Source organism: Sphingomonas sp. Tas61C01 (assembly GCF_052567495.1).
The window spans coordinates 1,589,511-1,645,859 of record NZ_CP199583.1 but is presented as its reverse complement, the minus strand read 5'-3'; the positions used below and the strand labels follow the sequence as shown (position 1 = coordinate 1,645,859).

The 56,349-nt window shown below is 68.6% G+C and carries 53 protein-coding genes (2 of these 53 running past the window's edge); 27 read left to right on the top strand and 26 right to left on the bottom strand.

The genetic code is table 11. From position 1 onward, the window contains the following. The 6 genes from lepA to queE all read left to right on the top strand — a co-directional run. A protein-coding gene (gene lepA / locus ACT009_RS07790; protein ID WP_445193767.1) for a translation elongation factor 4 crosses the window boundary here: on the top strand, positions 1 to 100 show its 3' end. Its footprint begins 1,709 nt before the window's first position; the window shows 100 of its 1,809 coding nt (coding positions 1,710–1,809); its start codon lies beyond the left edge, outside the window; it ends in the stop codon at positions 98 to 100. 223 nt (positions 101 to 323) lie between these two features. Beyond that, positions 324 to 1,514, top strand: a complete 1,191-nt coding sequence (locus ACT009_RS07785) for an aspartate aminotransferase family protein (protein WP_445193766.1) — start codon at positions 324 to 326, stop codon at positions 1,512 to 1,514. A gap of 173 nt (positions 1,515 to 1,687) precedes the next feature. Continuing rightward, a complete protein-coding gene (gene argF / locus ACT009_RS07780; protein WP_445193765.1) occupies positions 1,688 to 2,605 on the top strand; it encodes an ornithine carbamoyltransferase in 918 nt (305 codons plus the stop codon). A 31-nt stretch (positions 2,606 to 2,636) separates the two neighbouring features. Next, positions 2,637 to 3,557, top strand: a complete 921-nt coding sequence (gene hslO, locus ACT009_RS07775; RefSeq protein WP_445193764.1) for an Hsp33 family molecular chaperone HslO — start codon at positions 2,637 to 2,639, stop codon at positions 3,555 to 3,557. A 159-nt stretch (positions 3,558 to 3,716) separates the two neighbouring features. Beyond that, positions 3,717 to 4,406, top strand: coding sequence for a 7-cyano-7-deazaguanine synthase QueC (queC, locus tag ACT009_RS07770; protein ID WP_445193763.1), 690 nt, complete (start codon positions 3,717 to 3,719; stop codon positions 4,404 to 4,406). 7 nt (positions 4,407 to 4,413) lie between these two features. Continuing rightward, positions 4,414 to 5,046, top strand: coding sequence for a 7-carboxy-7-deazaguanine synthase (gene queE, locus ACT009_RS07765; protein ID WP_445193762.1), 633 nt, complete (start codon positions 4,414 to 4,416; stop codon positions 5,044 to 5,046). Positions 5,047 to 5,323: 277 nt separating this feature from the next. Here the strand turns inward: queE and ACT009_RS07760 are convergent, their stop codons facing one another. The 3 genes from ACT009_RS07760 to lipB all read right to left on the bottom strand — a co-directional run bounded on the left by ACT009_RS07760 (position 5,324) and on the right by lipB (position 7,251). After that, entirely contained in the window at positions 5,324 to 6,013 is a 690-nt protein-coding gene (locus ACT009_RS07760) for a hypothetical protein (protein WP_445193761.1), read from the bottom strand. Between the two features lie 221 nt (positions 6,014 to 6,234). After that, the gene (locus tag ACT009_RS07755; protein WP_445193760.1) at positions 6,235 to 6,483 is read right to left on the bottom strand and encodes a hypothetical protein; all 249 of its coding nucleotides are present in this window, start codon (positions 6,481 to 6,483) and stop codon (positions 6,235 to 6,237) included. An 87-nt stretch (positions 6,484 to 6,570) separates the two neighbouring features. Further along, positions 6,571 to 7,251 (bottom strand): lipoyl(octanoyl) transferase LipB, encoded by a 681-nt coding sequence (gene lipB / locus ACT009_RS07750; protein WP_445193759.1) that lies wholly within the window; start codon positions 7,249 to 7,251, stop codon positions 6,571 to 6,573. Between the two features lie 70 nt (positions 7,252 to 7,321). Between lipB and ACT009_RS07745 the strand changes: the two genes are divergently transcribed. Both ACT009_RS07745 and ACT009_RS07740 read left to right on the top strand, forming a co-directional pair. After that, positions 7,322 to 8,167 carry a hypothetical protein gene (locus ACT009_RS07745; protein WP_445193758.1) on the top strand — a complete coding sequence of 282 codons (846 nt, stop codon included), beginning with the start codon at positions 7,322 to 7,324 and terminating at the stop codon, positions 8,165 to 8,167. Continuing rightward, positions 8,164 to 8,901: a hypothetical protein gene (locus tag ACT009_RS07740; protein WP_445193757.1), complete on the top strand. Its 738-nt coding sequence runs from the start codon at positions 8,164 to 8,166 to the stop codon at positions 8,899 to 8,901. Before ACT009_RS07745 ends, ACT009_RS07740 begins: the two co-directional genes overlap by 4 nt. Here the strand turns inward: ACT009_RS07740 and ACT009_RS07735 are convergent. The 4 genes from ACT009_RS07735 to ACT009_RS07720 all read right to left on the bottom strand — a co-directional run bounded on the left by ACT009_RS07735 (position 8,880) and on the right by ACT009_RS07720 (position 11,553). Beyond that, a complete protein-coding gene (locus ACT009_RS07735; protein WP_445193756.1) occupies positions 8,880 to 9,473 on the bottom strand; it encodes a GNAT family N-acetyltransferase in 594 nt (197 codons plus the stop codon). The genes ACT009_RS07740 and ACT009_RS07735 overlap by 22 nt on opposite strands. Continuing rightward, positions 9,464 to 10,303, bottom strand: coding sequence for an oxygen-dependent coproporphyrinogen oxidase (gene hemF, locus ACT009_RS07730; RefSeq protein WP_445193755.1), 840 nt, complete (start codon positions 10,301 to 10,303; stop codon positions 9,464 to 9,466). Before hemF ends, ACT009_RS07735 begins: the two co-directional genes overlap by 10 nt. A gap of 63 nt (positions 10,304 to 10,366) precedes the next feature. Continuing rightward, the gene (locus ACT009_RS07725) at positions 10,367 to 10,921 is read right to left on the bottom strand and encodes a PEPxxWA-CTERM sorting domain-containing protein (RefSeq protein ID WP_445193754.1); all 555 of its coding nucleotides are present in this window, start codon (positions 10,919 to 10,921) and stop codon (positions 10,367 to 10,369) included. Between the two features lie 173 nt (positions 10,922 to 11,094). After that, positions 11,095 to 11,553, bottom strand: a complete 459-nt coding sequence (locus ACT009_RS07720) for a tRNA (cytidine(34)-2'-O)-methyltransferase (RefSeq protein WP_445193753.1) — start codon at positions 11,551 to 11,553, stop codon at positions 11,095 to 11,097. Between the two features lie 175 nt (positions 11,554 to 11,728). Between ACT009_RS07720 and petA the strand changes: the two genes are divergently transcribed. From petA to ACT009_RS07700, 4 genes are all read left to right on the top strand, one after another. Then, positions 11,729 to 12,310, top strand: a complete 582-nt coding sequence (gene petA, locus ACT009_RS07715) for a ubiquinol-cytochrome c reductase iron-sulfur subunit (RefSeq protein WP_445193752.1) — start codon at positions 11,729 to 11,731, stop codon at positions 12,308 to 12,310. Between the two features lie 11 nt (positions 12,311 to 12,321). After that, positions 12,322 to 13,608, top strand: a complete 1,287-nt coding sequence (locus ACT009_RS07710) for a cytochrome b (protein ID WP_445193751.1) — start codon at positions 12,322 to 12,324, stop codon at positions 13,606 to 13,608. Between the two features lie 24 nt (positions 13,609 to 13,632). Next, positions 13,633 to 14,475, top strand: a complete 843-nt coding sequence (locus ACT009_RS07705; protein ID WP_445193750.1) for a cytochrome c1 — start codon at positions 13,633 to 13,635, stop codon at positions 14,473 to 14,475. A gap of 563 nt (positions 14,476 to 15,038) precedes the next feature. Next, positions 15,039 to 15,644: a hypothetical protein gene (locus ACT009_RS07700; RefSeq protein ID WP_445193749.1), complete on the top strand. Its 606-nt coding sequence runs from the start codon at positions 15,039 to 15,041 to the stop codon at positions 15,642 to 15,644. 280 nt (positions 15,645 to 15,924) lie between these two features. On the opposite strand, the gene ACT009_RS07695 is transcribed toward ACT009_RS07700, so the two are convergent. From ACT009_RS07695 to ychF, 3 genes are all read right to left on the bottom strand, one after another. Continuing rightward, complete coding sequence (locus ACT009_RS07695) at positions 15,925 to 16,374, bottom strand: MaoC family dehydratase (RefSeq protein WP_445193748.1); 450 nt, start codon at positions 16,372 to 16,374, stop codon at positions 15,925 to 15,927. A 10-nt stretch (positions 16,375 to 16,384) separates the two neighbouring features. Then, on the bottom strand, positions 16,385 to 17,665 hold the full coding sequence (locus tag ACT009_RS07690; protein ID WP_445193747.1) for an alkaline phosphatase family protein: 1,281 nt from the start codon (positions 17,663 to 17,665) through the stop codon (positions 16,385 to 16,387). Between the two features lie 307 nt (positions 17,666 to 17,972). After that, positions 17,973 to 19,073, bottom strand: a complete 1,101-nt coding sequence (gene ychF / locus ACT009_RS07685; protein WP_445193746.1) for a redox-regulated ATPase YchF — start codon at positions 19,071 to 19,073, stop codon at positions 17,973 to 17,975. Between the two features lie 141 nt (positions 19,074 to 19,214). On the opposite strand from ychF, the gene ACT009_RS07680 reads away from it, so the two are divergent. Further along, positions 19,215 to 19,844 (top strand): trimeric intracellular cation channel family protein, encoded by a 630-nt coding sequence (locus ACT009_RS07680; protein ID WP_445193745.1) that lies wholly within the window; start codon positions 19,215 to 19,217, stop codon positions 19,842 to 19,844. A 212-nt stretch (positions 19,845 to 20,056) separates the two neighbouring features. Here ACT009_RS07680 and ACT009_RS07675 read toward each other — a convergent pair whose 3' ends face one another. Then, positions 20,057 to 20,638: a GNAT family N-acetyltransferase gene (locus tag ACT009_RS07675; RefSeq protein WP_445193744.1), complete on the bottom strand. Its 582-nt coding sequence runs from the start codon at positions 20,636 to 20,638 to the stop codon at positions 20,057 to 20,059. Continuing rightward, entirely contained in the window at positions 20,638 to 22,512 is a 1,875-nt protein-coding gene (sppA, locus tag ACT009_RS07670) for a signal peptide peptidase SppA (RefSeq protein ID WP_445193743.1), read from the bottom strand. Before sppA ends, ACT009_RS07675 begins: the two co-directional genes overlap by 1 nt. 412 nt (positions 22,513 to 22,924) lie before the next feature. On the opposite strand from sppA, the gene ACT009_RS07665 reads away from it, so the two are divergent. The 4 genes from ACT009_RS07665 to ACT009_RS07650 all read left to right on the top strand — a co-directional run bounded on the left by ACT009_RS07665 (position 22,925) and on the right by ACT009_RS07650 (position 27,319). Then, positions 22,925 to 24,334 carry an MATE family efflux transporter gene (locus ACT009_RS07665; RefSeq protein ID WP_445193742.1) on the top strand — a complete coding sequence of 470 codons (1,410 nt, stop codon included), beginning with the start codon at positions 22,925 to 22,927 and terminating at the stop codon, positions 24,332 to 24,334. A gap of 123 nt (positions 24,335 to 24,457) precedes the next feature. Beyond that, entirely contained in the window at positions 24,458 to 24,745 is a 288-nt protein-coding gene (gene groES, locus ACT009_RS07660) for a co-chaperone GroES (RefSeq protein WP_331043065.1), read from the top strand. A 77-nt stretch (positions 24,746 to 24,822) separates the two neighbouring features. Further along, positions 24,823 to 26,469: a chaperonin GroEL gene (gene groL, locus ACT009_RS07655; RefSeq protein WP_445193741.1), complete on the top strand. Its 1,647-nt coding sequence runs from the start codon at positions 24,823 to 24,825 to the stop codon at positions 26,467 to 26,469. Between the two features lie 268 nt (positions 26,470 to 26,737). Beyond that, positions 26,738 to 27,319: a hypothetical protein gene (locus ACT009_RS07650; RefSeq protein ID WP_445193740.1), complete on the top strand. Its 582-nt coding sequence runs from the start codon at positions 26,738 to 26,740 to the stop codon at positions 27,317 to 27,319. Here the strand turns inward: ACT009_RS07650 and ACT009_RS07645 are convergent. Beyond that, positions 27,288 to 28,337: a mannose-1-phosphate guanylyltransferase/mannose-6-phosphate isomerase gene (locus ACT009_RS07645; protein ID WP_445193739.1), complete on the bottom strand. Its 1,050-nt coding sequence runs from the start codon at positions 28,335 to 28,337 to the stop codon at positions 27,288 to 27,290. The genes ACT009_RS07650 and ACT009_RS07645 overlap by 32 nt on opposite strands. Before the next feature lie 154 nt (positions 28,338 to 28,491). Here ACT009_RS07645 and ACT009_RS07640 point away from each other — a divergent pair, with 154 nt between their 5' ends. From ACT009_RS07640 to ACT009_RS07615, 6 genes are all read left to right on the top strand, one after another. Continuing rightward, positions 28,492 to 29,880 carry a TIGR03013 family XrtA/PEP-CTERM system glycosyltransferase gene (locus ACT009_RS07640; protein ID WP_445194041.1) on the top strand — a complete coding sequence of 463 codons (1,389 nt, stop codon included), beginning with the start codon at positions 28,492 to 28,494 and terminating at the stop codon, positions 29,878 to 29,880. Then, positions 29,859 to 31,925 (top strand): XrtA/PEP-CTERM system histidine kinase PrsK, encoded by a 2,067-nt coding sequence (gene prsK / locus ACT009_RS07635; RefSeq protein ID WP_445193738.1) that lies wholly within the window; start codon positions 29,859 to 29,861, stop codon positions 31,923 to 31,925. Before ACT009_RS07640 ends, prsK begins: the two co-directional genes overlap by 22 nt. Then, positions 31,922 to 33,274, top strand: coding sequence for a PEP-CTERM-box response regulator transcription factor (gene prsR / locus ACT009_RS07630; protein ID WP_445193737.1), 1,353 nt, complete (start codon positions 31,922 to 31,924; stop codon positions 33,272 to 33,274). Before prsK ends, prsR begins: the two co-directional genes overlap by 4 nt. A gap of 34 nt (positions 33,275 to 33,308) precedes the next feature. Continuing rightward, positions 33,309 to 34,115 carry a DUF815 domain-containing protein gene (locus ACT009_RS07625; RefSeq protein ID WP_445193736.1) on the top strand — a complete coding sequence of 269 codons (807 nt, stop codon included), beginning with the start codon at positions 33,309 to 33,311 and terminating at the stop codon, positions 34,113 to 34,115. A gap of 188 nt (positions 34,116 to 34,303) precedes the next feature. Next, positions 34,304 to 35,221, top strand: coding sequence for a 2-dehydro-3-deoxygalactonokinase (locus ACT009_RS07620; protein ID WP_445193735.1), 918 nt, complete (start codon positions 34,304 to 34,306; stop codon positions 35,219 to 35,221). Between the two features lies 1 nt (position 35,222). Next, complete coding sequence (locus ACT009_RS07615; protein WP_445193734.1) at positions 35,223 to 35,846, top strand: 2-dehydro-3-deoxy-6-phosphogalactonate aldolase; 624 nt, start codon at positions 35,223 to 35,225, stop codon at positions 35,844 to 35,846. A 3-nt stretch (positions 35,847 to 35,849) separates the two neighbouring features. Here the strand turns inward: ACT009_RS07615 and ACT009_RS07610 are convergent, their stop codons facing one another. Continuing rightward, the gene (locus tag ACT009_RS07610; protein ID WP_445193733.1) at positions 35,850 to 36,287 is read right to left on the bottom strand and encodes a hypothetical protein; all 438 of its coding nucleotides are present in this window, start codon (positions 36,285 to 36,287) and stop codon (positions 35,850 to 35,852) included. Between the two features lie 127 nt (positions 36,288 to 36,414). Here ACT009_RS07610 and ACT009_RS07605 point away from each other — a divergent pair, with 127 nt between their 5' ends. After that, entirely contained in the window at positions 36,415 to 37,581 is a 1,167-nt protein-coding gene (locus ACT009_RS07605) for an isovaleryl-CoA dehydrogenase (RefSeq protein WP_445193732.1), read from the top strand. Between the two features lie 145 nt (positions 37,582 to 37,726). Next, entirely contained in the window at positions 37,727 to 39,322 is a 1,596-nt protein-coding gene (locus tag ACT009_RS07600) for a carboxyl transferase domain-containing protein (RefSeq protein WP_445193731.1), read from the top strand. Between the two features lie 68 nt (positions 39,323 to 39,390). Here ACT009_RS07600 and ACT009_RS07595 read toward each other — a convergent pair whose 3' ends face one another. From ACT009_RS07595 to ACT009_RS07555, 9 genes are all read right to left on the bottom strand, one after another. Next, positions 39,391 to 40,887 (bottom strand): alginate export family protein, encoded by a 1,497-nt coding sequence (locus ACT009_RS07595; protein ID WP_445193730.1) that lies wholly within the window; start codon positions 40,885 to 40,887, stop codon positions 39,391 to 39,393. 64 nt (positions 40,888 to 40,951) lie between these two features. After that, positions 40,952 to 41,626 carry a flagellar hook assembly protein FlgD gene (locus tag ACT009_RS07590; protein WP_445193729.1) on the bottom strand — a complete coding sequence of 225 codons (675 nt, stop codon included), beginning with the start codon at positions 41,624 to 41,626 and terminating at the stop codon, positions 40,952 to 40,954. A gap of 9 nt (positions 41,627 to 41,635) precedes the next feature. Beyond that, positions 41,636 to 42,151 (bottom strand): flagellar hook-length control protein FliK, encoded by a 516-nt coding sequence (locus ACT009_RS07585; protein ID WP_445193728.1) that lies wholly within the window; start codon positions 42,149 to 42,151, stop codon positions 41,636 to 41,638. A gap of 1,484 nt (positions 42,152 to 43,635) precedes the next feature. After that, a complete protein-coding gene (gene flhA, locus ACT009_RS07580; RefSeq protein ID WP_445193727.1) occupies positions 43,636 to 45,720 on the bottom strand; it encodes a flagellar biosynthesis protein FlhA in 2,085 nt (694 codons plus the stop codon). A gap of 10 nt (positions 45,721 to 45,730) precedes the next feature. Then, positions 45,731 to 46,303 (bottom strand): helix-turn-helix domain-containing protein, encoded by a 573-nt coding sequence (locus ACT009_RS07575; protein ID WP_445193726.1) that lies wholly within the window; start codon positions 46,301 to 46,303, stop codon positions 45,731 to 45,733. Then, entirely contained in the window at positions 46,303 to 46,656 is a 354-nt protein-coding gene (gene fliN, locus ACT009_RS07570) for a flagellar motor switch protein FliN (RefSeq protein ID WP_445193725.1), read from the bottom strand. Before fliN ends, ACT009_RS07575 begins: the two co-directional genes overlap by 1 nt. Before the next feature lie 23 nt (positions 46,657 to 46,679). Further along, positions 46,680 to 48,254, bottom strand: a complete 1,575-nt coding sequence (fliF, locus tag ACT009_RS07565; RefSeq protein WP_445193724.1) for a flagellar basal-body MS-ring/collar protein FliF — start codon at positions 48,252 to 48,254, stop codon at positions 46,680 to 46,682. Positions 48,255 to 48,669: 415 nt separating this feature from the next. Next, positions 48,670 to 49,323, bottom strand: a complete 654-nt coding sequence (locus ACT009_RS07560; protein WP_445193723.1) for a FliH/SctL family protein — start codon at positions 49,321 to 49,323, stop codon at positions 48,670 to 48,672. A gap of 10 nt (positions 49,324 to 49,333) precedes the next feature. Further along, positions 49,334 to 50,368 (bottom strand): flagellar motor switch protein FliG, encoded by a 1,035-nt coding sequence (locus ACT009_RS07555; RefSeq protein ID WP_445193722.1) that lies wholly within the window; start codon positions 50,366 to 50,368, stop codon positions 49,334 to 49,336. A 107-nt stretch (positions 50,369 to 50,475) separates the two neighbouring features. Here ACT009_RS07555 and ACT009_RS07550 point away from each other — a divergent pair, with 107 nt between their 5' ends. Next, entirely contained in the window at positions 50,476 to 53,220 is a 2,745-nt protein-coding gene (locus tag ACT009_RS07550) for a hypothetical protein (RefSeq protein WP_445193721.1), read from the top strand. A gap of 5 nt (positions 53,221 to 53,225) precedes the next feature. After that, complete coding sequence (locus tag ACT009_RS07545) at positions 53,226 to 53,645, top strand: flagellar biosynthesis protein FlgB (RefSeq protein WP_445193720.1); 420 nt, start codon at positions 53,226 to 53,228, stop codon at positions 53,643 to 53,645. Here ACT009_RS07545 and ACT009_RS07540 read toward each other — a convergent pair. The 3 genes from ACT009_RS07540 to ACT009_RS07530 form a co-directional block, all read right to left on the bottom strand. Continuing rightward, positions 53,642 to 54,742 carry a helix-turn-helix domain-containing protein gene (locus ACT009_RS07540; protein ID WP_445193719.1) on the bottom strand — a complete coding sequence of 367 codons (1,101 nt, stop codon included), beginning with the start codon at positions 54,740 to 54,742 and terminating at the stop codon, positions 53,642 to 53,644. The two genes, ACT009_RS07545 and ACT009_RS07540, sit on opposite strands and share 4 nt — an antisense overlap. A 166-nt stretch (positions 54,743 to 54,908) precedes the next feature. Beyond that, positions 54,909 to 55,433 carry a hypothetical protein gene (locus ACT009_RS07535; protein WP_445193718.1) on the bottom strand — a complete coding sequence of 175 codons (525 nt, stop codon included), beginning with the start codon at positions 55,431 to 55,433 and terminating at the stop codon, positions 54,909 to 54,911. Positions 55,434 to 55,547: 114 nt separating this feature from the next. After that, on the bottom strand, positions 55,548 to 56,349 hold the 3' portion of the coding sequence (locus ACT009_RS07530; protein WP_445193717.1) for a sigma-70 family RNA polymerase sigma factor. The gene runs 71 nt beyond the window's last position; the window shows 802 of its 873 coding nt (coding positions 72–873); the start codon falls outside the window, past its right edge — the gene reads right to left on this strand; its stop codon occupies positions 55,548 to 55,550.

Below are 56,349 nucleotides of genomic sequence, written 5' to 3'. Positions count from 1 at the left end.
GAAGCAGAAAGAGGGCAAGAAGCGGATGCGCGAATACGGCAGCGTCAGCATCCCGCAGGAAGCGTTCATCGCGGCGCTACGGATGGGGGATGACGGGTAGCTCCGCCCGCTACCAAACTTGTGCTCCCGCGAAGGCGGGAGCCCAGTACTGGGTCCCCGCCTTCGCGGGGGCACAAGCAGCGGGCGCACTGTCGGTGATGCGCCAGCCCGTATCCACACTCCACCCCAGTCATCACCCTCGGTTGACCCGCTCCCCCCATCGCTCGTATCAGGGGCGCGGGCGGTCGCATCGACCGCCCTTTGTTTTTTGACAGGAGCCGCCCGTGTCGATCACCGCCCTGATGCCCGTCTATCCGCGGTGCGGGGTGCGTCCGGTCCGAGGCGAGGGCTGCTACCTCTATGGCGAGGACGGCACCCAGTATCTCGACATGGCGGCGGGGATAGCGGTGAATGCGATCGGGCACGGTCATCCCAAGCTGGTCGAGGCGATCGCGGCCCAGGCGGCGACGCTGATGCACGTGTCGAACCTGTACGGCAGTCCGCAGGGCGAGAAGTTCGCGCAGCGGCTCATCGATGCGACGTTCGCCGACACCGTGTTCTTCACCAATTCGGGCGCCGAGGCGGTCGAGTGCGCGATCAAGACCGCGCGCCGCTATCACTTCGCCAACGGCAATCCGCAGCGCCAGAACCTGATCACCTTCAGCAACGCCTTCCACGGGCGTACGCTGGGGACGATCTCGGCGACCAACCAGGCGAAGATGCGCGACGGGTTCGAACCGCTGCTGCCGGGATTCGCCTATGCGCCGTTCGACGATCTCGACGCCGCGCTGGCGCTGATCGACGATCATACCGCGGGCTTCCTGGTCGAACCGATCCAGGGCGAGGGCGGGCTGCGCCCCGCCTCGGATGCGTTCCTGAAGGGCTTGCGCGCCGCGTGCGACGAACACGGGTTGTTGCTGGTGCTCGACGAGGTGCAGTGCGGCTACGGCCGGACCGGCAAGTTCTTCGCGCACGAACTCTACGGCATCACGCCGGACATAATGGCGGTGGCGAAGGGGATCGGCGGCGGCTTCCCGCTCGGCGCGTGTCTCGCGACCGAGGAAGCGGCGAAGGGAATGGTCGCCGGGACCCACGGCTCGACCTATGGCGGCAATCCGCTGGCGATGGCCGCGGGCGAGGCGGTGTTCGAGGTAATCCACGAACCCGGCTTCCTCGACAACGTCACGAAGATGGGCGCGCGGCTGCGCCAGTCGCTCGAACAGATGATCCCCAACCACGATCATCTTTTCCAGGAGGTCCGCGGCCACGGGCTGATGCTCGGGTTGAAGCTCAAGAGCGACGCGCGCCGCTTCGTCGGTTTCCTGCGCGACGAGCATCAGTTGCTGACCGTCGCGGCGGGCGACAACGTCATCCGCCTGGTGCCGCCGCTGGTGATCGACGAGACCCACATCGCCGAATGCATCGACAAGCTGAGCGCGGCGGCGCGGGTCTACGTGCCCGAGACCGACGACTGAGGGTAAAATCCTCCCTCGACGCGGAGCGTCGGGGGAGGGGGACCGTTCGCGAAGCGAATGGTGGAGGGGGCGTCGCCGCAAGCGCATTGCTCCTGGCGGGGCCCCCCTCCACCACGCCTTGCAGGCGCGGTCTCCCTCCCTCGCTGCGCGAGGGAGGAATTGGGAGAAGCTACATGCGTCATTTCCTGAACCTGTCCGATGCGGGCGCCGACGGCATCGCCGCGATGCTGGCCGACGCGCTCGATCGCAAGGCGGCGCGCGCGGGGTGGAGCAAGGGCCGCGTCGATGCCGACGCGCCGCTCGCGGGTCATGTCCTGGCGATGGTGTTCGAAAAGAGCTCGACGCGCACCCGGGTCAGCTTCGACATGGCGATCCGGCAACTGGGCGGCAGTGCGATCGTGATGGACGCGGGTAGCATGCAGCTCGGCCGCGGCGAAAGCGTCGCCGACACCGCGCGGGTGCTGTCGGGCTATGTCGACGCGATCATGATCCGTACCGACGATCACGCCAAGGTCGAGGAGATGGCGCATTACGCGGGCGTGCCGGTGATCAACGGCCTGACCGACGCGTCGCACCCCTGCCAGATCATGGCCGATCTGCTGACCATCATCGAACGCGGCAAGTCGCTGCCCGGCTTGAAGGTGGCGTGGCTCGGCGACGGCAACAACGTGCTCGCCTCGATCGTCGAGGCGGCGTCGCTGATGCAGTTCGACGTCGTCGCCGCCTGCCCGCAGGGGTTTCAACCCGAGGAGGAGGCGATCGTCCGCGCCTCGGGCCGGGCGCGGGTCGTCGGCGATCCGCGCGAGGCGGTGGAGGGGGCGGACATCGTCGTCACCGACACCTGGATCTCGATGGGTCAGGCGCATGCCGACACCAAGCTGCGCGCGATGATGCCGTATCAGGTCACGACCGCGCTGATGCAGGCGGCGAAGCCCGACGCGACCTTCCTCCACTGCCTCCCCGCACACCGTGGCGAGGAGGTGGTGACCGAGGTGATCGACGGGCCGCAATCCGCGATCTGGGCGGAAGCCGAGAACCGGCTGCACGCGCAGAAATCGATCCTGCGCTGGTGCTTCGGCCAGATCGGTTGATCTGCCGGGGACAGGCGACCATCTAGGCGCGGTGACCATCTCTCCCCCCGGCTCCCCCATCGACATCGACCGTGCCCTCGGCTTCGCGATCCCCGCTCGCAGCGCACGTGGGCGGATCGTCAGGCTCGGCCCCGCGCTGGCACAGGTACTCGACGCGCACGCCTACCCGCCCGCGATCGAGGCGCTGCTGGCGGAGGCGCTGGTGCTCGCCGCTCTGGTGGGGTCGACGCTGAAGGACAGCGACGGTCAGCTGACGATGCAGACCCGCAGCGAGAGCGGCGTCGTCCAGTTGCTGGTCTGCGACTATCGCGGCGGCGAGCTGCGCGGCTACGTCCAGTACGATGCCGACAAGCTGGCCGAGGCGCCCGAGCAGCCGACGCTGTTCGCGCTGTTCGGCAAGGGCTATCTCGCGATCACCTTCGACCTCGCGACCACCGGCGAGCGTTACCAGGGCATCGTCCCGCTCGACGGCGACACGCTGGCGGCGGCGGCACAGAGCTATTTCGTCCAGTCCGAACAGATCCCCAGCATGGTCCGCGTCGGCATGGCGCGCGGCGCCGACGGCGCGCTGGTCGCCGGCGGGTTGTTCCTGCAGCACCTGCCCGAGGGCGAGGACGGCCGCGAGCGGCTCCACACCCGGCTCGATCACCCCGAATGGGAGCATGTCGCGACGCTCGGCCAGACGATGGGCGCCGACGAACTCGCCGATCCCGCGCTGCCGCTCGAGACGCTGGTCTGGCGGCTGTTCAACGAGGAAGACGATGTTCGCGTCCTCGCTTCCACCCCGCTGGCGCGCGGCTGCCGCTGCACCGCCGCGCACATCGCCTCGGTGCTCGCCAAGTTCCCGGTCGAGGAACGCCGCGAGATGGCCGACGAGAACGGACTGATCCACGTCGATTGCGCGTTCTGTTCGATCAAGTTCCCGGTCGCCGCGGAGGACGTTCCCGTCTGATCTCTTCACGCGATGTTAACCGAAGCCGGCTAGAGCCCTCCTTGTGCTTTTTTGTTTCAGCACGGATTTCTCCCTTGAGAGCCTAGCGCTCCGACTGGGGGCCGCCTCACCCGCGGCCCCTTTCTTTTTGCCCGCCATTCGCCTAGCGCCGCGCGGATCATGACATCCTCACCCCTAGCCGTCGTGCTCGTCTCCGGCGGGCTCGATTCGATGATCTCCGCCGCCCACGCGCGCGAGGCGGGGTATCGCGTGCTCGCGCTCTCGATCGACTATAACCAGCGCCACCGGGTCGAACTCGCCGCCGCGCGCCGGGTCGCCGCCGCGGTCGGTGCGGAGCGTCACATCGTGCTGCCGATGGACCTGTCGGCGTTCGGTGGCTCTGCACTGACCGACGACATCGATGTCCCGAAGACCGGGGTGGGCGAGGGGATCCCCGTCACCTACGTGCCCGCGCGCAACACCATCTTCCTCAGCCTGGCGCTCGGCTGGGCGGAGGCGGCGGGCGCGCGCGACCTGTTCATCGGCGTCAACGCGCTCGATTATTCGGGCTATCCCGATTGCCGGCCCGAATTCATCGCCGCGTTCGAAGGCCTCGCCGAACTCGCGACCAAGGCGGGCGTCGAGGGCGATCCGTTCCGCATCCGCGCGCCGCTGCAGAACATGACCAAGGCCGACATCGTCCGCGAAGGCCAGCGGCTCGGCGTCGACATGGGGATCAGCTGGTCGTGCTACGATCCGGCGCCCGGCGGCGTGCATTGCGGGCAGTGCGACAGCTGCCGCCTGCGCCACAAGGGCTTCGAGGAGGCCGGCGTTCCCGATCCCACCGTCTACGCGACCGACGCGGCCTGACCGCGCGATGACCTATGCGGTGAAGGAGATGTTCCTCACGCTCCAGGGCGAGGGCGTCAACGCCGGCGCTCGGGCGGTGTTCGTCCGCTTCGCCGGGTGCAATCTCTGGTCGGGCCGCGAACAGGATCGCGCCATCGCGGTATGCCGGTTCTGCGACACCGATTTCGTCGGCACCGACGGCGTCGGCGGCGGTAAGTTCGCGGATGCCGACGCGCTGGCCGCGGCGGTCGCGGGCTTCTGGGGCGACGGCCAGGACCACCGCTTCGTCGTGCTGACCGGGGGCGAGCCGATGCTGCAGGTCGACGATGCCCTGGTCGACGCGCTTCACGCGCACGGCTTCCGCATCGCGATCGAGACCAACGGCACCTTGCCAGCGCATCCGCGGATCGACTGGGTCTGCGTCAGCCCGAAGGCGGGCAGCACGGTCGTCCAGCAGCGCGGCGACGAACTGAAGCTGGTCTGGCCGCAGGCCGGCACCGATCTCGACGAGGTCGAGCGCTGGGATTTCGCCAACCGCCTGATCCAGCCGCTCGACGATCCCGCCGCCGCCGCGAACATGCAGGCCGCGATCGACCTGGTGATGGCGCGGCCGTGGTGGCGGCTGTCGCTGCAGACGCACAAATATCTGGGGCTGCGGTAGCGGCGACAGGAGCGCGTCCTACCCGCGTCCCTCCCTGTGCTCCCGCGAAGGCGGGAGCCCAGTACTGGGTCCCCGCCTTCGCGGGGACACACGGGAAACAGAACACGTTCCTGCCCTCATACCCCGGCGAAGGCCGGGGCCCAGGCAGACGGACCCGAGAGGCGAAGACCGAACGCATCCGCTCGACCTTCGCGACTGGGCCCCGGCCTCCGCCGGGGTGGTGTAGCTAAAGGATCAGCCGGTCCGCGGACAACGAGCCGGCAACGATCTCAACCGCTCAGCGCGACGCCAGCCCCGTCCCGGCCGGCGGCCAATCCGGCGCGCCGCACTTCTTGGCGACCCACAGCCCTTTCTTGTCGTAGCATACCGGATCGAGCCGCGGGATCGTCGCGACATCGCGGGTCAGGTAGCGTTGGAACTTCTGCTCGCCGTACGGGATCAGGCTGTTGCGCAGCTCGCGGATACGGCGCATCGCGATCGTGCTGAAGCCGCCGCGGGGCGCGAACACCGCGTCGTGGCCGATGTCCGACGCGGTTTGGCAGAAGCCGTATTGCGCGCCGACGGTCACGAAGTTCGAATAGGTCCGCGTGCCGAACTGGTCGAGCGCGACCTGCCCCGCCTTGGGCGTCTTGTTGACGCGGGCGAAATACTTGCCGAGCGTCGTGAACGCGGCCTTCAGCTCGGCGCTGTGGTCGGTCAAAATCGCGTTGTAGTTGGCGACGCTCAGCAGCGTCGGTTCGAACTGGCATTGCAGCGCCGCGACGTTGAGCGCCGCGCGCATGTTCCACGCCATGGCGGCGCGCAGTTCTACCTCGCTCGCGCCGGGAAGCACCTGGCCCAGTCCGGCTTCGTCGCCCTTCACGCCCTGATCGCTGAAATCGTGCGACCGGAAGAAGAACTGTGCCGATGCCGGCGTCGCCATCGCCAGCCCGGCCGCCGCAACGCCGAGCGCCGTGACGGTACGCATGATGGACATCCCCACTCTCCTGAACAACGCGTCGATCATCTTAGGTTTTGATTCTAGAGCGATTTGCGCCGCGACCCAACGTCTTTTTAACGATGTTCCGCGCCGCCGCGTCGCCGCTGCCGCTCCGGGCGACGGCCCCCTCGTCGGCTCCAAAAGCAAAGGGCCGCCCGGTCTCCCGGACGGCCCTTCAACGAACCCAATCGGAAAACCGACCGCGATGATTACATCGCGTTGGTGGTCGTCGTGGTGTTCGTGGTCATCATGGTGTCGTTCGCCATCATGCCGTCGTTCGACGCGCCGTCAACGGCGGTCATGTTGTCGGTCATGGTGCCCATGTCGTCGGTCGTGTTCATTTCGGTGACCATCGTGTTCTCGGTGGTCGTCTCGGTCTTCGGACCGCAGGCCGAAACGGCGAGAGCAGCGCCGGCGACGAGCGAGCCGGTCAGAATCTTGGAGATGATAGCACGCATTGGAAGCTCCCTAGAAAGAGGATTTGGTCGGCTTGCTGCCCTTAATACCCAAATCACGGTGGACATTAAACGGATTACGCCCGGGCCTCAAGCCTCGTTTTCGGGCTTGATAGAAAGAGTATCCAGAAATGCCTGTGCGGTGAACGCCAGGGCGGCGTCGAAGGTTGCAAGCGTCGCGTCGATGCCCAGCGCAGCCAGGCTGGTGACCGGGAAGTCGGGCAGGCCGCACGGCACGATCCCGCCGAAATGCGCGAGGTCCGGATCGACGTTCACCGCAAAGCCGTGGAGCGTCACCCAGCGCCGCACCCGCACGCCGATCGCGCCGATCTTCGCCTCGCGGCCCTGGTCGAGCGTCCAGATCCCGACCCGCCCGTCGGCGCGGAACGCCGCCACGCCGAGCCGGGCGAGCGCGGCGATCACCCAGCCTTCGAGCGCGTGGACATAGGCGCGGACGTCGCGGCCGCGGCGATCAAGGTTCAACATCATGTAGCCGACCCGCTGGCCCGGACCGTGATAGGTATAGCGCCCGCCACGCCCGGTCGCGATCACCGGGAAGCGCGGGTCGACCAGCTCGGCGGGGTCGGCGCTGGTGCCCGCGGTGTAGACCGGCGGATGCTCGAGCAGCCAGCCGAGCTCGCGTTCGGTCCCCGCCAGCACCGCGGCGGCGCGCGCCTCCATCGCCGCCAGCGTCTCGCCATAGGGGGCGAGCCCCGGCGACACGCGCCATTCGATCTCGGCAGGGAAGGTCACGCCGCCGCCCTGCCGCATCCACGCCCGATTTAGCAAGCGAGTGGAAAAGCGCGAACGCGTCGGCTAGGCGTGCGGCGAGATGGCGGACATGGGGACGGGCACGGTGACGGCGATGGCGAAGGTCAAGATGGGCGATGTCTGGGATCGCACGACCCAGGTGCTCAGCGGGCGTGCCGGCGCGCTGGCGAGCATCGGCGTGGTGACGCTGTTCCTGCCGCTGGTGGCGACGCTGCTGGTCGCGCTGGCGATGCCGCCGGTGGGGCCGTCGACCGCGTTCGTCACCTTGGCGCTGCTGGTGGTCGTCGCGGTGCTCGGCGTGCTCGGCGCGCTGGCGATGCTGGCGCTGGCGAGCGATCCGGCGACCACGCTCGCCGACGCCTGGCGCCGGGCGCGGCAGCGGCTGCTGCCCGCGATCGGGGTGTCGGCGGTGCTGATCCTGATCGCGGTGATCGCGCTGGTGCCGGCGATGGTGGTGGTGTGGCAGGCCAAGATCGACATGGCCGCGCTCGCCGGCACCGGCGCGACCACGATCGCGTCCGGGACCAAGACGTTCCTCGCGATCTACTACATCGCCTATGCCGTCCTGCTGTTCTGGGCGATCGCGCGGCTGGCGCCGCTCAATGCGGTGGTCCTCCACGAACGGCTCGGGCTAGGGGCGATCCGGCGCAGCGTCGCGCTGACCCGTGGCCATACGTGGCGGCTGATCGGCGTGATCCTGCTCTACGCCGTCGTGCTGACGATCGTCCGCCTCGCGGTGCAGAGCGTGATCGGGGTGATCTTCCGCCTCATCCTCGGGCCGCAGCAGATCGGCGCCGCGATGTTCGTCGCGGGGATCGCCGGCGCGGCGGTCACCACCGCCTTCACGGTGCTCGCGGTGACCTTCACCGCCCAGCTCTACGTTGCGCTCGCCGCACGGCAGCCGACCGCGACATGAGGATCAACTTCGCGGGCGTCATCGTCGACGCCTGGGCCCGGTTCCGTCGCGATTCCGATCTGCTGCTCCGTATCGCCGGGGCGTTCATGTTCCTGCCCGCCTTCGCGCTGACCCTGTTCGTGCCGCCGATGCCGATGCCCGACGCGACGATCACCGATCGTCAGGCGCAGGCGCAGCAATGGGCCGACGGGCTGACCGCGTGGATCGGCGATTACGCAATCGGCTTCGGCGCCGCGCATCTGCTGGTCTATTTCGGGATCGCGGTGGTCATGGCGCTGTACCTCGATCCGGCGCGCCCGGATCTGCGCGAGGCGCTGCGCCGGGCACTGTCGATCTATCCGCGCTTCGTGCTGGCGATGATCCTGGTGTCGATCCCGACCGGGCTCGGCATGTGGCTGGTGATCCCCGGGCTCTACATACTCGGCCGGACCATGCTCACCGCGCCGGCGCTGCTCGCGGAGCCGGAGCTCGGCGCGTGGGGCGCGATCCGCCGCTCGCTGTCGCTGACCCGCGGATCGGGGCTGACGCTGATGGGGGTGGCGGCGTTCGTCTATCTGGTCGGGCTGCTCTGCGGGCAACCGTTCATGCTGCTCGACACCTGGATGCGCAGCACCGGCGCGCCCAATCCGGTGGCGGTCGCGGTGGTCGATGCCGCGGCGTCGGCGGTGGCGATGATCACCCAACTCGGCCTCGCGCTGATCGCCATCTCGGCCTATCGCCGGCTGGCGAGATAGGGAATCTGCGGCGCGGCGTCGGCGGGCAGCACCCCCAGCACGCGCGGATCGGTGAAGGTCTCCAGCGTCCGCTTGATCGCGACGAAGCCCTGCGCGCGGTAGAAGCCCAGCGCGCGCGGGTGATCGAGCGTGCAGGTATGCACCCACACCCGTTCGATCCCCTTGCGCCACGCGCGGGTCAGCGCCTCCGCCATCAGCCAGCGGCCATGGCCGCGCCCGGCGAGATCGGGCACCAGCCCGAAATACGCGATCTCGCACGCGCCGGGGGTGCGATAGTCGAGCTCGAGCAGGCCGATCTCGATCCCCTGCGCATCGGTCACGGCATGCACCGCGACGTCGGCATCGTGGATGATCGCGACCAGCGCCGCCTCGTCCATCACCAGCCGCGAATACCACAGCCACGGGGTGCCGATCCGCCCGAACAACATCCGGTAGCGCTGCGGCGAGGGCGCCGGCCACGCCACCAGCCGCAGCGGCGAGGCGGGCAGGGGGCGGAGCGGCGGGCGCCGCGTCATCTCCAGCGTGGTGACGACCGTCGCCACCTCGTCGTCGGCGACCGTGGTCAGTCCCATGTCGCGACCGGCGGCAGGCTCATCAGGATCGCGTCGATGTTGCCGCCGGTCTTCAGCCCGAACAGCGTGCCCCGGTCGTAGACCAGGTTGAACTCCGCATAGCGCCCCCGCCACGCGTGCATCGCCGCGGTGTCGGCGGGGCTGAAGGGCGCATTCGTCCGCCGCCGAACGATCCGCGGATAGACGTCGAGGAACGCCTCGCCGACCGCACGGGTGAACGCGAAGTCGGCGTCGAACCCGTTCTCGAGATGATCGAAGAAGATCCCGCCGACGCCGCGGTGAACCTGGCGGTGCGGGATGTAGAAATATTCGTCGGCCCATTGCTTGAAGCGCGGGTAATAGGATGCGTCGTGCGCGTCGCACGCCGCCTGCAGCGTCGCGTGGAATTCGTCGGTATCCCCGGCGATCGGCAGCGACGGGTTGAGATCCGCCCCGCCGCCGAACCAGCGTTTGGTGGTGACCAGGAAGCGGCAGTTCATGTGCACCGCGGGGACGTGCGGATTGGCCATGTGCGCGACCAGGCTGATCCCGGTTGCGAAGAATTGCGGGTTCTCCGCGGCGCCGTGGATGGTCTTGGCGAAATCGCCTTCGAAGGTGCCGCCGACGGTCGAGACGTTGACCCCGACCTTCTCGAATACCCGCCCCTTCATCACCCCGCGCACGCCGCCACCCCCGGGCAGCCCGGACGGATCGATCCGATCCCAGGGCAGGTAATCGAATGTCGCATCAGACCCCGCCTCGCGCTCGATCGCGACGAATTCGGCGCAGATCCGGTCGCGTAGCGCTTCGAACCAGGCACGGGCGGCGGCTTGTTGATCGTCCAGTTCCATCCCGCCGCCTTTGCCGTGCGGCTGCGCGGGTGTCGAGCCGCGGCTATCCCGTCCGCTCGCCGGTCAGGCGAGCGACGGCGGCGCGTCAGGGGCGCGGCGGCGCAGGTGCAGGCCGATCGCGCCGAAGCCCAGCAGCATCAGCAGCCAGGTGCCGGGTTCGGGCACCGCGCCGATCAACGGCGACAGGGTAACCCGCGCCGATCGCTGGCCGATGTACTCGCCATAGCCGTCGTCGCGGCTCCACGTGATCTCGGTGAACTCGTTGGTGAACACGTCGGAGGGGTAGATCGTCGATTGATAGCCGATCAGATTGTACAGGCGGGTCGTGCCGGCGACCGTGAAGCCCAGGCCCATATTGTCGAACGGCGCGTCCTCGAGAAAGTAGAACTGGTTGGGGTCGAAGAAGTCTCCGGGCGATGCCGGGGCCAGGCCGGTGATCGCCAGCTTGTTGCGCGTGCCGGTGATCCCGGTGATGCGCATCGCCCGCCGCCCGTCGGAGGCAATGAACATCGCGGGATCGACCGTCAGCACCGCATCGACGACGTTGCGCCCGTTCTGCGTCGAATAGGTCAAGTTCATCGTCGCCGCGCTGACAGGGGTGCCCAACAACAGGAGCATGCAGGCCGCTAAGTAACGTAGCATATAATGTCCTTAGTCTATCCGGAAGCGCGTCTTCCATCATCCAAGAACATCGTCCAACTTCCGAGTCAAACCCGTTAACCAAACCGATGTGGCGTGTTGTTCGCTATCGGGATTAGTTCGATAACGAACTGTTCGCAGATCTGTTCAGCTCAGCGATCATCCGCAACGGGCCACCCCCGCTGCCGCATCGCCTCCCCCAGCACGATCGCGCAGGAAATGCCGATGTTGAGCGACCGGAAGCCGGCGCGCATCGGCACCCGAACCCGCAGGTCGGCGCGATCATGGACCGGCGCGGGCACCCCGGCGCCTTCCGATCCGAGCAGCAGGATGTCGTCGTCCCGGAACATGGCTTCGGGCAGCGGCACCGCGCCGCTGGTGGTCAGCAGCACGATCCGGCCGCGGGCCTGCGCCGCGAACGCCGTCCAGTCGACATGGCGGGTCACCTCGACCGCGTCGGCATAGTCCATTCCGGCGCGCGCGAGCTTGCGGTCGTTCCAGGTGAATCCGGTCGGCTCGATCACGTCGACGCCGACGCCCATGCAGGCGGCGAGGCGGAGGATGGCGCCGACATTGCCGGCGATGTCGGGCTGGTAGAGGGCGATGCGCATCGCCCACGCCTAGCCCAACCACCGGGCTTCCCGCAAAATCAGGTTGGCAAAGCGCGCAAGCCCCGTCTATCAGGCCGGCAGCCTGCCGTGGGGACGGACCGGGCTGGTGGGCGCGATTTTCGTCTCCAGACGCGAAACGGCCCGTCCCGATAGAGAAGCTCAAGGGTTCGATTCGATGGCGACTGACAGCATGGTTCCTCCCGGTGAATCGCCGGAGCCGTTCCACGACGAGGCGCACGATCCCCGCCGCCGCGACTTCATCAACATCGCCGCGGTCACCTTCGCGGGCGTCGGCGCGGTCGCGATCGTGCTGCCGCTGGTCAACCAGATGAACCCGTCCGCCGACGTGCTGGCGCAGGCGACCACCGAGGTCGATCTGTCCAAGATCGCCGCGGGCCAGGCGATCAAGACCAGCTTCCGCAAGCAGCCGCTGTTCGTCCGCAATCTGACGCCGGCAGAGATCGCCGCCGCCAACGCGGTCGACATCGCCTCGCTCCGCGATCCGCAGACGCTTGCCGAGCGTACCAAGGCGGGCAAGGAGAATTGGCTGATCACGCTCGGCGTCTGCACCCATCTGGGCTGCGTGCCGCTCGGCGCGGGCGAAGGCGAGAACAAGGGGCCGTTCGGCGGCTATTTCTGCCCGTGCCACGGCTCGGCCTACGACACCGCGGCGCGCATTCGCCAGGGTCCGGCGCCGAAGAACCTCACGGTTCCCGATTACAATTTCAATTCCGACACAGTCGTGACGGTGGGTTGAGGTAGCGACAGATGAGCTTTCCCTGGGCCAAGCATTATGAGCCGAAGCAGCCGCTGATGCGGTGGCTCGACGAGAAGCTGCCGCTGCCGCGTCTCGTCTACAACGCGGTCGGCGCCGGCTATCCGGTGCCGCGCAACCTCAACTATTTCTGGAACTTCGGCGTCCTCGCCGGCGCCGCGCTGGCGATCCAGATCGTCACCGGCATCGTCCTCGCGATGCATTACGCCACCGACGCCAACACCTCGTTCCACTCGGTCGAAAGCATCATGCGCGACGTCAACGCAGGCTGGTTCCTGCGCTATGCGCACGCCAACGGCGCGTCGATGTTCCTGGCCGTGGTCTACATCCATATCGGCCGCGGGCTCTATTACGGGTCGTACAAGGCACCGCGCGAGATGGTGTGGCTGCTCGGCGTCACGATCTTCCTGCTGATGATGGCGACCGCGTTCATGGGCTATGTGCTCCCATGGGGGCAGATGAGCTTCTGGGGCGCGCAGGTCATCACCGGCTTCTTCTCGGCGATCCCGCTGGTCGGCGACACCATCCGCATCTGGCTGCTCGGCGGTTTCGCGCCCGACAACGCGACGCTCAACCGCTTCTTCTCGCTGCATTACCTGCTGCCGTTCGTGATCGCTGGGGTGATCATCCTCCACATCTGGGCACTGCACATCCCGGGGTCGAACAACCCGACCGGCGTCGACGTGAAGGGCGAGCAGGACACCGTTCCGTTCCACCCCTATTACACCGCCAAGGACGGCTTCGGGCTCGGCGTCTTCATGCTGATCTTTGCGGCGCTGATCTTCTTCAGCCCGAACCTGCTCGGCCACCCGGACAATTATATCGAGGCGAACCCGCTCTCGACCCCCGCGCACATCGTGCCCGAATGGTATTTCCTGCCCTTCTACGCGATCCTGAAGAGCTTCACCGCGGACTTCATCCTGCCGGCCAAGCTGTGGGGCGTGCTCGCGATGTTCGGGTCGATCCTGCTGCTGTTCTTCCTGCCGTGGCTCGACACCTCGCCGGTTCGTTCGGCGAACTATCGCCCGAAATACCGCACCTTCCTGATCGTGCTGCTGGTCGACATCCTCGTGCTCGGCTACGTCGGCGGCGCGGAGGCGAATGCGCGCAACGTCATCCTGGGGCAGCTCGCCTCGGCCTATTATTTCGCGCATTTCCTGGTCATCCTGCCCTGGGTCTCGCGGTCCGAAACGCCGCGGGTGCTGCCGAATTCGATTACCGAGGCGGTGCTCGAGAAGCATGCCGGCACCTCGCCCGCGAAGACCGCGCTCGCGCATTGATCCGACTAGGGGACTGACCAACTCATGCTTCGTACCATCGCAACCCTGATCGGCGCGGCGTTCGTCTTCGTCCTCGCCATCGCGCTGTTCGGGACCGCCAAGACCGCGATCACCGATCCGGCGCCGGAGAGTGCGGAGCATGTGTTCCGCCAGCATCCCGAGAATATCGGGCTGGCGTCGAATGGCCTGTTCGGCAAGTTCGACGATCGCCAGGTGCAGCGCGGCTTCCAGGTCTACAAGGAAGTCTGCTCGGCCTGCCATTCGCTGAAGTACGTCCACTTCCGCGACCTGACGCGGATCGGCTACAGCGAGCCCGAGGTGAAGGCGATCGCCAACCAGTGGGTGATCGAACAGCCGAGCGTGAACCCCGACACCGGCGAGGCCGCGACCCGCAAGAACGTCGCGTCCGACGTGTTCCCGTCGCCGTTCGCCAACGAAGTCGCCGCACGCGCCGCCAACAACAACGCGCTGCCGCCCGATCTGTCGCTGATGGCGAAGGCACGCGAGGACGGCACCAACTACATCCACGCGCTGCTGCTCGGCTATGGCGCACAGCCTGCCGCGCTGCTGAAGGAGTTCCCGGGGGCGAAGACCCCGCCGGGGCTGCACTACAACCCGGTCTATGCGAACCTCAACATCGCGATGCCCCCGCCGCTGACCGCGGACGGGCAGGTGACCTACACCGACGGCACCCGCGCGACCAAGGACCAGATGGCCCGCGACGTCGCGGCCTTCCTGACCTGGACGGCCGAACCCAACCTCAACGCCCGCCACGCGGCGGGGCTGGCGGCGATCCTGTTCATCCTGATCTTCTGCTTCCTGACCTGGGGCGCCTATCAGAACGTTTGGCGCGACATAAAGCATTGATGCGGGGGCCGGGGTGCGAGCCCCGGCCCGGCTGTTCGCGAGCGGTTGCGCGAGGGGCGCATCGCGATCGACCGCCATCGCTCTCCGCGTTTCCGATACCGCTGGCGATCGGCAAGTACGCCAGATCCGCTGCTGAATTCCACGATGCGGTTGACGGTGCTTGTGCTCCCGCGAAGGCGAGACCTCTGCGAATGTCGCCGAATTCGCTAGCTCCATTCGTCACCCCGGACTTGTTCCGGGGTCCACCGTCCCGCAAAATCAACGGCTTATGCCCGCGCGGAACAGTGGATCCCGGAACGAGTCCGGGATGACGGAGTGAGTTTCGCAGAGGCCTCGCGAAGGCGGGAGCCCAGTACTGGGTCCTCGCCTTCGCGGGGACACTGAAGCCACGTCGGTAGAGCGGCTCCAAGCGCGCGTTCTGGCCGCCACAGCCTTTACCCGACATCCCATCCCGGCACACCGCGCCACTCAGCCGCCATTCACACGGAACCGCGCACGATCCACCCTCGTTCTACGACGAACGGCGCGTATCCTGCCGTCTCCATGTGTCTGGGAGAGATTCGATGTTCCTCAAGCGTCTCGGCCTGGCCAGCCTCGTCATCGGCCTCGGCATCGGTGCCGCGGGTTGTACCGATGGGTACGGCTATAGCGGCGTCAACGTCGGCTATGCGTCCGGCTACGGGTATGACGACGGTTATTACGGCAATGGCTATGGCAACGGCTATTACGGCGCGGGCTATGGCGGGCTCGGCAGCGGCGCATTCGGCTGGTCCGGCGACTATTATTATCCCGGCGCCGGCATCTACGTCTACGACCGCTATCGCCGTCCCTATCGCTGGAACGACGGGCAGCGTCGCTATTGGGAGGGCCGTCGCGGCAATTATCGCGGCGACCGCAACTGGAACGGCTTCGGCAACGGCGGGAACCGCCCCGATCGCGGCAACTGGACCGACCGGAACCGACACGGCTACCGCGGCGATCGCGGTCAATATTACCGCAACCGCGGCAACCGCGACGGCGCCGCTCCCGGCGGCCGCACCCGCACCTTCACCCCGCAAACCGAAACGCGCGCCTACACCCCCAGAAGCGAGACACGGAGCTATACGCCGCGCACGCCACGCAGCGACGGGCAGGGCCGCGGCTGGCGCGGTCGCAATCCTCAGCAATAAGGTTCGTCGGAGGGGGCTCCTGTACCTTCTGTACCCCGGCGAAGGCCGGGGCCCAGCAGGGGAAGGTGGGTAACGGAGCGCCGTCCGTCACAACTCCTGTTAGCCCACCTGGGCCCCGGCCTCCGCCGGGGTGTAAAGGTAGGTTACGCCTGCCCCACGTGTCCCCGCGAAGGCGGGGACCCAGTACTGGGCTCCCGCCTTCGCGGGAGCACAAGCGACATCGCGCCGACGGCTGCGTCAACACTAGCCCGTTCGCCACTAGCGTGACAATGCGGCGCCATCACCCCACCGGCCGCGTTGCCACCAGCCCGTTCGACACGAACGTCATCACCGCCACGTCGTTCTGGTTGAACACCGTCATCCGGCTCTTGAAGATCCCCATCTCCGGCCGACTGGCCGAGACGCGCTTCTCCAGGATCTCGGTCTGGCAGCGCAGCGTGTCCCCCGGATAGACCGGCTTCAGCCACTTCAGCTCGTCGATCCCCGGCGATCCGAGTCCCGCCTGCCGATTCGCCTTCAGGTTCTCGACCACCATCGACATCGTCATCGCCGCGGTGTGCCAGCCACTGGCGGAAAGCCGCCCGAAATGGGTCTGCGCCGCAGCTCCGTCCGACAAATGGAAGGGTTGCGGATCGAATTTCTCCGCGAACGCGATCACCTCCTCGCGGGTCACCGGGTACGCGCCGAAACCGGCCGTCGCCCCGACCTCGATATCCTCGAAATACTGCATCGCTCGGCTCCTATCGCTTGAGAACGCCCCGGAACGGCGCGTCGTCGCCGTCGAGATCGCGGCCGGGCGGCAGGCCGATCAGGTCGCGCAGCAACGGCGCGATGTCGATGTTGTCGAATGGCGCCAGCCGCCTGCCGCCGGCGAAGGCGGGCCCGTCAGCGATGAACAGCGCCGCCATCGCCGGGTCGGTCGGTTCATAGCCATGCTCGCCCTTCAGATAGGCGCGCCCCGGTTCGCCGACGAAGCGCCAATGCGGTTCCGCCAGGCACAGCCAGTCGGGCATGCGCGGATGGTGGCCGAAGTGCAGCCGCTCGGGCAGCGCGCCGCGTCGCCAGCAGGTCGCGTGCGGCATCGGCTTCGCCATCCACGCCGCGACCGCCGCGGCGCCGCCGGGACCGGGCTTCGCGAAGATCGATAGCTGCGGGCCTTCCGGCAGGATGGTCATGCGCGCATCGGCGGCCTCGGCCTGGACGTCGATGATATCGGTCGGGCGCACCGGCGCCATGCCGTGATCCGACACGACGATGACGTTCGCCGCCTGGCCGAGCGCCGCGAGCGCCGCCAGCAGCCGCGCGATCGCGGCGTCGCTGTCGCGGATCGCCTGTGTCTTTTCGGGCGAATCATACCCTTGCGTGTGCGACGCCTTGTCGACGGTGTCGAAATACAAGGTCAGCAGCCGCGGCCGTTCGGCGGCCGGGCGCCGCAGCCAATCGATCACGAAATCGACCCGGCGGGTCCAGTCCATCTCCGCGGCATAGGGCACCCAGGCGCTCGGCCGCACCCCGCGGATCGCGGCTTCCGATCCCGGCCAGTACATCGTGCCGGTGCGGATCCCGGCGTTCTCGGCGGTCACCCAGATCGGCTCCGCGCCGTTCCACCAGAACGCGTCGCGCACCTGTTTCGGATCCGACGTCTTGAACTGGACTCCCGGACGCGCGGGATCGAGCATGGTGTTGTTGATGACCCCGTGGCGATCGGGGCGCAGGCCGGTGACCATCGTATAATGGTTGGGAAAGGTCATCGTCGGGAAGGACGGCCGCATCGTCGCCGAAACCCCCCGCGCCGCCAGCGCATCGAGGATCGGCGTGTTCCCCTGGCGGAGGTAATCGGGCCGGAAGCCGTCGATCGACACCAGGATCGTGACCGGCATCGCGGCGGTCTGCGGGGCGGCGATCGGCACCGCAGCGGCGACCGGCGGCGGTGCGGTCACCGGCGCCAGCGCGGGCGGCGGATAGCGATACCCGCAACCGGCAAGCGCAAGCAGCGAAACGGCGAGGGTGGTCAGTCTCACGAGATCGTCCCGGACAGCGGCAGGATGTGGTCGCCTTAGGCGGTTAGCCCCCCGATCCACAAGCCGACGACACCATCCCTCTTCTGCTCTGGGAACGGCTCGGCGCCACCGAGCGGCAGGGAGGAGGAATTGGCGAGAGCGACATTCCTCCCCCGCGAGGGGGAGGGGGACCGCTCGGCGCCAGCCGAGGGGTGGAGGGGGAGGTAAGCGGTGTCCTCCGCAACGGAGCTCCGGCCTTACCTCCCCCTCCGTCACCGCTTCGCGGCGCCACCTCCCCCTGGCGGGGGAGGATTGCGGAGAGCCACCTTCAGACGTTGAACCGGAACAGCATCACGTCGCCGTCGTGGACGACATATTCCTTGCCCTCCTGGCGGAGCTTGCCCGCATCCCGCGCGCCGCTTTCGCCGCCGAGCGCGACATAGTCGTCGAACGCGATCGTCTCGGCGCGGATGAAGCCGCGTTCGAAGTCGGTGTGGATCTCGCCTGCCGCCTGCGGGGCGCGGGCGCCGACCTCGACGGTCCAGGCGCGGGCTTCCTTGGGGCCGACCGTGAAGAAGGTCAGCAGGTGGAGCAGCTTGTACCCGGCGCGGATCACGCGCGCGAGCCCGGTCTCCTCGAGCCCCAGCTCGCCCAGGAACTCGCCGCGTTCCTCGGGCGGCATCGTCGCGATCTCCGCCTCGATCGCGGCGGAGACCACCACCGCCTCGGCGCCCTCGGCCGCGGCCTTCGCGAACACCTTGGCGGACAGCGCGTTGCCGTTGGCGGCGTCTGCCTCGTCGACGTTGCAGACGTAGAGCACGGGCTTGGCGGTGAGCAGCTGCGCCTGCGCGAACAGCCGGGCCTCCTCCTCGTCCTTCGGCACCGTCAGCCGCGCCGGCTTGCCCTCGCGCAGCAGCTCGAGCGCCTGGCCGAGCACCGCGGCGCCGACCTTTGCCTCCTTGTCGCCCTGCTGGCCCTTCTTCAGCAGATTGGGTACCCGCTTCTCGAGGCTCTCCAGGTCGGACAGCATCAGCTCGGTCTCCACCGTCTCGGCATCGGCGATCGGATCGACCTTGCCCTCGACATGGGTGACGTCCCCGTCCTCGAAGCAGCGCAGCACGTGGACGATCGCGTCGACCTCGCGGATGTTGCCGAGGAACTGGTTGCCGAGCCCTTCGCCCTTGCTGGCGCCGCGGACCAGCCCGGCGATGTCGACGAACGCCAGCTGGGTTTCGACGATCTTGGCCGATCCCGCGATCGCGGCGAGCTTGTCGAGCCGCGGGTCGGGCACCGCGACATTGCCGACATTGGGCTCGATCGTGCAGAACGGATAATTCGCCGCCTGCGCCGCCGCCGTCTCGGTGAGCGCGTTGAAGAGCGTCGACTTGCCGACATTGGGCAGGCCGACGATGCCGCAGCGGAAACCCATCACACATCCTTCGTTGGTGGTCCCGCGATTTGCCACGCGGGTCGAGCCGGTGCCGATAGAGAAGCGCGCCGACGATTGCCAGCGAGTCCGATACCGCCGGGCGGTAGACGCCGCCGCGGCGGTTGCGCATAGGCGGGCGCGATGCTGCCCCCCATCGCCCTGCTCCCCGCCTTCGCGCCGTGGCTCGACCTGGCCGGGCTCGCGGTGTTCGCGGCGTCGGGCGCGCTCGCGGCGGCCAAGCGCGGGCAGACGCTGGTGACGCTCACCTTCTTCGCGTTGATCACCGGGGTCGGCGGCGGCACGGTGCGCGACCTGCTGATCGACGCGCCGGTGTTCTGGGTGCACGATGCGCGCGCGGCGTCGGTGTGCCTGATCGTCGCGCTGGTGATCTGGATCACGCCCGAACGCTGGTGGCGCGGCGAGGCGCTCGACTGGTTCGATGCGGTCGGGCTCGCCGCGTATGCGGTGTACGGCGCGACCAAGGCGCTCGGCTACGGCATCCCGCCGGTCCCCGCGGCGCTGATGGGGATCGTCACCGCGTGCGTCGGCGGCATCATCCGCGACGTGCTGGCGGGCGAGCCGTCGATCCTGATGCGCCCCGAACTCTATGTCACCGCCGCGGCATTGGCGTCGGCGAGCTTCGTCGCGCTGGTGCTCCTCGGCATGCCGGGGGTCGTGGCCGCGACGATCGCCGCGGTAGCTGGCTTTTCGCTACGGGCTGCGGCCCTGCGCTACCACCTCGCGCTGCCGGCGTATCGCGGCCGGCGCTAGAGTCCGTTTGGAAATGCGCTGAGGGCGCATTTCGGCGGTGCCGGCCAGTATCGGGTGAACGGCGCCCCGCGCCGTTCAGGCAATGCCGGGGGCATGGCCGACCCGATACTCCCCCTCCCGGCCACCCATCAGGATACCGTGTGGGTGGCCGGGAGGGGGAGTGGGCCGGCACCGCCTGAAATTGGCTCTTTCGCCAATTTCCAAACAGCCTCTTAGCCGCGCACCACGCCGACATCGGCGAAGCGCTTCGGCTCCTCGGGCGGGGACGACGGCTCGTTCAGCTCGCATTGCCAGGTGCCGACGTCGATCCAGCGGCCATGCTTGTAGCCGACTTCGCGGTACACGCCCGCGCGCCGGAAGCCGACCTGTTCGTGCAGCGCGATCGAGCCTTCGTTGGGCAGCGCGATGCGGCCGATCGCCTGGGTGAAGCCTTGCGCGCGCAGCGTGTCGATCAGCGCCTCGTAGAGCAGCCGCCCCGCGCCTTGGCGCTGCGCCACGTCGGCGACGTAGATCGTCGCCTCGACGGTCCAGCGATACGCCTCGCGCGCATGGAACCGGGTCGCATAGGCATAGCCGAGCACACCGCCGGTCTCCCCGCCGACGGTCGCGACCAGCCACGGATACAGGCCCTCCGACGCCGCCATCCGCGTCCGCATCTGGCGGGCGTCGGGCGCCTCGGTCTCGAACGACGCGGTCCCCACCAGCACGTGCGGCGCATAGATCGCCGCGATCGCCGCCGCGTCCTCGGGGGTCGCCGCGCGGATCGCGATCCCGCCGCCGCCGGCGATCGCCATCAGAGGCCGACCCGCGCGAGGAACAGGTCGAGCAGGCTCGCATCCGCCGCGCTCGTCTCCACCGGGCCGAGCCCGCCGCACTCCAGGCACCGCGCCTGGATCGATCCGCCGGTCGCCAGCATCCGCACGTCGCCCAGCGCCCGCGCCAGCAACCCGCGCCGCTCGGTCGCGATCCGCGCGAACACGTCGCCACCGGTGGTCTCGTCCTCGTCCCGGTCGGCATAGGCGGCGGCGAGCTGCTCGGCCCAGCCGGGCTTCTTTTCCAGATATTCGCGGTGCACCGATCCGGGGTCGAGCTTCGCGCGCCGCGCCGCCTCCGCGACCGCATCGTCGAGCGTCCCGAACCGGTCGACAAGCCCGATCTGCCGCGCGGTGCCGCCGTCCCACACCCGGCCCTGCGCGATCTCGTCGACCCGCGCCGGGGTCATCCGCCGCGACGCCGCGACCCGTGCGATGAACTGGCGATAGCCGTTCTCGATGCCTGCCTGCAGGATGGTGTCGATCATCGGATCGATCCCGCCGACCACGTCGGGCTGCCCCGACAACGGCGTCGTCTTCACCCCGTCGGTGGTGATGCCGATCTTGGCCAGCGTCTTCTCGAACGACGGCACGATCCCGAAGATGCCGATCGACCCGGTGATCGTCGACGGTTCGGCGAAGATCACGTCGGCCGGCGTCGACACCCAATAGCCGCCCGACGCCGCGAGCCCGCCCATCGACACGACGATCGGCAGCCCCTTGTTCTTCGCCTCCAGGATCGCGATCCGGATCTCCTCGGATGCCAGCACCGATCCGCCCGGCGAATCGACGCGCACGACCAGCGCCTTCAAATTCTTGGTCGCCAACCCGCGCTCGATCGCGTTGGCGATGGTGGTGCCATATGCGGTGCCCGGACCGCCTTCGCCGTCCATGATCGAACCCGCGATCGTGACCACGCCGATCGCGCCGCCCGCGGTCGGCAGCGGATTGGCCTGCACATAGGCGTCGTACTTGATCGCGCTGAACGGATCGGTCGGGCGCGCGGAATTCACCCCGGCGAGCTGCGCGACCCGGCGATCGAACGCGGCACGATCGCCGAGCTTGTCGACCAGCCCGGAGGCGAGGTTCGCCTGCGCGATGCTGCCGTTCTTCGCCAGGATCAGCTTGTCGGGCGCGGCGATGAACTGCGCCACCTGCGCCTTGGGTCGTGCCTTGGCGACCGCTTCCTGCCACTGGCCGAACAGCGCGCCGTTCAGCGCCCGCGACGCACCCGCCGCTTCGGGGCTCTGGTCGGTGCGGGTGAAGGGCTCGACGAACGACTTGAACTTGCCGACGCGATAGACGTGGGTGTTGACGCCGAGCTTGTCGATCAGCCCCTTGTAATAGAGCTGGCTGCCGCCCGGCCCGGTGAACAGCGTGCCGCCGAGCGGGTTCATCCAGATCTCGCTGGCGTTCGCGGCGAGGCGGTAGCCGCCATCGGTGTAGGACGTCGCATAGGCGAGCACCGGCTTGCCGCTCGCGCGGACGTCGCCGATCGCCGCCGCGATCTCGTTGAGGGTCGCCGGATAGGCGCCGCCGAAGCTGTCGAGATCGAGCACCAGCGCCTTCACGCGGGTATCGGTCTTCGCCGCCTGGATCGCCCGCAGCACGTCGCGCGCGCGGAACTCACGTGGGCCCTTGCGCCCCGACAAGGTCGCGAACGCCGCCTGCTCGGCGGGCTGCTCGACGATCGATCCGTCGAGATCGAGCACCAGCGCGCCCGGCACGATCGGCTTCATCCCCGGCCGCGTGTTCAGCGCGACGAACAGCAACCCGAAGAACAAGAGCATCGCGATCAGGACCAGTCCGTCCTTGATCCCGACCAGGAGCTTCCATGCACCCCGTACCAGCTTCACGCGCAGCTCCTCGTTGGTTGACCCCGAAGCGGTAGCTTAAGCGCCGGGGCGCGTAAATGCTCTGTATTGGCGGGTTAATACGGTGGCGTATCAGGGTGGGGCGGATGGTTGGAGGAGTGGTAGGTCCACCCCCGTCCATTGTGCTCCCGCGAAGGCGGGAGCCCAGTACTGGATCCCCGCCTTCGCGGGGACACAAGTGGGTGTGCACGACCTGCGATCACCGAAGCGCCCCACTTTGTACCCCGGCGAAGGCCGGGGCCCAGGTGGGAAACGGCAGTGGGTGAGCATTTCCTCCAGTTACCTCGACCTCCGCGACTGGGCCCCGGCCTCCGCCGGGGTGGGAAGAAGGACGGGCACTCGATCACCCCCCAACACCCTTCACCTTCCACCCTCAACCCCCTAACAGCGCCCGATGGTAGCCTCCGCCACCAGCCAGCCGCTCGGCGGCACCGCACCCGCGACCGCGGGCGAGGAGATGCGCGCGCTCGTCGCGCTGGCGACGCCGCTGGTGGTGGCGAACCTGCTGCACATGGCGATCTACGCGACCGACGTGATCTTCGTCGCGCGGCTCGGCACCACCGAGCTCGCCGCGGCGACGCTCGGCGTCTATCTCTATTCGGTGATCATGTGGGCGCTGATCGGGCTGACCGGCGCCTGCGCGCCGGTGATCGCGGCCGAGCTCGGGCGGCGGCGACATGCGGTGCGGCAGGTGCGGCGTTCGTTTCGGATGGCGATGTGGCTGTCGGTGGTCGCCAGCCTACCCTTCATCGTCCTCCTGCTGAACGGCGAGCGGCTGATGCTGCTGGCGGATCAGGACCCGGTGGTCGCCGCGCGGGCAGGGGCGTTCCTCGATATCCTGGTGCTCGCGATGATCCCCGCCACCGCCTCCGGCGTAATGCGGGTCACCGCCTCCGCGCTCGGCCGGCCGGGCTGGGCGACCGCGATCACCGCGGTGGCGCTCGGCATCAACCTGCTCGGCAACTGGCTGCTGGTGTTCGGGCATGCGGGCTTTCCCGCGCTCGGGCTCGAAGGCTCGGCGATCGCCAACGTCGTCACCAATCTCGCGATGCTCGCCGCCTATGCCGCGGTGCTGATGCTCGACCGGCGGATGCGCCGCTACCGGCTGTTCGGCAAATGGTGGCGGACCGAATGGTCGCGGATGCGCGAGATCGCGCGGCTCGGCATTCCGATCGCGCTGACCATGACGTTCGAAGGCGCGCTGTTCAGCAGCGCCGGCTTCCTGATGGGGCTGATCGGCGTGACCGAGGTCGGCGCCCACGCGATCGCGCTGCAGATCGCGGCGATCGCGTTCCAGGTGCCGTTCGGGGTCGCGCAGGCGGCGACGATCCGGGTCGGCATGGCATACGGCGCGCGCGATCGCGTCTGGATCGCGCGCGCCGGCTGGGTCGCGCTGGCGGGCGGGGTCGGCTTCATGGCGGTGACCGCGTCGCTGCTCGTGCTGTTCCCGCGCGCGTTCATCTCGATCTATGTCGATCCCGATGCACCGGAAAATGCTCGGCTGGTCGTGCTGGCGCTGCAATATCTGGTGATCGCCGCGTTCTTCCAGCTGTTCGACGGCGCGCAGGCGGTCGCGGCGGGGGTATTGCGCGGGTTGCAGGACACGCGCATGCCGATGATCATCGCCGCGTTCGGCTATTGGGTGATCGGGTTCGGCATCGCGATCCTGCTGGGCTTTGGGCTGCATTGGCAGGGGTTGGGGATCTGGATCGGCCTCGCCGCCGGGCTGGCCGCGGTATCGGTGCTGCTGTTGTGGCGCTGGACCCGCCGCGACTCGCTCGGTCTCATCCCCGCGCTCGGCTGACCGTCAAAATCGACGCCAGGCCATTGACGCTGCCCTCGGCGCTGCACATATGCGCCGTGTTGGCACTCGACTCGTTCGAGTGCCAGAAATCTGTCACAAACACAGTAAAGGGACATGGCAACCATGAACTTTCGTCCGTTGCACGACCGCGTCCTCGTCCGCCGCGTAGAGGCTGAAGAGAAGACCGCCGGCGGAATCATCATCCCCGACACCGCCAAGGAAAAGCCGCAGGAAGGCGAAGTCGTCGCCGCCGGCACCGGCGCGCGTTCGGAAAGCGGCGAGGTCCACCCGCTCGAGGTGAAGGCCGGCGACAAGATCCTGTTCGGCAAATGGTCGGGCACCGAGGTGAAGGTCGACGGCGAAGAGCTGTTGATCATGAAGGAATCCGACATCCTCGGGATCGTCGGCTGATTTCGGAGGAGGCAGCCCGGTTGGGCTGACCCACCTTCAACTTATTCAACATTCGCAAATGTGAAAGGGTAGCCACCATGGCAGCCAAAGACGTGAAGTTCAGCCGCGACGCCCGTGAGCGCATCCTGCGCGGCGTCGACATCCTTGCCGACGCGGTGAAGGTGACCCTGGGGCCGAAGGGCCGCAATGTCGTCATCGACAAGAGCTTCGGCGCACCGCGCATCACCAAGGACGGCGTCACCGTCGCCAAGGAGATCGAGCTGAAGGACAAGTTCGAGAACATGGGCGCGCAGATGCTGCGCGAAGTGGCCTCGAAGACCAACGACATCGCCGGCGACGGCACCACCACCGCGACCGTGCTGGCCCAGGCCATCGTCCGCGAGGGGATGAAGTCGGTCGCAGCGGGCATGAACCCGATGGACCTGAAGCGCGGCATCGATCTCGCCGTGATCAAGGTGGTCGAGGACATCAAGTCGCGCTCGCGTCCGGTATCGGGCACCCGTGAAGTCGCCCAGGTCGGCATCATCTCGGCCAATGGCGACACCGTCGTCGGCGAGAAGATCGCCGAGGCGATGGAGAAGGTCGGCAAGGAAGGCGTGATCACCGTCGAGGAAGCGAAGGGTCTCGAATTCGAGCTCGACGTCGTCGAGGGCATGCAGTTCGACCGCGGCTATCTGTCGCCCTACTTCATCACCAACCCGGAGAAGATGACGGTCGAACTGAACGATCCGTACATCCTGATCCACGAGAAGAAGCTGAGCAACCTGCAGGCGATGCTCCCGATTCTGGAAGCGGTCGTCCAGTCGGGTCGTCCGCTGCTGATCATCGCCGAGGACATCGAGGGTGAGGCCCTGGCCACGCTCGTCGTCAACAAGCTGCGCGGCGGCCTGAAGGTCGCAGCGGTCAAGGCACCGGGCTTCGGCGATCGTCGCAAGGCGATGCTCGAGGACATCGCGATCCTGACCAAGGGCGAGATGATCTCGGAAGATCTCGGCATCAAGCTGGAGACCGTCACGCTCGGCATGCTCGGCACCGCCAAGCGCGTCCAGATCGACAAGGACAACACCACCATCGTCGATGGTGCTGGCGACCATGACGCGATCAAGGGCCGGACCGAGGCGATCCGTCAGCAGATCGAGAATACGTCGAGCGACTACGATCGCGAGAAGCTCCAGGAGCGCCTCGCCAAGCTCGCCGGCGGCGTCGCCGTGATCAAGGTCGGTGGATCGACCGAGGTCGAGGTGAAGGAGCGCAAGGACCGCGTCGACGACGCGCTGCACGCGACCCGCGCAGCCGTCGAAGAGGGCATCGTCCCCGGTGGCGGCACCGCGTTGCTCTACGCGACCAAGTGCCTCGAGGGCCTGAAGGGCGCGAACGACGATCAGACCCGCGGCATCGATATCATCCGCAAGGCGCTCTATGCGCCGGTCCGCCAGATCGCGCAGAACGCCGGTCATGACGGTGCGGTGATTTCGGGCAAGCTGCTCGAGAGCAACGATCCCGACGTCGGCTTCAACGCGCAGACCGACGTGTACGAGAACCTCGTCACCGCCGGTGTGATCGACCCGACCAAGGTCGTCCGCACCGCGCTCCAGGACGCGGCCTCGGTCGCCGGCCTGCTCATCACGACCGAAGCGGCCGTGAGCGAGATGCCGGAAGACAAGCCCGCGATGCCGATGGGCGGCGGCGGCGGCATGGGCGGCATGGGCGGCATGGACTTCTGATCCAGCCGACCTGACGTCACTGCCGAACAGCGGGCCGGGAGAGCGATCTCCCGGCCCGTTTTCGTCGCTCGCGATTGCTCTCGCCCACTTCCGTTCGTCCCCACCCGCCCCGTTCGTCCTGAGTAGGAATCGAGTAGCCCGCAGGGCGTACCGAGAGCCCGTATCGAAGGATGAGTTGGCGCACCGAACCGTGGCCGCGATCCGCTTGATGTAAGATCGCGGTGTTCTAAGCTACGCGGCAACAGCCATTCACGATCCAGGAGCGTCCATGTCCCTTGCCCGCCACACCCTCGCGTTGACGACCTTGGCCCTGCTCGCGGCGTGCGATCGGACTCCGACCGACAACACCGCCGAGCCTGCCAACAGCTCCGCGACCATCGTCCGCGCGCTGCCGGCCTTCGCGGTCGACAGCAAGACTGCGCTGGCGCAGATCGCGACCTACGGCCCGCCCTGGTCCGCCGCCACGCCCGGCGAGCCGATGGAGGATCCCGCCACCGGCGGCCGCGCTACCGTGATGACCGGCCCGGACGGCAGCGCACAGGTGTTCAGCCGCGTCGAGGGCACCGTCTGGCAGGTCCGGCTCGTCACCGGCACGCCCGGCAGCTGCGGCTCCTCCGCCCCGCTGATCGCGGCCTTTCCCAAGGTCGTCGAGATGCTCGCGCCCGGCACCGTGATCACGCCGGCGATGAAGCTGGAGATCGGCAACGGCATGACCGATCTGAAGCCGACCATCCGCGAATTGCCCGGCATGCGCATCACCGTCGTCGGTGGCTGCAGCCACTGGCTGACCGTCGCAGTGCCGGAGAAGGCAGGAGCCGCTAGCCCTTCATCGCCGAAATCAGCTTCTTGATGTCCTGGCTGCGGCCCCGCGGCATGATCAGCACGTCGTTGCCGCTGGCGACGACGATCAGGTCGGACACCCCGACCAGCGAGATCTTGATGCCGTCGGTCCGCACCAGGCAGTCGCTGGTGTCGATCGCCAGCACTTCGCCGCGGTGCGCGTTGCCGTCGCCGTCGAGGTCGCTGATCGAATGCAGCGCGTCCCAGCTGCCGACGTCGTTCCACCCCATCGATACCGGCGCGACCGCGACCCGGTCGGCCTTTTCCATCACCGCATAGTCGATCGAATCGTCGGGGGAGGCGGCGAAGGCCTGGGCGTCCGGATAGACCCGGTGGCCCTCGTGCCGCGCCTTCGCCATCGCCGCCTCGGTCGCCGCGACGATGCCGGGAGCGAACCGCGTCAGTGCGGCGAGGTACGCGTCGGCCCGGAACAGGAAGATGCCGCCGTTCCAGGCATGATCGCCCGACGCCAGCATCGCCTGCGCCTTGTCGAGCGGCGGCTTCTCCACGAAGCGCTCCACCCGGTTCACGCCATTGCCGATCGCCTCGCCGATCTTGATCCAGCCATAGCCGATCTCGGGGGCATCGGGGCTGATTCCGAAGGTGACCAGCCAGCCGTCGTCCACGAACGGCAACGCCGCGGCGATCGTTGCATGGAACGCATCGACGTCGCCGATCACATGGTCCGACGGCATCACCAGCAGCGCATCCTCGCCGCCGCCGGCCGCGATCGCCGCCAGCGCGATCGCCGGCGCGGTGTTCCGCCCTGCGGGCTCGAGGATCAGCGCCTGCGGCTCGGCACCCACCGCGCCGAGCTGTTCGTCGACCATGTCGGCGTGCCGCGCATTGGCGACCACGATCGGCGCCGCATAGCTTTCGCCCACCGCCCGGCGTGCGGTCAGCTGCAGCATCGTCTGGTCCGCGGTCAGCGACAGCATCTGCTTGGGCCGTTCGGGCCGCGACATCGGCCATAGCCGGGTCCCCGATCCGCCAGAAAGGATGACCGGGACGATCTTGGTATTGCGCATGCTGCCTCCGCTTGGAGACCGCCCTAGCCGACCAGCCGGCCCGGCGAAACGGACGAATTTGAGTGGCATGCGCACGTTCAGCGTTTCTTCGGCATTTCCTGCGAAATGCTCCGTCGGGTTCCTTTACAACCCGTTGATGGAGCGCACCCACGGCATGATCCGGCTGTTCAAGCATTACGTACCGCACGCGGTGTTGCTGCTGGGTCTGGTCGACGGCGTGCTGTTGATGGCCGCGGCGGAGATCGGCTGGGTGTTCCGCGCCGGCCAGATCGGCATGGTGGTCGAGCCGATCTACACCCGCATTCCGCAGCTGCTGTCGTTCGCGGCATCGTTGCAGATCGCGCTGGTCGCGGTCGGCGCCTACGGCGTCGGATCGTTCCTGTCGCTGCGCTTCGCCGCGGCGCGACTGGTGGTGGCGATCTCGCTCGGCGTGATCCTGCTGTCGCTGATCTTCTTTTTCGTGCCGTCGCTGACCTTCTGGCGATCGAACCTGTTCTATTCGATGCTGATCGCGACGGTGTTCCTCGTGGTGATCCGCGCTCTGCTCGGCCGGGTGCTCGGCGGGGAGACGTTCAAGCGGCGGGTGCTCGTCCTCGGTGCCGGATCGAGGGCGGAGCGGATCCGCGAGCTGTCGCAGCAGCCCGGCATCAATTTCGTCGCCGCCGGCTTCGTCGCGATGTCGGACGGGGCTCCGGTCGTCGCCGGCGCGATCCGGCGCGACGCCATCCCCAACCTCGCCGCGCACATCGTCGACATCGGCGCGACCGAAGTCGTGCTGGCGCTGGAGGAACGTCGCAACGCGCTGCCGCTCGCCGATCTGCTGCGGGTGAAGACCACCGGGGTCACGGTCAGCGAGATCTCCACCTTCCTCGAACGCCAGACCGGCCGCATCGATCTCAACAGCGTCAATCCGTCCTGGCTGATCTTCTCCGACGGTTTCTCGTCGGGAATGATGCTGTCGACGATCTTCAAGCGCGCGTTCGACATCGTCGCCAGCCTGTCGCTACTGGTACTGACGCTGCCGCTGATCGTCGCCACCGCGATCGCGATCAGACTCGAGTCGAAAGGCCCTGCCTTCTACCGGCAGCGTCGCGTCGGGCTCTATAATGAGAGCTTCGACATTCTGAAGCTCCGGTCGATGCGGCAGGATGCGGAGGTCGCGGGCAAGGCGGTCTGGGCGGAGCGCGACGATCCGCGGATCACGCGGATCGGGCGGTTCATCAGAAAGGTGCGGATCGATGAATTGCCGCAGACCTGGACGGTGCTGAAGGGCCAGATGAGCTTCGTCGGCCCGCGTCCCGAACGGCCGCAGTTCGTCGACGAGCTCGAACAGCATCTGCCCTATTATGCCGAACGCCACATGGTGAAGCCCGGCATCACCGGCTGGGCGCAAATCAATTATCCTTATGGCGCGTCGATCGACGATGCGCGCAACAAGCTCGAATACGACCTTTATTACGCCAAGAACTATTCGCCGTTCCTCGACCTGCTGATCCTGTTGCAGACGCTCAGGGTCGTGTTGTGGCCGGCCGGCGCGCGGTGATCGCGCCGCTGACCGTCTGGGGCCATGCGCTCGCCGCGCTGCTGTTCGGGCTGCTCGCGCTCGGCCAGTGGCGCAATCCCGATCGGGGCTGGCCGCAGAAGACTTTCGTGCTCGCGCTCACCGCCTCGGCGCTGTGGGCGCTGGCGGTCGCGGGGATCGATCCGCACGACGTCGCCGCGCGGGTCGCCGCCAGCATCCGCAACATCGCCTGGCTGGCGTTCATGCTCGCGCTGGTGCGCCGGGCCGATCAACCGGCGCGGGTCGGCGAGGCGTCGGTGCTCGCGGTCTATGCCATGGCGATCCTGCTCGCGGTCGGGGCCGCGGGAATCGCGGTGGTGGAGACCCGCCCGTTCGACGCCAAGACGCTGGCGGCGTTGACCGAGACGCGGCTGGGCCTGCGGATGATGGGCGCGGTCGCCGCGCTGCTGCTCGTCCGTCACCTTCACGGCATCGCCGGCCCGGCCGCGCGGGGCTGGATCCGCCCGACCGTCGCGGCGCTTGCGACGATGTGGACCCTCGACGCCGCGGTGTTCGCCGCGGGCTATGCGAGCGGCGTCTGGCTGGCGCCGCTGATCGTGATGCGCGGGTTCGGCATGGCGGGTGCCGCCTTGGTGTTCGCGCTGGCGGCGCATCGTGGCGGCGACTGGTCGCTCAGCATGTCGCGCACCGTCGCGATGCGATCGCTGTCGGTCATCGGGCTGGCGCTCTACGCGGTATTGACCCTGCTGCTGATCGGTCTCGCCGATCGGCTCGGCGGGCCCAATGGCCGCATCCTCCAGGCTGCCGCGGTGTTCGGCACCACCGCCGCGCTGCTGACGCTGGTCTCGACGCCCTGGCTGCGCGCCTGGACCAAGGTGAAGGTCGCCAAGCATTTCTTCCGGCATCGCTACGACTATCGCGCCGAGTGGCAGCGTTTCACCGAGACGCTGGGCACGCCGGGGGAGGGCGCCGCGCCGCTGGCGGAGCGGATCGTTAAGGCGGTCGCGGACCTGACCGACTCACCATCGGGACTGCTCCTCGTGGCGGCCGGCGGTACGCTGGAGGCGGGCGCCGCATGGAAGTGGAACGATCGTCCGCCCGCCGACAGCGACGACCGCTTGGCGCGGCACCTGGCGGTCACCGCACGGATCGTCGAGCTCGATGCGGTGCGTGCCGCGCCCGACGGCGAGGAGGCCGCGATCGTGCCCGGCTGGATCCGCGAGCGCCGCGACGCCTGGGCGATTGTGCCGCTGCTGCACGGCACCAGCCTGGTCGGCGCGATCCTGCTTGCGCGGCCGCCGGTCGACCGCGCGCTGGATTGGGAGGACCTGGACCTGCTGCGCGTTGCCGGGCGGCAGGCGGCGAGCTACCTCGCCGAGGATCGTGCCCACGCCAAGCTTGCCGACGCGGCGCGGTTCGACGAATTCAATCGCCGCTTCGCCTTCATCCTCCACGACATCAAGAACCTTGTCAGCGGCCTGACGTTGGTCGCACGCAACGCGGAAAAGCATGCCGACAACCCGGCATTCCGTACCGACATGGTCGCCACCTTGCAGGACTCGGCGACCCGGATGAACGCGCTCCTCGCGCGGCTGTCGCAGCATCACCAGCCGCTGGCCGAAGCGGCCCAGCCGGTAGACGTCGCCGCGCTGGCGTTGCGCGTCGCGGTCGCGCGGCAGGCGCAGCAGGCGGTCGAGGTGCGCGGGTCGGGGGTTGCGTGCGCGCAGCCGGGACGGCTCGAACAGGTGCTCGGCCACCTTATCCAGAATGCGGTGGAGGCAAGCGCGAGCGACGCGATCGTGAGCGTCGAGATCGTGCAGACCCCAAGCAGCGTCGCGGTCGAGATCGTCGATCGCGGCTGCGGGATGAGCCCGGCCTTCGTCCGCGACCAGCTGTTCCGCCCCTTCGCCTCGTCGAAGCCGGGCGGCTTCGGCATCGGCGCCTACGAGGCGCGCCAACTGATCGAGGCGATGGGCGCATCGATCGCGGTCGACAGCCGCGAAGGCGAGGGCACCCGTTTCCGCCTGCTGCTGCCCGCCGCCCCGGCCCTGGAGAGTGCCGCATGACCGTCAAACCCGTCCTGCTGATCGTCGAGGACGACACCGCGCTGCAACGCCAGCTGCGCTGGGCCTATGAAGGCTATGAGATCGTCACCGCCGCGACCCGGATCGAGGCGATCGAGGCGATCCGCGCGCACGAACCCGCGGTGGTGACGCTCGATCTCGGCCTGCCGCCCGATCCCGACGGCGTCACCGAAGGTTTCGCGACGCTTGCCGAGATCCTCAGCCTCAAGCCCGACACCAAGGTGATCGTCGCATCGGGGCACGGCGCGCGCGAGTCGGCATTGAAGGCGATCGCGGACGGCGCGTGGGACTTCTACGCCAAGCCGATCGACATCGATGCGCTCGGGCTGATCGTGGCGCGCGCCTTCCACGTCCATGCGCTGGAGGCCGAGAACCGCCGCTTGGCCGCCCGCGCGAGCGAGCACGGCCTCACCGGGCTGATTTCCGGCTCCGCCGAGATGGCGAAGGTGGTGCGGACGATCGAACGCGTCGCGCCCGCCGACGTGTCGGTGATGCTGCTCGGCGCGAGCGGCACCGGCAAGGAAATCCTGGCGCGTGGTCTCCACGATCTGTCGCGGCGGTCGCGCGGCGCGTTCGTCGCGATCAACTGCGCCGCGATCCCCGACACGCTGCTCGAAAGCGAGCTGTTCGGGCACGAGAAAGGCGCCTTCACCGGTGCGGTCAAGACGACGCCGGGCAAGATCGAACAGGCGCAGGGCGGCACGCTGTTCCTCGACGAGATCGGCGACGTGCCGCTGCCGCTCCAGGTCAAGCTGCTACGTTTCCTGCAGGAACGCGTGATCGAGCGGATCGGCGGGCGTGCCGCGATCCCCGTCGACACGCGGATCGTCTGCGCGACGCATCAGGATATCGACGCGATGGTCGCCGAAGGGCGATTCCGCGAGGATCTCTACTACCGGCTGGCGGAGATCGTCGTGCCGATCCCCTCGCTGGCCGAACGCCCCGGCGACGCCGGGCTGCTCGCCCGGCATTTCGTCACCCGATATGCCAAGGCGATGAATGTCGCGGTGACCGGTCTCGCGCCCGATGCCCGCGCGGCGATCGACGCCTGGGCATGGCCGGGCAACGTCCGCGAGCTGGAGAACCGGATCAAGCGCGCGGTGATCATGGCCGACGGCAAGCTGATCTGCGCCGCCGATCTCGATCTGGAGGGCAAGGCCACCGAGCCGGTGCCGCTCAACCTGCGCCACGTTCGCGAACTTGCCGACCGCCGCGCGATCCGCCAGGCGCTGTCGCGCGCCGACGGCAACATCTCGAGCGCGTCGCGATTGCTCGGGATCAGCCGGCCGACGCTGTACGACCTGCTGAAAAGCTACGATCTCCATGCCTAATGACGGGCCCGCCCGCGCTCGCTAGGGCGGCGCAATGGATCCTCTGGAGCGTATCGCCGCCGCCCTTGAGCGGCTGTCGCCGCCACGCCCGGCACCGCCGGCGCTGGATGCGCATCCGGCCTATGTCTGGCGCGACGACGCGCTGCGCGTCGCCGACCGGTTCGCACCGCTGCCGCTCGATCTGCTGATCGGGGTCGACCGGCAGAAGGCGGTGTTGGTCGAGAACCTCGCGCGGCTGGCACGCGGCGCGGCGGCGCAGGACGTGCTGCTGTGGGGCGCACGCGGCACCGGCAAGTCGGCGCTGGTCAAGAGCGCGGTCGCCGCGGTGCAGGCCGACAGCGACGCACTCGCGCTGATCGAGGTCGCGACGATCGACAGCCTGCCGCGGCTGTTCGCGATGCTGGAGCCGATACGGCGATCCTTTGCGCTGTTCATCGACGATCTGGGCTTCGACATGCCCGCCGATGCCCGCACGCTCCGTTCGCTGCTGGAAGGCGGGGCGGAGGCACGGCCGAGCAATGCGCGGCTGCTGGTGACCGCTAACCGCCGTCACCTCGTGCCGCGCGACATCGCCGAGCAGCAAAGCGCGATCAATCCGCGCGATGCGGTCGACGATCACCTCGCGCTCGCCGACCGCTTCGGGATCAGCCTCGGCTTCCATGCACTCGACCAGGATGGGTATCTGGCGATCGTCGCAGCGTATGCGCAGCGGCATGGCTTGAGCTTCGAGCCGGCGGCAGCGACCGAATGGGCGACGAGGCGGGGGAGCCGGTCTGGGCGGATTGCGTGGCAATTCGTCGTCGATCTGGCCGGACGCGCCGGGCGGTCGTTGGACGGGTAGGGGACGGTGCCGACCGATCTCCACGTGCTCTCGCGAACGCAGGAGGGCCACCAGAGCCATCACCCGGTCACTCTGGGTCTGGGTTCGCAGGAACACGACTGGTTCGAGCGTTGCTGCCGGCAGCGTTGTAGACCGAGTTACGCTGAGCCGTTTATGAGCCACCCACCTATCCCGAGGACCATCCGCCAATGACCGGAACCTTCATCGCGGGCGATTGGGGCACCACCCGGCTCCGGCTCGCGCTTTGCCGGAACGGCGAGGTAATCGCGCGTTCGGAGGGGCCGGGCGTCGCGCAAACGTCGGATCCCGCGAGTGCCTTCGCGACCGCCATCGCCGAATGGACCCACCATCGAACCACGCCCGCCGTGCTGTGCGGCATGGTCGGCTCGACGCTCGGGTGGGTGGAGACGCCCTATCTCGATTGTCCGGTGGACGTCGATCGGCTCGCGGCTGGGCTGGTGCGGTTCGATCATGACGGGCGATCGGTCGCGATCGCGCCGGGGCTAGCTTGTGAGAATATGCTCGGCGCGCCCGACGTGATGCGGGGCGAGGAGACCCAGATCCTCGGCGCGGTCGCGCTGTCGCGCGATCGCGACGTCGGGCGGCATCTGTTTTGCCTGCCCGGCACGCACAACAAATGGGCGCTGGTCGAGGACGGACGGGTCGTCCGCTTCCACACCACGGTAACGGGCGAGCTGTTCGCGACCCTGCGCGACCACAGCGTGCTCGGCCGCGACACCGCAGGGCTGACACCCGCCGTCGACGACGCGTTCGCGCTGGGCGTCGACCGCGCGTTCGATCCGCGGCGCCCGGCGCTCGGGCATCTGCTGTTCGAGGCACGCAGCCGGCGGCTTCGCGAGCGGATGACCGCGGGCGACGCGCTGTCGTTCCTGTCGGGCGTGACGATCGGCGCGGACGTCGCTGGGATGCTCGATCTGTTGCCCGCGCCGGGGCCGGTGATCGTTGTTGGTGCGCCCGCGCTCGGCAAGGGCTATGCGGCGGCGTTGGCGCACGCGGGGGTCGATGCGGTATCGGTCGACGGCGACGCCGCGGCGCTCGCTGGGCTCGGAGCGCTCGTCGCAGCCGCCGGCTTGTTGGGAGAATGACGTGATCGATCTCGAAACCCTGCTTGCCGATCTGCCGCTGGTCGCGATCCTGCGCGGGGTGACGCCAGACGAGGTGGTTGCGATCGCGGAGGCGTTGATCGATGCCGGGATCCGGCTGATCGAGGTGCCGCTCAATTCCCCAGACCCATTCGACAGCATCGCACGGCTGGCGAAGGCCTGCGCAAGTCGGGCGCTGGTCGGCGCGGGCACGGTGCTGTCGCCCGCGGCGGTCGACCAGGTCGCGGCGGCGGGTGGCACGCTGATCGTGACCCCAAACACCGATCCCGCGGTGATCGCGCATGCGGTCGGGCGCGGGATGGTGGTGCTGCCCGGCTTCGCGACCGCGACCGAGGCGTTCCAGGCGGTCGCCGCGGGCGCGCGCCATCTGAAGCTGTTCCCTGCCGCCACCTACGGACCCGATCACATCAAGGCATTGTCCGCAGTCCTGCCTGCGGGGACCAAGCTGCTCGCGGTCGGCGGGGTCGGCGCACCGGATCTGGCGCGCTGGCGGGCGGCGGGCGCGGCGGGCTTCGGGATCGGCGGCGAGCTGTACAAGCCAGGCTTCACCGCGGAGGAAGTCGGCCGGCGCGCGCGCGAGATCGTCGCCGCCTACCGCGCAGGCTGATCGTTACCGCGGCGTCGGCGGGTACATCGTCGCGAGATCGTCCAGCGCAGCACGTTCGGTGTCGATATGATCGCGCAGCCGCTTGATCAGGTTGAGCGTCGACAGCCTATATTCTGGCCAGCGATCATGCCCCGACACCCGAGTCCAGTGATCGACGAATTGCCGATATTCCTCGCCGGCGGCGATGCACGCCACCTTCATCATCCGGGCACGATCCGCGCGCGCGGCATCGCCGCTGACGATCGCGGGGTCGAAGATGCCTTCGTGCTTCAGCTGCTGATACGACGCCAGCGCCTCGCCCAGTTCCCCCCGTGCAGTCGCCATCGCGGCCTCGTCATACCCGTCGAACGACGTTTCGATCAGCGACTTGGTGAGGCTGATGCCCGCCAGCGCGTGCGCCTGATGATCGTGACAGCGGGCGAAAAGGTCGGTGGTGGACATTCCTCAGGGTTATTAGATTTGGATTAAGTACCCGATAACGCGTCCCGACATTCCCTTTCCACCGCGTCGCGGGTAACGCGGGCGTACACCGGCGCCAGACGTCGGACAGAGTGTTTTGGAGAACAGGATGTCGCCCGACTTCGATTTCGCGCTCGGCGAGACCGCCGATATGATCCGCGAGACGACGCACCGCTACTCCCGCGAGCGTATCGCGCCGCTTGCCGCCCGGATCGACGCCGACGACTGGTTTCCGCGCGAGCTGTGGCCGGAGATGGGCGCGCTCGGGCTGCACGGGATCACGGTGCCGGAGGAGTATGGTGGGCTCGGGCTCGGCTATCTCGACCATGTCGTCGCGATCGAGGAGGTCAGCCGCGCGTCCGCCTCGATCGGGCTGAGCTACGGCGCGCATTCCAACCTGTGCGTCAACCAGATCGCGCGCTGGGCAAGCGCGGAGCAGAAGGCCAAATACCTGCCCAAGCTGGTGTCGGGCGAGCATGTCGGCAGCCTCGCGATGTCAGAGGCGGGCGCGGGCTCCGACGTGGTATCGATGAAGCTGCGCGCCGATCGGTCGGGCGACGGCTATGTGCTCAACGGCACCAAGTTCTGGATCACCAACGCCGCCTATGCCGACACGCTGGTGGTCTATGCCAAGACCGGCGAGGGCAGCCGCGGCATCACCGCCTTCCTGATCGAAAAGGACATGCCCGGCTTCTCGATCGGGCAGAAGATCGACAAGATGGGCATGCGCGGCAGCCCCACCGCGGAGCTGGTGTTCGACGACTGCCACGTGTCGGAAGCCCAGGTGATGGGGCCGCTGAACGGCGGGGTCGGGGTGCTGATGAGCGGGCTCGATTACGAGCGCGCGGTGCTCGCGGGCATCCAGCTCGGGATCATGCAGGCGTGCCTCGACGTGGTGCTGCCCTACATCCGCGAACGCAACCAGTTCGGGCAGCCGATCGGCGGCTTCCAGCTGATGCAGGCCAAGGTCGCCGACATGTACGTCGCGCTGAATTCGGCGCGCGCCTATGTCTATGCGGTGGCGCGTAGCTGCGACGCGGGGAAGACCACGCGATTCGACGCGGCAGGCGCGATCCTGCTGGCCAGCGAGAGCGCGGTGAAGGTGTCGCTGGAGGCGATCCAGGCGCTTGGCGGCGCTGGCTATACCAAGGACTGGCCGGTCGAACGCTTCATGCGCGACGCCAAGCTGCTCGATATCGGCGCTGGCACCAACGAGATCCGGCGAATGCTGATCGGGCGCGAGCTGATCGGCGCGGCGCCCAAGGTGGCGCAATGAGCGGCGGTCTGATCCTCCCCGGCACGGGGAGGGGGACCGTTCGGGCAGCGAATGGTGGAGGGGGCTCAACGCGAGCGCTGCGTCCGCGGATAACCCCCTCCGGCACGGCTTCGCCGCGCCACCTCCCCGTGCCGGGGAGGAGTTGGTGACCCGTCTGACCACTGCGCTCGCCATCGACGGCGACGCCTTCCGCGCTAACGCGGCACATAACCGTGCTCTGGCCGAGCGGCTTCGCAGCGACGTCGCCCGCGCGGCGCTGGGCGGCAACGAGAAGTCGCGCGCGCGGCACACCGACCGCGGCAAGCTGCTGCCCCGCGACCGCGTCGAGCGGCTGCTCGATCCGGGCAGTTCGTTCCTCGAGATCGGGCAGCTCGCCGCGAACGGGCTTTACGACGACGAGGTGCCGGGCGCCGGAATGATCGCCGGTATCGGCCGGGTCGTCGGCCGCCAGGTCATGATCGTCTGCAACGACGCGACGGTGAAGGGCGGCACCTACTACCCGCTGACCGTCAAGAAGCACCTGCGCGCGCAGGAGATCGCGATGGAGAACCGCCTCCCGTGCATCTACCTGGTCGACAGCGGCGGCGCCAACCTGCCGCACCAGGCGGAGGTGTTTCCCGACCGTGACCATTTCGGGCGGATCTTCTTCAACCAGGCGCAGATGAGCAGCCTCGGCATCCCGCAGATCGCGTGCGTGATGGGCAGCTGCACCGCCGGCGGCGCCTATGTGCCCGCGATGTCGGACGAGACGATCATCGTTCGCGGTCAGGGCACGATCTTCCTGGCCGGCCCGCCACTGGTGAAGGCGGCGACCGGCGAGGTGATCTCGGCGGAGGAACTGGGCGGCGCCGATACCCATGGCCGCCGGTCGGGCGTGGTCGATCACGTCGCCGAGAATGACGATCATGCGCTGACGATCGTGCGCGACATCGTCGCGACCCTGCAGCCGCAGCCGATGCCCGACGTCAACGCCCTGCCGGTCCGCGCGCCGATGTTCGCCGCGGAGGAGCTCTACGGGATCGTCCCCGACGATGTCCGCGCGCCGTACGACGTGCATGAGGTGATCGCGCGGATCGTCGACGGATCCGACCTGCACGAATTCAAGGCGCTGTACGGCACCTCGCTGGTCTGCGGCTTCGCGCACATCCACGGAATGCCGGTAGCGATCCTCGCCAATAACGGCGTGTTGTTCAGCGAAAGCGCGCAAAAGGGCGCCCATTTCATCGAGCTCGCCTGCCAGCGACGTATCCCGCTGCTGTTCCTCCAGAACATCTCCGGCTTCATGGTCGGTGGCCGCTACGAGGCGGAGGGGATCGCCAAACACGGCGCCAAGCTCGTCACCGCGGTCGCCACTGCCAGCGTGCCGAAGCTGACGGTGCTGATCGGCGGCAGCTTCGGCGCCGGCAACTACGGGATGTGCGGCCGCGCCTATTCGCCACGCTTCCTGTTCAGCTGGCCGAACAGCCGGATCAGCGTGATGGGCGGCGAGCAGGCCGCCAGCGTCCTCGCTACCGTGCACCGCGATGCGGACAAGTGGAGCGCGGAGGAAGCCGAGGCGTTCAAGGCGCCGATCCGCGCGAAATACGAGGACGAGGGCAACCCCTGGCACGCAACCGCGCGGCTGTGGGACGACGGCATCATCGACCCGGCGCAGACCCGTGACGTGCTGGGCTTGGCGCTGGCCGCGGCGTTGAACGCACCGGTGCCGGAGCGGGCGAATTTCGGGGTTTTCAGGATGTAGGGAACTGGGAGGCTGCGGTTCGGCCTTGCGACCCTCCGCAAGGCTCAACGCCAAGTCGGCGTAGCCCCTCAGAACCGGAACGCCGTCTCCACCCCGACATAGTTCGTATCGTTGAACCCGGCCCGTGTCAGGACCGATCCCGCGCGCAGGTGCTCCGCCCAGATCGCGCCGGTCAGATGCTTGCCGATCTCCCATTTCAGGTCGACGCGCAGCAATTCGCCGATGTCCTTGCCGCGGACCCGCTGGGTGCCGGCATAGGGGTTGCCCTGGTTGTTGTAGACCGCATCGAATTCGTTGCTGCGGCGGAGCCATTCGATTTCGGTGGTGAGGGTCAGTCCCTTGGCGGGCGTGATCCGGAAATTGGGTCCGACCGTCTTGAGGTTGGTCGGGCCGAAGAACACCCCCCAGCTGAAATAGGGTGCGGGCGCATAGAAATAGTTGAAGTTGCGCAGCGGCCCGGTGCCGTAGGCGCCCCCGCCGGAGGTGACGTCGACGTGCAGCCCGACGCGTGGATGCAGCGCGCCCTTGTCGAGCAGGTAGCCGAGATTGGTGAACACCGCCTGCGCGTCGATGTCGCGCCCTGCGAAGCTGCCGCCCTGGCCCAGCGCGGTGATGTCGATCGTCCCGTCGCCGATCGTGCCCCACAGCCGCGCGCCGTAGAAGCTGCGGTGTTCGCGGCCGACCGTCGTGCCCCAGCGCTGCGCCGCCTTGTGATACCGGAAGACGAACGGGTCGAAGAACAGCTTCGCCCCCGCGAACGCCGGGACGACGAAGCTGGTGGTGGCGCCGTCGATGCCCTCGTCGGGATTGGTCGGGTCGTCGAACGCATGGCGGCCGAGCCTGACGGTGTTGAAGCTGAACAGCGTCGCGCGCGCCTTGGTGCCGTTGATCGACAGGCGGACGCCGTCGAGCACGCTGTAGATATCCGGCGCTGGTCGAATGTTGATCAGGATCGGCGGTCCATCCATGAACTCCTGCCGCCCCACGCGCGCACCGAGCAGCGTCCCGCCAATCGTCCCGCTCGCCTCGGCGAACAATTGCTGCACGAACAGCGCGTTGCGCTGGTTGGGCGTGATCGCGAGCGGGTTGGCGCCGAACACCTGCGCACTGTTCAGCTCGCCATAGACCCGCAGGTTACGGCCGAGATGGACGTCGGCGCCGATCACGGTGCGGACCAGGAACTGATCCTGATCGCGACCGCGGCGAAGCCCGGGATCGGTGACGTAGTTCAGCCGCACGCGGTTTTCCCCGCTGAGCGTCGCATAGACCGCGCCGTCGCCTGCGATCGGGATGAACTTCAGCGGGTCGAACAACTCGCGCGGCGCATCCGCGGGGCGGTTGCGCAGCCGCGACCAATCCTCCGCCCACCGCGACTGGAAATAGCGCCCGACCCGCGGGCCGAGCCCGGCCGCAGGCGTCGGGTAGACGGTCGCGATCGCGGGCACCGGCTGGGTCGCGGTCGGCGGCGCCGATACCGCGGCGGTGGGCCCGGTCTGGGCGTGAGCCGCCTGGCCGAAGAAGATCGTGGCGGAGGCAAGCACTGCCGCGGCGAAGTGAATCTGCATGGATGCGTTCCGTAATCGAGACCTCGCCGATCGACCAGACGGGGCGACCGGCCGGAGGTGGCGTTCAGCCTGACGGGGTGGTCAGCTTAACGAGGCTGGCGATCGACATCTGGACGCCGTTGACGCCCAGCGTCACGCCATTAGCGGTGCTGACCACTTCCGACACCACACCGCTCGACGTGATCGTCACCGGCACGTCGCTGCCACCGAAGTCGGTCGCTGCGATCGCGAGCTTGTAGGCACCCGCGGGGGCCTGCTCCCCGGAGGCGAGCTTGCCGTTCCACGTGACCGTGCCGGTGCGGTCGAGCTTGTCGATCGGCAGCGTCGCGACGATCTTGCCCTTGTCGTCGGTGACGGTGCCCTTCAGCGAGGCCACTGTGCGCTCGACGGTGTAGCCCCAGCTCGGCGGCGTCTTGTCGGACAGCCCGGCGACGTCGCTCGCGAACTGCGCGGTGTTGCCGATCAGGCCGGTCGCCTGCGACAGGCTCTGGGTCGACAGCTGGGCGAGGATGTTGTTGAGCGTCGTGGTCTGCTGGATCGTCTGTTCGACCTGCGAGAACTGCGCCAGCTGCGACGCATACTCGGTCGATTCGATCGGCTTCAACGGATCCTGGTTCTGCATCTGCGTCGTCAGCAGTTTCAGGAACATGTTATAGTCCTGGCTGCTTTTCGCCATCGCGGTGCTGCTCGCGGTGGGGGTGGGCGTCGGCGTGGATACGGTGTTGGTGGTGGCGTCCATGGGAACTCCTCAAGCCATCATGTCGATGCGGCCGCTGGCGGCGCGGGGGCGGTGATCGGGATCGTCCTGCGTATCGGTCGGCCCGGCGTCGCCGAAATGGACCCGCGCCGGATCGCGGCGCTGCCCGGATTGGCCCGACGACGCCTGCTCGCCGCCGCCCGACCGCGTGTCGAACCGCAGGCTCTGCGGATCGGAACGGACGCCCGCGTCGGTCAGCGCGCGGTTCAGATCTGCACTGTCGCGGCGCAGCAGATCGAGCGCCGCGGGATTGTCCGCCGCCACCACCGCGCGGAGCCGCCCGTCGTCGTCGAACGACAGCGTCACGTCGATGCGCCCCATGTCCTTGGGGTCGAGGCGGACGGTGATCGTCTCGCCCCCGCCGGTCGCGGCATGACGCGCGATGATCACGCCCATCTCGTGGCCGATCTTGCCGGGCTGTGCGGCGACGGTGCCGGCCTCGCGGGGAGCGGGCGGGGTAGGCGTGGCCGGCGGTGAGGCGGGCGCGAGCGCGGCCTGGGTGGGCATCGGGGCGGTCGGCGCGAGGTCTTGCACGGCGGCAGGTGCCGCAGCGCGCGGCTCGGCAGGTGCCGCCACGTGTGAGGCGAAGTCGGCCGGTGCCGGCTTGGCGGCGACCGGGACGGGCCCGGCCGGATCGGGAGCCGCGGCGAGCGATGGGCCGGCAGCGGCAGCGACGGCTTGAACGGGTGCTCTCGGCGGCGCTTCCGCCTCCGCGACTGGGGCAGCCGGCGCGTGCAAGACGGGGTCTGGCGCCGAGGGTATCGGCTGGGCAGTCGTCATGGCGATCGGCAGGTCCATCACCGTCGCTAGCTCGATCGCCGGAGCCACAAGCTCGTCGGTTTTCCGATCACGGGCAGGTGCGCCATCGCGCCTTTCCACTGGAGCTGCGACCGGGGGGGAGTTGGCGATTTCGGTCAAGCCGATGCCGTGCTCCTGCGGACGCAGGAGCCCAGGGCCAGCAACGTCCGCGCCCGCTAACCTGGGTTCCTGCGTTCGCAGGAACACAGGGCGATGGGGAGCCGAGGACTCCTGCTTCGACGGTGCTTCCGCCTCCGCCGTCACCGGCTCTGCGGCCACTGAGGAGGCTTCGGTCGCCGGGAGCTTGGCGGGCGCCGCCCCGGCCACGACGATCGAGGCAGGTGGTGACGGCGACAAGAGTAGCGTGGCGGTATCCGGGACGGGAGCGTCCTTCTCGGAAGCTTCGGCGGCGCCGGCTCGACGCGGTGTTTCCCCGGTGTCCGTGACCCGCACCGGTGCAGTCGCGGCGGAAAGCGATGGCGCCTGTACGGCTACAGTCGCGGCAACCGCCGCCGTTTGAGAAGGGCCGGGCGCCACGATTTGAGACGCAGGCACCCGCACCGGCACGGCAGCCGCAGGTTGAAGCGAGATCGTTACGTCCCATCCGGGATTTGTCGCGGGAGCGGGCTCTAGTTTCGGCCTTGCCGGTCGAGCCTCGGCCCCCGGCACGCCATCGTCCGCCGGAATGTTACCGTCGCCCACCACCAGGATCGCTGGCGGTGCTTTCGCCCCGACCGGGCGGGCGGTAGGTACGGGAGCGGGCGGCACGACGTCGGGCACCGGCGCCTTGCCCTGCGGTTCGCTGACCACGAGGATCGCGGGTGGCGTATCGCGGAGCGACTTGGGTCCGATCGTCGGCGCCGGCATCGGCGTCATGATTGGTTGCGCAGCGGCTGCCGTCGCCGGTGGTGATGCGATGTCATTCAGCACGCTAAGCGTCGCCGGAGTAGCCAGACCGGGCAGCGCCACCGTTGCTATCGGCGGTGTCGGGCTGCCCGGGATCACGGGCACCGCGTTCGCCAATGCCAGCCCGAAGTCACCCGCCGTTGCGGGCGTAGCGGCGGGAACACCCGCGCCGGGGGCCGGGGGTAGGAAGAAGCTGGTCGCAACCGACGGCATCGATGTCCTTTCCGGCCGCAGGCGACCAATGCTGCATTATAGGACGATTGCGCATCGACCGGGTCGTTCCCCGGTCAGGCGTGGCCGATCGTCCCCAGCGAGCGGATCCGGGCGCGGGCGTGGACCTCGTTCTGCGACAGCACCACGGTGGCGGGGCGGACGCGCTCGATGATCGATCGCACGAACGGGCGGATCGCGGGGTTGGTCAGCAGGCACGGGATCTCGCCCTCGCCCGCCAGCCGATCGAGCGTCTCGCGCACCGCCGCCAGGAACGCGTGGAGCCGCGACGGCGCCATCGCCAGCTGGCGGTCGTCGCCGTGCCCGACGATGCTCTCCGCGAACGCCTCGTCCCATTCGGGCGACAGCGTGACGATCGGGATCGCCCCGTCGCGCGATTGCTGTGCCGAGATCTGCCGCGCCAGCCGGCCGCGGACATGTTCGGTCATCTGGCTGAGGTTCGACGTGATCGGCGCCGCCTCGGCGATGCCCTCCAGGATCGTCGGCACGTCGCGGATCGAGATCCCCTCGGCGAGCAGGTTCTGGAGGATTCGCTGCACCCCCGAGATCGATATCTTGGCGGGGACGATGTCCGCGACCAGCTTGTCGGATTCCTTGTGGACCTCGTTCAGCAGCTTCTGGGTCTCGGTGTAGCTCAGCAGGTCGGCGATATTGTCCTTCACCAGCTCGGTCAGGTGGGTGGTGATGATCGTGCCGCAATCGACCACGGTCAGCCCGCGCAGGCCGGCCTCGTCGCGCAGCTCGCGGTCGATCCACACCGCCGGCAGGTCGAACACCGGCTCGCGGGTCGGCTCGCCCGGCAGCGACAGCGGGCCACCGCCGGGGTTGATCACCAGCAGCCGATCGAGCCGGATCTCGCCGCGCGCCGCCTCGGTTTCCTTGATGTGGACGACATATTCGTTGGGCTTCAGCGCCATGTTGTCGATGATCCGCACCGCGGGCAGCACGAAGCCGTATTCGACCGCCATCTGCCGCCGGAGCGCGCGGACCTGATCGTCGAGCCGCGGCTCGCGCTGCGCTTCGTTGATGATCGGCAGCAGCGCATAGCCGATCTCGATCCGCACCGCGTCGATCGCCAGCGTGCGCGAGATCGGTTCCTCGGACGCGGTGGCGGCGGTCGCCGCATTGGCCTGGTCGATCCGGGCCTGCACGTCGCGCCGGTCGGCGGTGCGGCCCAGGTGCCAGGCCGCCCAGCCGCTCAGCCCCGAGAAGATCGCGAAGGGCAGGAACGGCAGGCCCGGCAGGATCGCAAGCAGCCCCATCATCACCGCGACCATCCCGAACGCCTTCGGAAAGCGGCCGAGCTGGTCGCCGAGCGCCGCGCCGGTCTTGCCGACGACGCCACCCTTCGACACCAGCAGCCCCGCCGCGATCGACACGATCAGCGCGGGGATCTGGCTGACCAGCCCGTCGCCGACGGTCAGCAGCGTATAGGTGTGGAACGCCTCGGCGAACGGCACGCCGTGTACCGCGACGCCCATGATCAGCCCGACGACGACGTTGATCGCGGTGATCAGCAGCGCGGCGACCGCGTCACCTTTCACGAATTTCGACGCACCGTCCATCGAACCGTAGAAACCGCTCTCCGCCTCGACCTCGGCACGACGATCGCGGGCCTGCGCCTCGTCGATCGTGCCGGCGTTCAGGTCGGCGTCGATCGCCATCTGCTTGCCGGGCATCGAATCGAGGCTGAACCGCGCCGCGACTTCGGCGATGCGGCCCGCGCCCTTGGTGATGACGACGAAGTTGATCACCACCAGGATCATGAAGATCGTCAGCCCGATCACGGTCTGGCCGCCGATCAGGAACTCGCCGAACGCCGCGATCACGCCGCCCGCGGCGTGCGCGCCCTCGTGCCCGTGGGCCAGGATCAGCCGGGTCGAGGCGAGGTTGAGCCCGAGCCGCAGCATCGTCGAGATCAGCAGGATCGTCGGAAACGCCGACAGCTGGAGCGGCTTGTCGATGAACAGCGCGGTCATCAGGATCATCACCGACAGCGTGATCGACAGCGCCAGGCCGAGATCGAGCATCCAGCCGGGCAGCGGCAGGATCAGCATGCCGATGATCGCGATCACGCCGACCGCGAGCGCCATGTCGCGATTGGCGCCGATCCGCTGGAGGAAGGTCGCGGCGGGAGTCATCGCGTTGGCGTCAAAGCGCCGGGGCGACGGGGATGCCCGCCTCGACGAAGGTCTTCAGCTTGTTGCGCATCGTCCGTACCGAAATGCCGAGGATCCCCGATGCCGAGGTGCGGTTGCCGTGGCAGCGCTCCAGCGTGCGCAGGATCAGCGCGCGTTCGACGTCGTCGACGGTGCGCCCGACCAGCGCGGCGATCTGGCCGTCGGCATCGACCGGCATCGCCGCGGTGGTGGCGAGCGCCGCCGCGATCAGCTCGCGATCGGGCGGCAGCGGCAGATAGTCGCGCGCCCCCGCCCGGATCGCGGCGACCGCGCGTTCGGCGGGCGCGTCGATCCCGCACGCCAGCACCGGGGTGGCGATTCGTTCCTGGTGCAGATGGCGCATGAAGCTCGCGACGTCGGCCAGGACGTCGATCATGATCACCCCCGCGACGGTGGTGCGGAGACGGTCGATCGCGTCCTCGGGGGTGTCGACCACCTCCACCTCGGCGCCGGCGTCGCGCGCCATCTCCGCCGCCCGCGCCAGCTGGGTCGCGGGCGCGCCGATCAGCAACAGTCGCACCGTTATCCTCTCCATCAAGCTCATCAGCGTTCCGACTGCACGATCTCGGTAAGGGTGATGCCGAGCGCATCGTCGATCAGCACGACTTCGCCGCGCGCGATCAGCCGGTCGTTGACGAAGATGTCGACGGGTTCGCCGACCCGCCGGTCGAGCTCGATCACCATTCCCGCGCTCAGCCGCAGCAGCTCGCCGATCGGCATCCGCGCGCGGCCGAGGACCGCCCGCACCCTTACCGGCACGTCGAGCACCGCGTGGAGATCGACCAGGTCGCTGACCGGCTTGGCCGAGGTGGGCGGGGCGGCGGCGTCTTCGGCGAACTCTTCGAAAAAGGCGACCGACTCCTGCTCGGCGATCGCGAAGGGGTCCGGGTCCGTCATTGGTTCCATCATGTCGGTTTCCATCATGCGTTCATCCACTGGCGGATCACGGAGGCGGCTTCGGGCGGGGACGCGACGATCGCGTCGCCGACCCGCTGGATCGCGCTGAGCTTGACGTTGCCGTCGACCTGCGCGAGCGCGATCTCGTCGTCGAGTTCGGTGCCCGACCGGCCGGGCAGCATCGGTGCGGCGGGCGCTGCGCTGGGCGCGGCGGGGCCGGACAGCGCGCCCGGCGCCTCGCGATGCGCCTTCAACAGCGCGGCGGGGCCTGGCTCGTCGTGGTCGCCCGGCCGCGATTTCAGCATCCTGAGCGCGACCAGTCCGACCGCCGCGATCAGCAGCAGCTTGGCGAAATCGACGATGCGGTCGAGCGGCAGCCGCGACATCAGGCCGGGCTTGTCGTCGTCCAGCGACGGATCCGCGGCGAAGCGCATGCTTTCGATCACGACGCTGTCGCCGCGCGCGGTGTCGATGCCGACCGCGTTCTCGACCAGCCGTTGCAGCCGCTGGATCTGCGCGCCGGGCAGCCCCTTGGCGCCGCCGTCGATCATCACCGCGACGGTCAGCCGCTTGATCTTGCCGGGCGCGCGCAGGACGACGCTGTGAGTTTTGCTGTTGTCGTAGGTGGTATCCTCCGACGTCTCGTCATGCGTCTCGTTGCGCGCCGCGCCCGGCGTGGCCGGCACCGCCTGCGCCTCGGGCAGCTGCTGCCCGACGCTGGCGGCCTGCGCACCCGGCTGGGTATCGGTGTTGAGATCCTTGGTGCCGACCGTCACCTGATGCGCGATGACCTGCTTGTCGGGATCGAACATGTCCGACTCCTCGCGGGTCTGGTCGCGGTCGATATCCGCGGAGACTTCGGCGCGGACCTTGCCCTCGCCGACGATCGGCTGGACGAGCGCCTCGATCTCTTCGCGCATTTTCGCCTCGACCGCGGCTTGCCGCTCGTCGGCGGCGCCGGAGCCGGCGGTCCCGGCCTCGCCGGCCCGGGCGAGCAGCGCGCCGGTCTGGTCGACCACCGAGACCGATTCGGGGGCGAGTTCGGGCACCGAGGAGGACACGAGGTAGCGGACCGACTGTACCGCCTCGGCGGACAGGCGACCCTTGGTCTTCACCGTCACCGCCGCGCTCGCCTTGGCGGTGTCGGTCGCGAACATCGCGCGTTCGGGCATGACGATGTGGACGCGGGCGCGGGTGACGCTCTGCAGCGTCTCGATCGATCGGGCGAGTTCGCCCTCGATCGCGCGGGTCTCGTTCATCTTGGCGCGGGTAGCGCTGACCCCGAACGGCTCCTCCTGGTCGAGCACCTCATACCCGATCTTGCCGCCGAGCTTCTCGCCCGCCATCGTCATCCGCAGCTCGGCGAGCTTCGCCTCGGGCGCCATGATCGCAGTGCCGTCCGCGGACAGCTGGAAGGGGATGTTCTGCGCCTTCAGCTTGTCCGACATCACCTCGGCGGCGGCAGGATCGAGATCGGTGTAGAGGAACCCCAGCTTACCGTCGTCGCCGCGCAGCGCGACCATCGCCAGCACCGCGAGCAACGCCGCCGCCACACCGCCCATCAGGATCAACCGCTGGCGACCGATCTGCGCCACCATTGTTCTCACCTGATCCAAGCGACACCCCGTCAGAAACGTTCTTCGTCGGAGTTGTTATAGGCGGGCGGCGAGGCGGCAGGTTCTGCCGGGCGGTAAATCTTGCCGGGGGGTGGGGGAGTGGCAGCACGCGGATTAAGATCCTCCCCTGCAAGGGGAGGTGGCTGGCGTCAGCCAGACGGAGGGGTGACCCGCTGTCCGGATAGGCCATCACCCCTCCGTCAGTCCTGCGGACTGCCACCTCCCCTTGCAGGGGAGGACGATCGCATAGGGAAAATGGCTGTCCAGTCGGGCAGCATTTTGCGGTCGCAAAGCGAAATCTTCGTCACCCCGGAACAAGTTCGGGGTCACGGGAGCGGTGTAACAAGGCCGCAATTCACAGGCGATAGCCCTCTCCTAAAGAGGAGGGGTTAGACGATCACAACGCCGCGAACACCGGGGCCAGCGCCGCCTCCACCGCGGCGGTACGCTCGGCGGCATCGAGGATCATGCCACCCTGATCCCAATGGATGTGTGCGTCGGCGAACGCGCAGGCGGGGTCCCCGCGGACGGTGATGCCCAGCCGCCGGCGATCGCCCGACTGGCGCACCGCGACCAGCCGTTCGAGCTCGCCCGCCAGCGACGGGTGGACCACCACCTGGATCTCCTGCCCGCGCGCGACTTGGCGGAGGACGCGGCCGATCGCCTCGTCGATCGCGGTCGCAGGGGCCTGGTCGATCATCCGCGCGGCGATCATCCCCGCGGCGAGCCGCGCGACTTCCGCGGCGCTCACCGCGGTCTCGTCGGCGATCCGGTCGAGCTGCGTATAGACCTCCTCGACCGCGGCGTGCAGTGCGTCGGTGGCGGCCAGCAAGGCAGCTTGGCGTTCGGCATTCGCCTGCGCCAGCCCCGCCTCGAACCCCGCGGTGCGCGCGGCATCGATCGCCGCGTCGCGGTCGCCGCTCGCCAGATCGGCCTCGAGTTCGGACACGCGCCGGCGCAGCGTCGCCATGTCGGCATCGCCGAGCGGCATGCTGCCGGCGTCGAATACCTGATCGAAATCGAACCGGCGGATGCGGAAGGGTGCGTTCATCGTCTGGTCCTCACACGATCATCGTATCGTCGCTCTTGGGATCGACGAGCAGGATCTCGCCATTGTCGGCGAGCGTCTTGGCGAGGCGGACCAGCGCGTTCTGGGCTTCCTCGCAATCGCGTGCGCGGACCGGGCCCATCGCCGCCATGTCCTCGCGCATCAGCTTGGCCGAGCGTTCGGTCATCGTGCTCATGAACAGCTGCCGCATCGATCCCGGCGCGCCCTTCAGCGCCAGCGCCATCTGCCGCTTGTCGGCCTGCCGGACGATGGTCGATACCGCGCTCGGCACCAGGCTGCCGAGATCCTCGAAGGTGAACATCAGCGCGCGGATGCGTTCGGCGGATTCGGGGATGCTCTCGTCCAGCGCGCCGAGCATCGCCTCCTCGGTCTGGCGGTCCATGGCATTGAACACCTCGGCCATCGCCTCGTGCGGATCGCGGCGCTGGGACCGCGAAAGGTTGCTCATGAATTCGCTGCGCAGCGTCTGCTCGACCTGGGTGAGCACTTCCTTCTGCACCGTCTCCATCCGCAGCATCCGCTGGACGACGTCGACCGAAACCTCTTTCGGCAGCTGGCCGAGCACGCGCGCGGCATGATCCGGCTTCAGCTTCGACAGCACCACCGCGACGGTCTGCGGATATTCGTTCTTCAGGTAACCGGCGAGCAGCGCCTCGTTGACGTTGGACAGCTTGTCCCACATCGTCCGGCCCGCCGGGCCGCGGATATCCTCCATGATCTCGCGGACCCGGTCGCCCGGCAGGATGCCGTCGAGCAGGCGTTCGGTCGATTCGAACGAGCCGTGCAGCGCGTTCATACTCGCCATTTCGCCCGAAAAGCTCACCAGCAGATGTTCCGCGACGCTGGCGGGCACGCGGCCGAGGTGCGACATCGCGGAGGACAGGTCCTTCACCTCCTCGGTGGAGAGATGCTCCCACACCGAGGCGCCGTGTTCGCGACCGAGCACCAGCATCAGCGCCGCGGCGCGTTGGGCGCCCGAATATCGCTTCAGCTCGGGCGGCTCGCCCATCGCGGTCACCATGTTCATCGAATCCGTCGCTCCCCGGGGCTTCGGAAGGGGGCCGCGCCCGATCCGACCGTCTCGATGCTATTATAGGAGTGAAGACGGCATGCGGGCGTGCCGAGGAGCAACGAGTGGTCAATCTTTCCAGCGCATCGATCGGGCTCAGCCTGCTGAGCCGGAACAACGTCCTCGGGCAGCTGTCCGGCAGCGCGGTGAGCGTCGAATCGCAGGCGGTCCGCAAGGCGCGTGCGGCGTTCAAGACCGATCCGGTGACGCCGCCCTGGCGCGCCAAGCCAAGCACAGCGCCCGCCTCGACCGCAGTGGCATCGGTGAAGGCGATGCGCACCGTCATCGACCGCGCGGCCGGCGGGATCGATCCCGATATCCAGACCAGCTTCACCACCTACAAGGCGCTCGATCGGCTGCGGGTGCTGGCGGAGGCCGCGGCGAAGCCGACCACCGGCAGCGCCGAACGCGCGTCGCTGCAAAAGGCGTTCGGCAAGGGCACGACCGACCTCGAAGCGTTCCTGGCCAAGGCGCCGTCTTCGCTGATCGACCTGTCGTTCGTGCGATCGGCGAACCGGGCGCAGACCGTCGCGGTCGCGTCCCCGTCGACCCTGAGCCGTACCACGATCGCGGGCGAGGGCATTCTCGCCACCCGGTTCGCGGCGCTGCCCGGCGTCACCGGCACCGAACGCTTCCGGATCGATCTGGCCGATGGCCCGACCCGCGACAGCGTGGTCGTCGATCTCGCCGCCGGCGCGCAGCCGCCGACGCTCGACAGCCTGTCGACCCAGATCAACGATGCGATCCGCGCGATCCCGCGGCTCGATGCCAACGGGGCGCCGGTGGTGGATGCGGCGGGCCAGCCGGTGCCGCGCTATGCGGTCACCGCCGTGCCCGCCAAGACCGGGGACAAATGGGGCTTCACGATCGAGCGCGGCGGTTTCGAGACGATCGCGATCGATCAGATCGGCGCGGGCGATGCGATCATGATCGCGAACGGCACCACCGCCAGCGGCCCGACCGGGACTCGCCTGCCGACCACCGCGCTGGTGTCGCGCATCGACGATCCCGCGGGGGAGATGACGCGGCGGACGCTGTCGACCTTCGCCGCGACCGACGAGGGCGCGACCGAGCGGCTGAAGATGATCGCCGACGCCGATCCCACCAAGAAGATCAAGGCGGTCGATGTGGGTGCCGCTACCTCGGTCGGCGCGGTTGCGACCGATGCGCTGGGGTTCAGCTATGTGGTCGGCACGACGTCGGGCGATTTCGGCGGCAACCTGTCCGACGGCGGCGACGACCTCTACCTCACCAAGCTCGACAGCGAGGGGCAGACGGTGTGGCGCCGCACGCTGGGCGCCGGCGGAATCGCGACCGGCGCCGCGGTGACGATCGCGCCCGATGGCGGCATCGTCGTCGCGGGCAGCGTCACCGGCGGCTTCGGGGCCAACGTCGCCGATGGCGACATGCTGGTCGCACGCTACGACAGCTTCGGCGAGGAGCGCTTCTCGACGCTGGTCCGCGCAGCCGGCGTCGATACCGCGAGCGCGGTCACGGTCGGCGCGAACGGCACCATCTATGTCGGCGGCCGAACCGACACCAATGGCGGCGATGCGGTGCTCAGCCGCTTCGGCGCCGACGGCAAGCTGGCCGAGCGTCGGGTGCTGGTCGGCGCCGGCAATGGCGGAGTGAGGGCGCTGGCGGTCGCGGGCGACGGCGCGCTGCTCGCGGTCACCGGCGATGCGGGGCGGGCGACGCTGCGCAGGATCGACGGCGACGATCTCACCGCCGATCTGGCGACGCTCGACCTCGGCGTCGCCGACGCACGCGCGATCGCGGTCGCCGCCGACGGCGGCATCGTCGTCGCGGGCGCCACCGACGGGCAGCTCCAGGGCGCGCAGGTGAACACCCGCAGCGGCAACCGAGACGCCTTCGTCGCGCGGGTCGACGCCGCGCTGGCGGGGGCCGAGGTCACCTATGTCGGCTCCGGCGCCGACGACCAGGCCGACAGCGTCTCGATCCTCGGCGACGACATCTATATCGGCGGGCGCACCGCGGGGGCATTTGCGGGCACGCGGAACGGCACCGTCGATGCGTTCGTCGCGCGGATCGACGCCGCCACCGGCGCGATCGGGCGCGTCAGCCAGTTCGGCACAAGCGACGCGACTGCCGAACCGGTGCAGGTGGTCGGCGTGCAGGGCGGCAACAGCGTGCTCGGCGCGCTCGGGCTGCACCGCGGCACGCTGACCCCGACCGACGCGGTGACGCTGCCCGCGCAGACCAGCCTGCGCGCGGGTGACGAATTCGCGATACGCATCAACAACGGCGCGGCCCGCAAGATTACGATCGCGGCGGGCGAGACGCTGACCACCCTCGCCAACCGGATCCGGACCCTGATCGGCACCCGCGCCGCGACGGTCACGACTCCGGCGAGCGGCCCCGGCCGCGCGCTCCGGATCGACCTGAAGCCGGGGCAGGAGATCGAACTGATCGCCGGCGGCACCGGCAAGGACGCGCTGCCCAAGCTCGGGCTCGATGCGCGGCGCTTCGCCGGGCTGCCGGTGGTCGACGAGAACGCGCCCAAGGTGCGGCCGGGAGGCAATTTCGGGCTCGATCTCAGCGCCGCGATGCAGATCGGCACCAAGGCCGATGCCGCCGCCTCGCTCGGGCGGATCACCCAGGCGATCTCGACCAGTCAGTCGGCCTATCGCTCGCTGTACTGGGACGACGTGAAGGCGCTGCTGGTCGACACCCCCGTGGGATCGAAGCGCAAGGGCGGATCGACCGCGATCGAATCCGCGCAGCTCGCCAATTATCAATCGGCGCTGGCCCGGCTGACCGGTGGCACCGGCAGCTCCTACGGGTTCTGAGCGCGATGCCGACGATCATCACCGCGATCGCCCGCGAGATGAAGCACCTCGCCGAACGCCAGCGCGTCGTCGCGCAGAACATCGCCAACAGCGAAACGCCGCGCTTCAAGGCGTGCGAGGTCGCTGCGCCCGATTTCTCGGCGTTGCTTGCGGGGCAGGGCTCGGGCGGCGGCCAGACTGTGGTGGTCCGCCCGCACGTAGAGATCACGGGTGGCATGGCCGCGCTCGGCGCCCGCCGGCCGCGCGGGGCGGGGACGATCCTCGATCACGATGTCACCGAAACCAAACCCGACGGCAACAACGTGACGCTCGAGGATCAGCTGCTCAAGATGGGCCAGATCCAGGCCGATTTCGCCGCGATGACCAACCTCTACCGCAAGCAACAGGCGCTGCTGAAGACCGCGATCGGGCGGGGCGGCGGCTAAACCATTTGCGCGGCGACGATCGCGGCGACGTCGGCGGTCTCCAGCGTGTCCAGCGCCAGTTCGTGTTCGGGGGCGGTGGAGTAGCCGAGCATGCGGCCGTCGCGGCCGACCGCGACCGCGAGGATCCGGTAAGCGTCGCCTTCGCGGACCAGCACGAGGCCGCCTGCCTGTGGGAAGCGATCGGGATCGACGATCACCGTCGCCTGGCCGGGCAGGCCGCCGCCGAGCGTCGGCCGGCCGACCCGCATGCCGAACGCGCGGGCCCCGGCAATCGCGGGGGCATCGATGCGCAGGCCGGTCGGGGTCATCGCGATCAGCCCGTCGGTCAGCGGCGCGCCGAACACCGGCACGGTGCGCCTGGCACCGTGGCGCGAGGGTTCGACCTCCGGATGGGTCTGGCGATCGTCTCCCGCCTGGCGCAGCTCGATCGCGAGCGCCGCAACCCGCTGGCGGGTGCGCGCACGGCGCTGCTCGGCGCCGGTGATCGAGGCGAGGAAGCGATTGAGCCCGCCGTCGCGGTAGAAACCCAGGATATGCTCGCGCAACGCCGCCTCGTCGGCGACGTCGAACAGGCGGCAGAGATTGCCGACGGTCTGGTCGTTCCAGCGCGACAGGCCCTTTTGCGCATTCTCCACCCGCGACAGGATCACCGGTGGGATGCCGAAATCGCGGTCCATCGTTGCCGCGGTCAGCCGGCTGTCGGCATCGCGACGCGCGCGCACCGCCGCGGCGAGCAGCATCGCGAACTCGGCTTCTTCCAGGCTGTCCGATGCGGTGCCGTCGGCGAAGGGGATGAACCAGGTGGCGATGTCGAACGACGGCGAGTCGACGTCGAGCAACAGCTCGGTCGGCGCGATCTCCAGCGCGCGAGCGATACGGAGCAGCTCGTCGGCGCGGGCGAAGACCTCGCCGCGCTCGATCTTCGACAGCCGGATATAGGGAATCTGCGGGATCGTCGCGGCGAAGGCGAACAGCCGCGGATGACCGCGCCTGATCCGCTGTTCGCGGACGCGGTTCGGGAACACCACCGACCGATAGGGGTCGACGACGATACCGTCGTCAGCCGAGCCTTCGGTCTGGGCAGCGCCGAGGGTCATGCCGCGGCGCCCGCGATGGCGACGGCGGGGTGGAATATCGGTCGGGTCGGATGAAATTGGCTGCACGGTCCTGTCCTGACGACGCGTCGATCACGTGTAAATACCTAGTGGACCGATACCGGATATTGCGTGAAAGGAAAGAGCCAGACGATATGCATTCTTACTATTAGTGGATCGAAGCCCCTTCCGCTTCGCAGCGCAGCAGCGCCCAGATGCCGTCATCGGCCATGGGAAGCACGGTGGTAGCGCGACCATGCTGCCCCGCCAGCGCCAGCAGCCAACCCGCATCGGCGGTGCCGGCGGCGGGCAGATCCGCGGTCAGCGCGACCCCGGTGCCATCGGTGACGATGCTGACCCCGGCGGTGTTCGCCGGGCAGATCTGCGCCGCCTGCAACATCAGGAAAAGCTCGTCGGCGGCGACACATAGCGCGTCGAGCGCAGGACCGGCGGGGGCCGAGGCGCAGAGCTCCCGGCTACCCTGTTCGTGCGGGGCGAGGCGTTGATCCCATAGCAGGATCGGCAGGTTCAGCGGCCAGCCGTCGCTCGGCACCGCCAGCGCCAGCATGGGGGAGTCGCTGACCGCGAGCAGACCCCAGGAAAGGGTAGCGATATCCTGTACCACGCGTCGGAAGCGTGGGTCGAGTCGCGTCCCGCGCCCGAAGGATCGCTCGCCGATATGTTGCGGTGCCACGCCGATACCTTTCCAGATCCTTACCCTCATCATAGGACGGTATAGGGGCCGGCGGTGGCGGTGCCTCCATTCTTGCTCAATTAAGTGGCGGGAGGGACGCTCCCGCCATCACGATCAGGCCGAGACGGTGCGGCTCTCGGCAGCGGCAGGAGCGGCGACCGGGCGCTGCCAGCGCGGCGTTGCCAGGTGCGGCGTGCGCTGGGCGATCTCGGCGATCGCACCCGCCGCCCGCTTGGCGATCTGGCGCGACCGCTCGCGCACCGCATCGTCGGCGGACGCCGCGGGAGTTTCGACATCGTCCGACAGGCGCCGCTCGATCGCCTCGCGGTGGAGCGCGATCTTCTCCTCCAGCGCGGCGAGCTCGGTCGGATCGATCGGGTACATCGTCGCACGCAGCCGCGGCTGGGAGAGATCGGCGGGGCGATCCGCCTTGTCGCGGGCGCGACGCTTGAGCTGATCCATGCCGACCGCGCGGAGATGGTCGACATACTGATCAATCAGCATCGTCCGGGTGCGCCCCGCCAGATAGGCGGCGGCGCCGGCTTCGGTCCGCTCCAGCGCGTCGGCATCGACGATCATCGATTCCAGCGAGTCGTCCTCGCCGACGCCGGCGCTCAGCGACACGGTGGTCGCGGCGACCTTCTTTGCGGACGGGCGCTGATCGGTCATCAGGCGGAAGCGCAGGCCCTGCAGCTCGCCGCGCAGTTGCCAGTTCACGAAGGTCGTGAACTGCGCCTTGGAGGGGTCATAGGCTTGGATCGCGCGGTGAACGCCGATTGCGCAGCACTGCTCGGCGTCGTCCCAGTGCGCGACCAGACCATACTGGCGGATGAAGTGGCGGATGCGCGGCGCGATCAGCTTGAGGATCGCGGCGAAGGCGCGATCGCCCTCGACACGCTGACGATTGGTCTGGCGA

Excerpts from the sequence above, each read along its gene's own strand:
- ACT009_RS07665 (WP_445193742.1), top strand. The coding sequence starts at position 22,925 with ATGGTAGCCTCCGCCACCAGCCAGCCGCTCGGCGGCACCGCACCCGCG.
- ACT009_RS07705 (WP_445193750.1), top strand. The coding sequence starts at position 13,633 with ATGCTTCGTACCATCGCAACCCTGATCGGCGCGGCGTTCGTCTTCGTC.
- ACT009_RS07545 (WP_445193720.1), top strand. The coding sequence starts at position 53,226 with ATGCCGACGATCATCACCGCGATCGCCCGCGAGATGAAGCACCTCGCC.
- ACT009_RS07695 (WP_445193748.1), bottom strand. The coding sequence starts at position 16,374 with ATGCAGTATTTCGAGGATATCGAGGTCGGGGCGACGGCCGGTTTCGGC.
- groES (WP_331043065.1), top strand. The coding sequence starts at position 24,458 with ATGAACTTTCGTCCGTTGCACGACCGCGTCCTCGTCCGCCGCGTAGAG.
- flhA (WP_445193727.1), bottom strand. The coding sequence starts at position 45,720 with ATGACTCCCGCCGCGACCTTCCTCCAGCGGATCGGCGCCAATCGCGAC.
- ACT009_RS07760 (WP_445193761.1), bottom strand. The coding sequence starts at position 6,013 with ATGCGTACCGTCACGGCGCTCGGCGTTGCGGCGGCCGGGCTGGCGATG.
- ACT009_RS07645 (WP_445193739.1), bottom strand. The coding sequence starts at position 28,337 with ATGCGCAATACCAAGATCGTCCCGGTCATCCTTTCTGGCGGATCGGGG.
- ACT009_RS07640 (WP_445194041.1), top strand. The coding sequence starts at position 28,492 with ATGATCCGGCTGTTCAAGCATTACGTACCGCACGCGGTGTTGCTGCTG.
- ACT009_RS07605 (WP_445193732.1), top strand. The coding sequence starts at position 36,415 with ATGTCGCCCGACTTCGATTTCGCGCTCGGCGAGACCGCCGATATGATC.
- ACT009_RS07585 (WP_445193728.1), bottom strand. The coding sequence starts at position 42,151 with ATGCCCACCCAGGCCGCGCTCGCGCCCGCCTCACCGCCGGCCACGCCT.
- ACT009_RS07710 (WP_445193751.1), top strand. The coding sequence starts at position 12,322 with ATGAGCTTTCCCTGGGCCAAGCATTATGAGCCGAAGCAGCCGCTGATG.
- ychF (WP_445193746.1), bottom strand. The coding sequence starts at position 19,073 with ATGGGTTTCCGCTGCGGCATCGTCGGCCTGCCCAATGTCGGCAAGTCG.
- prsR (WP_445193737.1), top strand. The coding sequence starts at position 31,922 with ATGACCGTCAAACCCGTCCTGCTGATCGTCGAGGACGACACCGCGCTG.
- ACT009_RS07735 (WP_445193756.1), bottom strand. The coding sequence starts at position 9,473 with ATGGGACTGACCACGGTCGCCGACGACGAGGTGGCGACGGTCGTCACC.
- ACT009_RS07610 (WP_445193733.1), bottom strand. The coding sequence starts at position 36,287 with ATGTCCACCACCGACCTTTTCGCCCGCTGTCACGATCATCAGGCGCAC.
- ACT009_RS07680 (WP_445193745.1), top strand. The coding sequence starts at position 19,215 with ATGCTGCCCCCCATCGCCCTGCTCCCCGCCTTCGCGCCGTGGCTCGAC.
- ACT009_RS07625 (WP_445193736.1), top strand. The coding sequence starts at position 33,309 with ATGGATCCTCTGGAGCGTATCGCCGCCGCCCTTGAGCGGCTGTCGCCG.
- lipB (WP_445193759.1), bottom strand. The coding sequence starts at position 7,251 with ATGCGGCAGGGCGGCGGCGTGACCTTCCCTGCCGAGATCGAATGGCGC.
- queC (WP_445193763.1), top strand. The coding sequence starts at position 3,717 with ATGACATCCTCACCCCTAGCCGTCGTGCTCGTCTCCGGCGGGCTCGAT.
- hemF (WP_445193755.1), bottom strand. The coding sequence starts at position 10,303 with ATGGAACTGGACGATCAACAAGCCGCCGCCCGTGCCTGGTTCGAAGCG.
- ACT009_RS07560 (WP_445193723.1), bottom strand. The coding sequence starts at position 49,323 with ATGAACGCACCCTTCCGCATCCGCCGGTTCGATTTCGATCAGGTATTC.
- ACT009_RS07555 (WP_445193722.1), bottom strand. The coding sequence starts at position 50,368 with ATGAACATGGTGACCGCGATGGGCGAGCCGCCCGAGCTGAAGCGATAT.
- groL (WP_445193741.1), top strand. The coding sequence starts at position 24,823 with ATGGCAGCCAAAGACGTGAAGTTCAGCCGCGACGCCCGTGAGCGCATC.
- argF (WP_445193765.1), top strand. The coding sequence starts at position 1,688 with ATGCGTCATTTCCTGAACCTGTCCGATGCGGGCGCCGACGGCATCGCC.
- ACT009_RS07720 (WP_445193753.1), bottom strand. The coding sequence starts at position 11,553 with ATGCGCATCGCCCTCTACCAGCCCGACATCGCCGGCAATGTCGGCGCC.
- ACT009_RS07725 (WP_445193754.1), bottom strand. The coding sequence starts at position 10,921 with ATGCTCCTGTTGTTGGGCACCCCTGTCAGCGCGGCGACGATGAACTTG.
- ACT009_RS07650 (WP_445193740.1), top strand. The coding sequence starts at position 26,738 with ATGTCCCTTGCCCGCCACACCCTCGCGTTGACGACCTTGGCCCTGCTC.
- ACT009_RS07700 (WP_445193749.1), top strand. The coding sequence starts at position 15,039 with ATGTTCCTCAAGCGTCTCGGCCTGGCCAGCCTCGTCATCGGCCTCGGC.
- ACT009_RS07745 (WP_445193758.1), top strand. The coding sequence starts at position 7,322 with ATGGGGACGGGCACGGTGACGGCGATGGCGAAGGTCAAGATGGGCGAT.
- ACT009_RS07675 (WP_445193744.1), bottom strand. The coding sequence starts at position 20,638 with ATGGCGATCGCCGGCGGCGGCGGGATCGCGATCCGCGCGGCGACCCCC.
- ACT009_RS07740 (WP_445193757.1), top strand. The coding sequence starts at position 8,164 with ATGAGGATCAACTTCGCGGGCGTCATCGTCGACGCCTGGGCCCGGTTC.
- queE (WP_445193762.1), top strand. The coding sequence starts at position 4,414 with ATGACCTATGCGGTGAAGGAGATGTTCCTCACGCTCCAGGGCGAGGGC.
- petA (WP_445193752.1), top strand. The coding sequence starts at position 11,729 with ATGGCGACTGACAGCATGGTTCCTCCCGGTGAATCGCCGGAGCCGTTC.
- ACT009_RS07620 (WP_445193735.1), top strand. The coding sequence starts at position 34,304 with ATGACCGGAACCTTCATCGCGGGCGATTGGGGCACCACCCGGCTCCGG.
- ACT009_RS07575 (WP_445193726.1), bottom strand. The coding sequence starts at position 46,303 with ATGAGCTTGATGGAGAGGATAACGGTGCGACTGTTGCTGATCGGCGCG.
- fliF (WP_445193724.1), bottom strand. The coding sequence starts at position 48,254 with ATGGTGGCGCAGATCGGTCGCCAGCGGTTGATCCTGATGGGCGGTGTG.
- ACT009_RS07590 (WP_445193729.1), bottom strand. The coding sequence starts at position 41,626 with ATGGACGCCACCACCAACACCGTATCCACGCCGACGCCCACCCCCACC.
- ACT009_RS07595 (WP_445193730.1), bottom strand. The coding sequence starts at position 40,887 with ATGCAGATTCACTTCGCCGCGGCAGTGCTTGCCTCCGCCACGATCTTC.
- ACT009_RS07540 (WP_445193719.1), bottom strand. The coding sequence starts at position 54,742 with ATGACCCTCGGCGCTGCCCAGACCGAAGGCTCGGCTGACGACGGTATC.
- ACT009_RS07755 (WP_445193760.1), bottom strand. The coding sequence starts at position 6,483 with ATGCGTGCTATCATCTCCAAGATTCTGACCGGCTCGCTCGTCGCCGGC.
- fliN (WP_445193725.1), bottom strand. The coding sequence starts at position 46,656 with ATGACGGACCCGGACCCCTTCGCGATCGCCGAGCAGGAGTCGGTCGCC.